The sequence below is a fragment of the Veillonella sp. T11011-6 genome, from assembly GCF_002959755.1.
Taxonomy (GTDB): Bacteria; Bacillota; Negativicutes; order Veillonellales; family Veillonellaceae; genus Veillonella.
Genome location: NZ_PPCW01000004.1, coordinates 114475 through 172145, shown reverse-complemented (window position 1 = coordinate 172145; position 57671 = coordinate 114475). Strand labels below are relative to the sequence as shown.

Below are 57671 nucleotides of genomic sequence, written 5' to 3'. Positions count from 1 at the left end.
CAAACTAAAGCGATGAAACAAGTAGCAGGCCAATTGCGTTTGGACCTTGCACAATATCGTGAATTGGCAGCCTTCGCACAGTTCGGTTCTGATCTTGATGCGGCTACTAAAGCACAATTAGACCGCGGTGAACGTTTGACTGAAATGTTAAAACAAGGTCAATATGAACCTATGAGCGTAGCAGAAATGGTTATCAATCTTTACGCTGGTACAAAAGGATACTTAGCTAATATTCAAGTAGATGATGTATTATCATTTGAAGCTGAACTTTTACGTTTTATAAAAGCTAACTATCCTGAAATTATCACGAATATTGAAACGTCTAAGAAAATTGATGAAGATACTGAAAATCTATTGAAGCAAGCAATCCCAGAATGTGTAGAAGCATTTGGTTCTACGCATACATTAGTGTCTCATAAGGAGGCGTAATGTATGGCTAGTGCACAAGATTTGCGAAAACGCATAAAAAGTGTTACCAATACGCAACAAATTACAAAAGCGATGAAGATGGTTGCTTCAGCTCGTCTTCGTAGGGCACAAACAAAAGCGGAATCTACACGTCCTTACGCAGAAAAAATTGGGCAAATCTTGCGTCATATGTCTAATAGTGATTTAGAAGGCTTTAGCAGTCCTTTACTAGAGGTACGTCCTATAAAGCGTACGTGCTATATAGTAATAGGTGCTGATAAGGGCCTTGCAGGGGCATTCTCGTCTAATGTATTGAAATTTGCTATGGAGCAATTGCATGGCAAATCTTCCGATACATATCGTGTTATCACGGCTGGTAAAAAGCCAAGAGACAGCATGAAATCCAGAGGAATTCATATCGATAAGTCCTATGCGGGCTTCTCTGATAAACCTTCCTATGAACATGCGCGTGCCATTATGCATGAAGCACTTTCACTATACGAACGTCATGAAGTTGACGAAGTCATCATGATCTATACACGTTTTGTAAATTCTATGACGCAAATTGCACAGGCTGAGCGCTTGTTGCCAATAGAGCAACCACAAGATGAGGTAAAAGGGGAAGAATATGACTTTATGCCTTCCGCTGTATCTGTCTTGGAGGCGTTGCTACCAAAATATTTAGAAATTACTGTTTATAATGGATTGTTGCAATCTGCAGCAAGTGAACTTGGTGCTCGCATGACAGCCATGACATCTGCTACAGACAATGCAGGGGAACTCATTGATTCCTTGGGGCTTGAATATAACAAGTTACGTCAATCTAGCATTACAAACGAAATTTCTGAAATCGTTGGTGGCGCTAATGCCTTGCAATAAATAAGGAGACATCTGTCGATGAGTAATAATATTGGTAAAGTTGTGCAGGTCATTGGCCCAGTTGTAGACGTGCGCTTCGATGCTGGTCATTTGCCAAGCATCTACAACGCCATCAACATCTACCATGATCATAAGGCACATGATAGACAAAAAATTGTAGTAGAGGTTATGCAACACTTAGGTGATGATACTGTACGTTGCGTTGCGATGAGCTCTACTGACGGTATGACCCGTAATATGGATGCTGAAGATACTGGTGCTGCAATTGCCGTTCCTGTAGGTGAAGGTGTATTGGGTCGTATCTTTAACGTACTGGGTGAAACTGTGGACCATGATCCAGCTCCAGTTGTAGCTGACGAAAAATGGCCTATTCATCGTCCAGCACCTAAATTTGATGACCTTTCTCCAGATACACAAATCTTGGAAACAGGTATTAAGGTTGTTGACCTTATCGCTCCATATGTAAAAGGTGGTAAAATCGGTCTTTTCGGTGGTGCTGGTGTAGGTAAAACCGTATTGATCATGGAATTGATTCACAATGTTGCTACAGAGCACGGTGGTTACTCCGTATTCTCCGGCGTAGGCGAACGTACTCGTGAAGGTAACGACTTGTGGAATGAAATGAAAGAATCCGGCGTTATCAATAAAACGGCCCTCGTATATGGCCAAATGAATGAGCCACCTGGGGCTCGTATGCGCGTAGGTCTTACAGGCCTTACAATGGCTGAATACTTCCGTGACGTGAAGAAACAAGACGTGCTCTTGTTTATCGATAACATCTTCCGCTTTATCCAAGCGGGTTCTGAAGTATCTGCCCTCTTAGGTCGTATGCCATCTGCCGTAGGTTACCAACCTACATTGGCTAATGACGTAGGTGCTTTACAAGAACGTATTACATCTACAAAAGAAGGTTCCATTACTTCCGTACAAGCTGTATATGTACCAGCCGATGACTTGACTGACCCTGCTCCAGCAGCGACATTCGCTCACTTGGATGCAACAACAGTATTGTCTCGTTCCATTGCGGAACTTGGTATTTATCCAGCGGTGGATCCACTCGATTCTACAAGCCGTATTTTGGACCCACATGTACTTGGCGAAGAACACTATGCAGTAGCTCGTGGCGTACAAGAAGTATTGCAAAAATATCGCGATCTTCAAGATATTATCGCAATCCTTGGTATGGAAGAATTGTCTGACGAAGATAAATTGACTGTATCTCGCGCTCGTAAGATTCAACGTTTCTTGAGTCAACCATTCTTCGTAGCCGAAGTATTTACAGGTTCTCCTGGTAAATACGTACCATTGTCCGAAACATTGAGAGGCTTTAGAGAAATCCTTGATGGTAAACATGACGATTTACCGGAAGGTGCATTCTACATGGTTGGTACCATTGATGAAGCCGTTCAAAAAGCAAAGGAAATGCAAGAGAAGGGGGAATAATCCATGGCGGAACCTATGTCCCTACAGATCATCACACCTGATGCGATTGTCTTTGAAGGCAAGTCTACATTCTTTGTAGGCAAAGCCATCGATGGTCAATTTGGTGTTTTGCCAAATCATGCACCTATGATTATCGCATTAGATTTAGCGCCATTACGCATAGATCAACCAGATGGAACATCTCGTGAACTTGCCGTATTTGGTGGCTTCTGTGAAATTGAACATAATAAGGTGAGTATTGTAACTCCAGATTGCCAAGATCCATCATCTATTGATGTGGAACGTGCTCGTCGAGCTAAAGAACGTGCAGAAGGCCGGTTATCTAATCCTACACCAGATATCGATGTAGAACGCGCAGAAGCAGCATTGCAACGTGCATTATTGCGCTTGCATGTAACTAAACAACTATAAAGTAAAAGGCTAGCCATAGGGCTAGCCTTTTTCTATAGAATTTCATTTTGTTTATAGGAAACACTCATCTAACATTAAGGTCATCTGCTTATACTAAAATTTGTCATTTAAATTTAATGACTTATTGTGTTAATTTGGAGGTTTTCTAATGAACGTATCAAAAAAATCTTTCATTGCTTTTGCTGTATTAGCATGCTGTTTTGGTGCATCTACACTAGGAACACATGTAGACGCATCTTATGGTTATAAATATACTGACTCGGTTCGTCCACCAGTAGAAACTCCTACAAATGATGCTTTTAGAGCTAACATGGTTAAACAAAATGAAGCTGATAATGCTAAATATGCTGTGACTACTAATACAAGTACAGCAAGTGCAAAAGATGATGATTCAATTTATTACGTAAGCGATTTATCTGATTCCTTCCGTAGTTCATTTACTGCACTTTTAAGAAATGCTGGTTTTACAGAGCATCAACTTAGATTAATCGGCTTGATTCACTAAGTTATGTATCGTTAATAGGTGAATACAAAAAGACCGTTAAGCAATTGCTTAACGGTCTTTTTTATTGTCTCTTATAATACACTAACACCTTTTAAGGAGTAAGCAGTATTTCTAGGTTGTTCTACTTGGAAGTCAAGTACAACTGGAGATTCAGAGTTGATGCCAGGTGCTTGATAGCGGTCACGGTCTGTTGGAATACGTTTATACGGTAATTTATCAAGTAATACAGTCATAACTTTATTCCATACAGCCTTATGTGTTGGCATTGTCAAGGAATCATCTGTTTGATTGAATCCACTGCGTACAGTGTGAATAACTTGGTCATTCACATCGTAGTAATATAACAATGCATTTACCTTTGCTGCAATGTACATTTCACGATCATCATTATTATATGCGTATGGGCTATTTACACCATTGATTTGTACGTATACGTCTTGCAATGGTACAGGCATGATAACAATTTCAGAGTTTTGTGCAGATGCAATTTGTGCAAGGTCAACAGCTCTAATTTCTGCTGTTGGCGTATTAGTACTTACGATTGCTGTGTCGTAGTACGGATATTTAAGTGTGTTAGATAGGCGATCAGTCATATAACGACCCAATTGTGCTGTGTTTTCATTGCGCAACTTGGCAGGTACTACGATTGTTACCTTGCGACTAGGGAAGTTTTCTAAGTGACCATCATAATTAGAATTAGATGTATTGATCGTCGCTTTTTCAGGGGTTCCTACAACTGGAGTAGAAACAGGTGTGTTGGCAACCTTTAAAATAGGTTGACCATTATTATCGGATTGTAATGTAGGTGTAGTTGTATCTACATTAGATTGCACAGAGTTAATAACAACCGGTTGAGCCCTATTGGATGTTAATTGACTCATATTAATTGTGGCCGCACTTGCTGTAGCAAGTGTAGATGCCAATAGTACACCTAGTACTGTAAGTAGCGAACGTTTATAGCGTCCGAATTTACGAAACATAGTTCCTCCTCTTAATAAAACTCTTTAAAATTTACAAACAAAACAACTGGTACTATTATATCACATATACAAAAAAAAGAAGCAAGCTTTATGCTTGCTTCTTGGTCTGGTGGACGATGACAGGATCGAACTGCCGACATCCTGCTTGTAAGGCAGGCGCTCTCCCAGCTGAGCTAATCGTCCATGTGGTGACCCGTCCGGGAATCGAACCCGGGATACCGCCGTGAAAGGGCGGTGTCTTAACCGCTTGACCAACGGGCCAGAATGGCTCCTCGAGTAGGACTCGAACCTACGACCGATCGGTTAACAGCCGATTGCTCTACCAACTGAGCTATCGAGGAATGGTACGATTGTTATTATATGTTAGATTAATTATAAAAGCAAGCGTTTTTTTTAAAATTACTATAAATCAAAAGGCGTTAATTATGACTAAAACACATAACTTTATACAAAAAATAGCTTATCAAAAATAGTGATAAGTAAGTCATTAAAATTAATATAATCTATAGAGATGAATAAACATAGATAATTCCTATATTTATAGGGGATTCATAATGTATATTTTCTTAAGAGTTAGCAATATAAGTATATTGAATATAATCGGTATACATATGCATTGTAAAAAAGTTTAAACCTTTTATTTGAAAAGTAATATCAAGTAGCTTAAAAGTGTATTCATCATCTTAGATATACTCTGCATTTATAAGGTACTTTTAACCTAATTCTTACCTCTAAAAGTCGATTGTGATATAGAGTATAAAAATACTTTTAACCTATGATTAACTATGACTTTTATCACATCGCTGAAGCGATTTTTGGGATGCGGGAAACGGTAAAAAAGTGATGGTGACATGCCGAAATATATACAACAATATTCATGAAAATTATTCTCAAAATATGAAAAAGCATTGAGAAAACTGTATAGTTGAGCCGTTGAAAGCCTGTATATTGTGTGTTACGATTGATGCATAGAGTTAATCTCGATGTATATGAGATACATATATCTCATTGTACTTGAGAGAAAAAAGTTATCTCACGGTAATTAGAATTAATATTCAACTATGTTCCTGAGGAGGGATTATCTTGCGCGAGATTCAAGTATCTGAAATCACAAAAACAGTCCGTCAAATGTGTATGGACGCAGCTTACCACTTGCCAAAAGACATCTATGAAGGCTTGAAAAAAGGCCGTGAAACAGAAGAGTCTCCAGTTGGTTGCATCGTTCTCGATCAAATCATCAAAAATGCAGAAATTGCTGATGCTGAAGATCGTCCATACTGCCAAGATACTGGTATGACATTGGTATTCTTAGAAGTAGGTCAAGACGTACATTTTGTTGGTGGCGATCTTAAAGAAGCTATCAATGAAGGTGTTGCTCAAGGCTATGTAGAAGGTTACCTTCGTAAATCCGTTGTAGCAGAACCATTGTTCAACCGTAAAAACACTCAAAACAATACACCTGCAATCATTTACATCGATATCGTTCCTGGCGATAAAGTAGAAATCAACGTAGAACTTAAAGGTTTCGGTTCCGAAAACAAATCTGACGTAGCTATGTTGGTACCTGCAGATGGCGTTGAAGGCGTTAAAAATGCAGTTCTTGAAATCGTAAAACATGCTGGCCCTAACCCATGCCCTCCAATCGTACTTGGCGTAGGTATTGGTGGTACTATGGACCAAGCAGCTGTTATGTCCAAAAAAGCTTTGCTTCGCGATATTAGCACTCCTCACAAAGATCCTGAGTATGCAAAATTGGAAGAAGAAATTTTGGAAATGGTTAACAAAACTGGTATCGGTCCACAATTGGGCGGCACAACAACTTGTATCGGTGTAAACATCGAATGGGGTGCAACTCATATCGCCGGCCTTCCTGTTGCTGTTACTATTATGTGTCATGCTGCTCGTCATAAACACGTAGTACTTTAATCGGTAGGAGGTAATTACAATGGCTGAAACAATTCGCATTAATACTGAAGAATATAATGAAGAGTTTTCCCGTAAATTAAAAGTTGGTGATAGCGTACTTATCACTGGCAAAATTTACTCCGCTCGTGACGCTGCTCATAAAGTTATGACTGAAGCTTTAGCACGCGGTGAAAAATTACCAATCGATTGGACTAACAAATTCGTTTACTACCTTGGCCCAACACCTGCAAAACCTGGTGACCCAATTGGTTCCGCTGGTCCTACAACTTCTGGTCGTATGGACGCTTACACACCAACAATGCTTGATCAAGGTATCAAAGGCATGATCGGTAAAGGTTCCCGTAAACCAGCAGTAGTTGAATCCATGAAGAAAAATGGTTGCACATACTTCGCAGCAGTTGGTGGCGCTGCAGCATTGATTGCAAAATCCATCAAAAAATACGAAGTACTTGCTTATGGTGAACTTGGTCCAGAAGCTTTGGCTGAATTGACAGTTGAAGATTTCCCTTGCATCGTAGTTGGCGATACTGAAGGTAACAACTTCTACGAACAAGGTCAAAAACCTTACAGAAAAATCTAATATCACCGTTGAGTGATTAAAAGAGGCTTGCATTTGCAAGCCTCTTTTTATTTGTAGAAAATCTATATGTATCACTGTAAATGTATATATTTAATGATTATTACATTGTTTATTAGTATGATAGTAATAAATAAAACTACTTTTATAATTACTATAGTCTTATGTAATGTTCACTTGTATTGCGTAGAGTAAAGTCTACCGATTCTGTCCATTTTGTGATAATATACATATAGATTTATACATTCAAAGTGAGTGAGGCGATATCATGACTTCTGTAGAAACTATTCGTCAGTCAGTGCGCACAGCGATGGCTGAATTACTCGATTTGGCAAAGGTTCGAGAAGGTCAATTATTCGTTGTGGGCTGTTCCACTAGCGAAGTTATGGGTAAGAAAATAGGTACTGATTCCCACATTGATGTGGCTCAGGTCTTATTTGATGAGATATATAAAGCAGTTAAAGCTAAAGGCCTTAATTTAGCTGTTCAATGCTGCGAACATATTAACCGTGCGCTTGTTATGGAACGTAGCGCGGTAACATGGGAGGAAGAGGTTAATGTAGTGCCTCAACGTCATGCAGGTGGAGCTATGGCTGTTACTGCTTATGAACGTTTTGAAGATCCAGTGATGGTTGAATTTATTCAAGCTGATGCTGGTATCGATATTGGGGATACTTTTATAGGCATGCATATGAAACATGTTACCGTACCAGTGCGCCTCAGCATTAAAGAAATTGGTGGGGCCCATGTAACAGCTTGTCGTGTTCGACCTAAGAGCATTGGTGGTGAACGTGCTGCATATAATGAAGCGTTGATGTAGGGGGTTAGTATGTCAAACGTAATACCGTATTTTGTATTAGCCGTTGTGGCGCTCGGATTTTTTGCTATTTGTTACGCCGTTTTTAATCGTAATGATGGTGAAAGCCAAGCGAATCATGAGCATCGTGATAGATCTGTTACTAAGACTAATGATGAACATCATAAAGAAAAATCGGTTAATGAATCCAAGGTTGGGGATGTAACGGTTACACATGAAGGTGGAACCAATGTATATACAGCCTCCATTATGGATGACAATAAGGATTCCGAAGCTTCTGAATCTATGGTGGATCATGAAGATACATCCTATAATCGACGAGATGGGAATCAATTACATGTTGAAAATTCCTCTACAGGATATTCATTAGCCTTAGGTCATCAAGCAGAGTCAACTCAGACAGAGTCTGTTAAACCAATCTTGGAAGAACAGGAACCTGTTCAAGATTCAACTGTTTCTGGTGAATCTATCCAACAAGAATCTGCTTCCCAAGAGGTGCCAGTATCTAGTCCAATAACACCTAGTATGGATGAAACTATTGTAATGCCGGCAGTTTTAGATAATAGACTTCAAAATGTTGAACATAATGCTACTCCATTGATGGATAAGACCATTGTTCTCGATGCCGTAACAGATGAACTTCGTAATCGTGCTAATTCCGTAGAGGATACGATTGCTATGGGCGAATCTGTAGAAGCATTAGAAGCTGATGAAGCTGAGAATTTAGATGTTACGCAAATGATTGGTGGTGCTGATGAGGTACAAACAGCAGAAGGTCCATCTGTATTGGATGAAACACGCTTGTTTGACGCTTCTGAAATAGAGGCGCAATTGGCGGCAGCTAGTATGGTTGAAGAAGAGGTACCTACAGGGCAATGGGCTAAAGCAGCACATGAAGATAAATGTGTTGAGTTGGCGATTGCACCATTTGTTCATGCTTTTGGTGTATTACATGGCGATACACAACATTATGTGGAATCTATTACAAGAGATGCGTTAGCAGCTCTTAATATTACCAAGTTAGCTGAAGTTAATGCGCTTCTAGACAATATTGTTATTCAAGAAGCATTAATGAGTATGCAAAAGGCGTATGCCGCTACGAATACAGAGTGGATGAAATCCGCTGCGTTAGGTGCATTCCTGGATGTAGTACAATCACCTAAGTCTAGTACTCCGTACCTTGTAGCCTTTGATGCATTACGCGTATTGCCACATTTAACGCTAGGTCATTTCCAAGTCATGGCATTGACCCTATTATTACAATACTCTAGAAACTCTAATAACTATGGATTGATTCACTTCCAACATTATGTAGAAAAATATATTGAGCCATTCATTTCTGATTTGCCTCAAAACAATTCTTTCTATCGTCAGCTAGATTACTTACGCTGTACGCAAGAGGAACGTGAACCAATTACATTAGCTCAAGTGTTATCCAATTCCTATCCATTTGTGTTTAACTATCGTGGCTTCTCCAAGGAGGAACTCTTCCGTGCTACTGATGGTCATGGCGTCGATCCACGCTATGTGGTGCGTAGCTTGAACTCTAATCTTTATAAATTGGCATTGGTTGACGAGTCTTTAGCACCTCGTTTCTTTAGACAAACTCGCATTTCTGATTCTATGGTTCAACGTGATCTCATTGCGCTTATGAAGAGTAAACCGACTGCTTTCAGAGGTCAAGAAGCACGTGATATTATGGATGATATTTCTCCAGTTCTATTAGATTTGGCGGATGTATTTGATCATACGCCGATGTCTAAAATCAGCTTAACCTTACTAGGTCTTTACTTAGGCCGAGCTCATGTGAAAGCAACTATTGGTGAAGAATTCGATTTATCTCATTGGTTCTAATAACCAAAGAAAATAATTAAACTATAAAAGGTCTCCCTAGATGATCTAGGGAGACCTTTTTCGTTTGATTATATGTTAGAACGAATAATTGTATTATTTATTAGAAATGACGATTTGGTTACATGTTAGAAACTATTAAAACCAAATTCTTCAATTCCTTCAATATCTTTTAACGTTACAGTACGACCTGTAATATCGATAATACCTTCATCGCGAAGTCGACCGAGCTCACGACTAAGTGCTGTGCGTGATACGTTTAGCACCTCTGCCATTTGCTCGCGGTTATGCGGTAGATGAATTGTTGTAGATTGTTGGCGTTTATAAATATCTGTTAAGTATGCAAAAATCTTTTCGCGCATCCCTTTAAGTGTTAGGTAATGAACCTTTCTTGTTAAAAGGATGGCCTTTTCAGATAAATCCTCTAATAGGTTAGATAAGATTTTAGTTTGGCATTGTTGGCAATCTGGCAATGTATCGATAAATGTTTCGAGAGGGATGAACATAATCTTGGTTACCTTTGTAGCCTTAATAGTAGCAGGCCATAGTGGTTGTTTACTAAATAGCAATGCTTCACCAAAAATATCGGATTGTTCAAGGTTTGCCATGATGACCCGTTGGCCCATTACATTTTCACGTGTGAGCAAGGCACTGCCTTCAAGAATAACACCGATACCTTCCATAGGATCCCCAGAGAGGGCAATGAAATCGTTTTTCTTATAGCTATGTACAATAACCTTTGCATTATGTAAATAGCCTCTTAATTCAGGCTCACCTAATTTCTTGAATAGAGGACAGTGTATAAGAGTAGGTAGATATTGGTTGATAATATCGTTTGAAAGTATTTGCTTCATGAGCACCTCCGGTGTGACGAAGTCTATAGTAAATTAAAATGATTATTGTATAATAATAGTAGAAGGTCAAATGACCTACCTGTTCCACAAGGGGAGTCAGGTAAAATTTTTTGAAAAGTTTTTTTATTTGTTGCCCAAGCTACAGAAATTGTATCACCTTTACGTTATACTTTCAAATGTAATCAATCAGACACCTGATAATTCATCAGTGTAATGTATAGGTTTTATATTATCTAGCTTGAATGCGAGAAAGTCTCGCAAAGGAGGATTTTTAAATGAGCATGTTCTGTTATCAATGCGAACAATCTGCAGCACCAGGCGGCTGTACTGTACAAGGTGTATGTGGTAAAACTGCACCAGTTGCTAATTTACAAGACGAATTAACTGCTGCTTTAGTTGGTTTAGCACGCGCTTTAGACGTAAAAGGCCAAACTAAAGAAGGCGTTGACTATTTAATGCGTGGTTTGTTCATGTGTGTAACAAACGTAAACTTCTCTGAAGAACGCGTTCAAGAATTCATCGATGAAGTAAACGCTTATCATGCAAAAATCGATAGCGCAGCTCAAAACTTCGATTGGGAACAATTGTGGAAAGGTGAAGAAGATATCGTATCCCTTCGTTCCACATTATTGTTAGGTATGCGTGGTATGGCTGCTTATGCATGGCATGCTGCACGCCTTGGTTTCCATGATCCAGAAGTTGATGCTTGGTTCATCAAAGGCATGGTAGAATTCGCTAAAGACCATAGCGCTGAAGAATGGTTGAACTTGTTGATGGAATTTGGCCAAATCAACTTGAAATGCATGGCTATTCTTGATAAAGCTAACACTGAAACATATGGTACTCCAGTACCAACTACAGTACCTTTGACTGTAGAACCAGGTCCTTTCATCGTTGTAACTGGTCATGACCTTCACGACTTGAACCAATTGTTGGAACAAACTGATGGTAAAGGCGTAAACATCTATACTCATGGTGAAATGTTACCTTGCCACGCTTACCCTGAATTGAAAAAACATCCTCAATTGAAAGGTAACTTCGGTACTGCATGGCAAAACCAACAAAAAGAATTCGTTGACGTTCCTGGCGCGTTCTTGTTCACTACAAACTGCATTATGCCACCAAAAGAAAACTATAAAGCTAATATCTTCACTACAGATATGGTAGGTTTCGATGGCTGTGCACACGTAGAAGAAAAAGAAGATGGTACAAAAGACTTCTCCGCTGTTATTAACCGTGCAATCGAATTGGGCGGCTACAAAGAAGCTCAAGAATTCACTGGTATCAACGGTGGTCACGAAGTAACTACTGGTTTCGGTCATGGCACAGTATTGGGCATTGCTGATAAAGTAATCGACGCTGTAAAAGCTGGCGCAATTAAACACTTCTTCTTAGTTGGTGGTTGCGACGGTGCTAAAGTAGGCCGTAACTACTACACAGAATTCGTAAAACAAACTCCAGATGATACTGTAGTATTAACATTGGCTTGTGGTAAATTCCGCTTCAACGACCTTAACATCGGTGAAATCGGTGGTATCCCTCGTATCCTTGATATGGGTCAATGTAACGATGCTTACTCCGCTATTCAAGTAGCAGTAGCTTTGGCTGGTGCATTTGAATGTGACGTAAACGACTTGCCATTAACATTGGTATTGTCCTGGTACGAACAAAAAGCGGTATGTATCTTGTTAACATTGTTGGCATTGGGTATCCGCAACATCTACATCGGACCTTCCTTGCCTAAATTCTTCTCCAGCAATGTATTGAACATTTTGGTAGAAAAATTCCAATTACATCCAATTACAACTCCAGAAGCTGACATGAAAGCTATCTTGGGCTAATAGGATCCATTAACTTATTAACTACAGTCCTACTTCCCCTCTCTTTTATGATTTAGGACTGTTGTTATAAATAACGCACCTTAGGTTTGCCTAAGGTGCGTTTTTTACTATTTTGTGAAAGCTATCTGTTAGTGGCTGTATATTGATGGGGCCCTGTTTTGTATCTACAACTTAGTCCTCCGTATGTGTACAAAAATACTGCTAATGTGCATATAGACATTGATCAATATCGATTGTTATACTATAGGTAAAGTAAGAATTTTCTCACATTATTTATGTGTATATAGAGGCGTGTATGAATAGTATTTTTGATATTATAGGGCCTGTTATGATTGGCCCGTCTAGTTCGCATACAGCGGGTGCTGCGCGGCTAGGTAAGATGGCGCGGTGCATTTTCCGTTCCACACCTAAAAAGGTAGATTTAACCTTATATGGCTCTTTTGCTAAGACCTATAAAGGCCATGGTACAGACCGTGCCTTGATTGGGGGCTTATTAGGTTTTAAAGAGGATGATACGAATATTCGTGTTGCTCATAAATTAGCTGAAAAAGAGGGCATGGAGTATAACTTTATCGAGTCTCCTCTTGATGTAGGTCATCCTAATGTAGTTCGTTTTGATATGTACGATGAACATAATCGTCATATGACTGTGATTGGTCGATCTCTTGGTGGCGGTCAAATTATGATTACCGAAGTAGATGGCAATGATATGTCTATTACTGGCGATGAGTTTACTCTTGTTGTATTCCATGAAGATAGACCTGGCGCCATCTCTTTGGTGAGCCAAGCATTGAGTGAGTCTGATATTAATATTGCAACGATGCGTGTATTCCGTAAGGGTAAGCACAAGGATGCAGTGATGGTCATTACTACCGATACAGTAGTAAATCCAATTACCGTTCAGTTTATGCGCGAGTGTCCAGGCATTCAAGATGTGATGACCTTTGAAGCGTTATAGGAGGGCGAATGATGAGTTATGCATACGATACAATTGCAGATATTATTCGCTTAGCTGAGGAAAATAACATTTCCTTTGGCGAAGTAGTGCTGCGTTATGAATTAGAAAATTATGACCGCAGTGAAGAAGCGGTTATTCGTGAAATAGAGCATCGTTTAGATATCTTTGAAGGTTCTATTCAAGATGGTATAGATTATGCGGAGAAAACGGCCTCTGGTATGTCCGGTGGTCAGGCGGCACAGCTTAACGGTCAAACTCCAAGATTTATGAGTGATATTGCGTATAAGGCAATGACCTATGCTATTGCTGTAAACGAAGCGAATGCTAAAATGTTCCGCATTGTTGCTTGTCCTACTGCAGGATCTTGTGGTGTTATGCCTGGTGCTGTGAAAGCCGTAGCTGATCATTACAAGTTAGATAGAGCCACTGTAGTAAAAGGTTTCTTGGCTGCCTCTGGCATTGGCAATGTCGTAGCGAATCGCGCTTGTGTGGCCGGTGCCGTTGGTGGATGCCAAGCAGAAATTGGTACGGCCGCTTGTATGGCTGCCGGTGCCATTGTAGAAATGATGGGTGGTACACCACGTCAAGTAGGACATGCTATCGCATTGTGTATGAAAAACTTATTAGGCCTCGCTTGTGATCCAGTAGCAGGGCTTGTAGAGGTGCCGTGCGTTAAACGTAATGGTTTCTATGCAGTTCATGCTATTACGGCATCTGAATTGGCGTTGATGAATATTGAAAGTCAAATTCCACCAGATGAAGTTATTGAAGCAATGAATAATATCGGTCGCGCTATGCCAGCAGCATTGCGTGAAACAAGTGATGGCGGCCTTGCGGTAACACCGACGGGTACAGCTATTGCAGAACGAGTGCAATCCTTATAGGATTGCACTTTTTTCATGCTTTCATTTGTAGTAAAATAAAGGTTAGACTAGTTCAGAAAGGAGTGTGCATGATGGAACAAGCCAATCGAATATTGACTGTATTAGAAGAAGCAGGTTATGAAGCCTATATCATTGGCGGAGCAGTGCGTGATATTTTGATGCATCAAAAGCCTCATGACTTTGATATTGTGACGTCTGCACGCCCTGATACGGTAATTGAAGTCCTACGCGGTCAAGATATTCAAACGACAGACTTAGTAGGAAAATCTTTTGGTGTAGTAGTAGCTACACTAGAAGGAAAGCAATATGAAATTGCAACGTATCGCACTGAACGATATGGAGCGGATAGCCATCGACCAGAAGAAATCGCTTATGCCGATACCTTGGAGGAAGACGTGTTGCGTCGCGACTTTACGGTCAATGGCATGGCGATGAATCGTTTTGGTGAGGTCATAGATCTAGTAGGGGGACGTCGAGATATCAAGCATAAGACATTGCGAACCATTGGGAATGCACAGCAACGCTTTGAAGAAGACGCATTGCGATTATTTAGAGCATGCCGCTTTGTGGCAAAGCTAGATTTCTTACCTACCGAAGACTTATTAGAAGCTATGCCAAAGGCATTTTATCGTGTGCCTGGGTTATCTCTTGAGAGAGTCCGTAGTGAACTGGACCGACTCATGTTAGAGCCCGCTGTGGCTAAGGGCCTTGATGTATTAGTACAATCTCGCTTGGCCGAGTGCTCTTGTCGCGTTGTAGAAAATGGCGTGACTCGTGAAGTGCCTATTTTACCAGAGCTATACCATCTTGTGAATTTACCACAAGAAAAAGACTTTCACGAATTTGATGGTTGGTATCATACATTAGCCGTTGTATCTCATACAGAACCAGATTTAATATTGCGTTGGGGTGCACTGTTACACGATGTAGCAAAGGGGATGCCGGCGGTACGAGCTGTTATTAACGGACGTTTGACGGATCGTGGCCATGATACATTAGGTGCTGAAATGACAGAAACCTTGCTTACTCGTTTAGGTTACCCTAAGGCTTTTGTGCGCCGTGTAGCTTGGATTGTAAAAAATCATATGCGCTTTCACTATTTTGTACAAAATGGGGAAGCTAATGAGAAGAAGTGGATCCGTAAAGAGGCTCGCAGCGGTGAGTTTCGAGATAGTCAAATTATGCGAATTGCATGGGAACAATTATCTAAGGTTTGTGCTGCCGATGTGTTAGGCTGTGGGAAGCCTTATGCATCGACTGATGGTACCTTAGCCTTTGGTGAATGTATGGCAGATCTTAGCCTAGAGATGCCTATCCATACAAAGGATTTAAATTATGACGAACGAGTTATTAAGCTTGCAGGGAAAAAAGTGGGGGAAGGATTGCAGTATTTATTAGGTCAGGTACAAAATGGGGTGATTCCCAATGAACCAGATGCATTATATGATGCATTAGACCATAAGTTACGCCGTCCAGTGGAGAAATGATGAAGTTATTAAATAAAGCGTTATTACGCATGAGTGATTGGAGTCGCACTACGTGGTGCCTTGCCATACTCATGACCGTTGCCTTCGTCCTTATCGGACGTTTAGCACAGTTACAGGTCTTTGATACCTTTGACCTAGAGAAGAAAAACTTATTACAAGTTCAAGTAGATAGAAAATTACAATCGCCGCGCGGTACAATCTATGACCGTAATGGCAAGCCTTTGGCGATGAGTGTAGTTACAAAATCTTTATATGCGGATCCGAAGATGATTAAACAGTCTCCTCAAGAGATTGCGGATCTCATCTCACCGTATGTAACGATGTCAAAAGAGAATATTGTGAAAGCTTTGCAAGAGGATACCGCCTTTGTCTGGTTGAATCGTATGATGGATGCAGACAAATCAAAAGCGGTACAACAAGTTATTAAGGATAATAATATTGCAGGCCTCAATTTCGTTGAAGAATCTAAGCGCTATTATCCAAATGGTGTCTTAGCGGCACAAGTATTAGGCTTTGTCGGCACTGATGATAAAGGTCTTGATGGTCTAGAAATGGTTCTTGATGACGAATTAAAGGGGGGCGTACAACAAGAAATTGTAGCTACTGATAATAAAGGGAATGCCATCTTTGGTTCCGTATTATCTAAATTTTTACCAGATAAGGGTAAAAGCGTAACCTTAACCATCGATGCAACAATTCAATTTATTGCAGAACGCGCTCTTGATAAGGCGATGGTTGATACAGGAGCTAAGCATGCCAGCGTTATCGTTATGGATCCAAAGAACGGTGAAATATTAGCGATGGCCAATCGTCCAAGTTATGATCCTAATAACTACAACCAAAGTGGTGAAGAGGCTTTCAAAAATATTGCGGTTACCAATTTATATGAACCAGGCTCTACATTCAAACCTATCATTGCATCTGCAGCTCTTGCAGCAGGCAAATGGAAGTTAGACACTGTGTATAACGATAAAGGGGCCTTCGCTGCCAATGGACATATCATTAGAAACTGGAATGGTGAGGGATATGGTCCTGTTCGTTTGCTAGATATTTTGAAGTACTCTATTAATACTGGTATGGCTGAAATTGGTACATTAACAGGTGCAGATATTCTCTCGAAATATATACGTGATTATGGCTTTGGCTCTGAAACAGGTATTGAGTTACCTGGCGAAGGGGCTGGTATCTTGTATAATCCAGATGATATGAGTAAGCTAGATGTGGCGACTATGTCCATCGGTCAAGGTATTGCGGTTACACCATTACAAATGGTTCGTGCTTTTGGTGCCCTTGCTAATGGCGGTGCCATGATGAAACCACATATTATCAAGTCCTATAGTAATTCCCAAGGTGATGTGACCAGTACGACAGAAACATCTGTTGTGGGACAACCGGTTCCAGCGGAAACGGCCAAAACCATTGTAGATATTCTAGAAAAAGAAGTATCTGAAGGTGGCGGTACAAAAGCGATGGTAGAAGGTTATCACTTCGGCGGTAAAACTGGTACGGCGCAAAAACTAGATACCAAACATGGCGGTTATCTCGACGGACAATACATTGCGTCCTTTATTGGCTTTGGCCCTGTAGAGGATCCAAAATTTGTAGTTCTTGTCGTTATTGATGACCCACAAAAGGGTTCTTATTATGGTAGTCAAATTGTAGCCCCTGTATTTAAGGACATCGTATCTCAACTTGTACGGTATTACCAAATGAGTCCGTATGTTAAAGAAAGTACACCAGTAGCTGTTAAAGCTGCTAATACATTACCTGAACCAAAACCGGGAAGTGATGGTTCTGTTACATTGCCTAACTTTACTGGTTTTACCTATGGTGAAGTGCGTGATTGGTTACATAAGGCGGGACTTGCCTTTAAACCGGATGGAACTGGTACGGCTACATCTCAAGATGAAAGTAGCGGTACAACTGTTCAGGCTGGTACAGCAATTACTGTTCATTTCCGTAGATAAAACGAATTCGGTCATAATTAGAAATTATAGACAGTTCGTTATATAATAGAATAAGAGACTTAGGTGCCTCTCCGGAGGCACCTTATTTTATAGATAGTTTGAATGAATGGAGATACTTATGATCGAATTACGCGGTAAAGCAGTAGCAGACGCTCACAAGGCGATTTTACAAGAAAAAGTTGCAGCAGTTGGCGACTCTGTAATTACTATGGCAGTATTACTCGTTGGTGAAGACCACGGTGCTCATATGTACGCTACATTTATGGAAAAGACAGCCAAGAACTTTGGCTATGGCTTTGTGTTAAAACAATTACCTGAAACGGCTACACAGGATGAAGTAGTTACAGCATTGCAAGAATTAAATAATGATGCGGCTGTTCATGGGATTTTACCGTTAATGCCGATGCCTAAACACATTGATACAGAGGCTCTTATCGATATGCTAGATCCTAAAAAAGATATCGATGGTCTAACTACGTATAATATTGGTCTTGTAACTGCCGGTAAAGGTGGCTTTGCCCCTTGTACTGCCAAGGCGTGCATGGCGATTTTAAACCACTATGATATTCCTGTAGAGGGTAAACATGTGGTAGTAATCGGTCGTAGCCAAGTGATTGGTAAGCCGGTAGCTCTTATGACACTTGGTGCACATGGTACGGTTACAATGTGCCATTCCAGAACCCCTGATTTGGCAGAACAAGTAAAACGTGGCGATATCGTTATTGCTGCAGCGGGTCGTGCTCATATGATTACAGCAGATATGATTAAGCCAGGTGCTGTTGTTATCGATGTAGGCATTAATGAACTAGAAGGTAAGACGGTAGGCGATGTTGATTATGAAGCGGTAAAAGATATTGCGTCTGCAATTACTCCAGTGCCTGGTGGTGTAGGCTCTGTAACGACTACTATGATGCTTGAAGCTGTATATGAGGCATACCATGCATGAGATGTCTATAGCAGAAGGTATACTTGATGTAGCCCTCGATACATTGCGCCAACACGATGCATCTGTGATTCATTCCGTTCAACTCGATTTGGGCCTTATGAGTGGAGTAGAGCCAGATTCTCTCCTATTTTGCTGGGAAGCCGTTACAAAGGGGACTGCAGCAGAAGGTTCGCGTATAGAAATTAATACGATTCCTATTGAAGGAAAGTGCTTGGATTGTGATAAAACATTTCCTGTAGAAAATTATAAGTTTATCTGTCCCTATTGTGACAGTCATTTCGTACAAACCATTGGTGGCCGCGAACTACAAGTGACCTCCATGGATATCGATTGATAGAAAGGTTAGGCATGCAAGTTCAAGTTAAAACTAATGTATTGGCAAAAAATGATGCCATTGCAGAGTCCTTACAACAGTTGTTTAAGGAAAAAAATATTTTTGTATTTAATCTATTAGGTTCTCCAGGGGCTGGTAAAACATCTCTATTGGAGGCAACTTTACATGATTTGAAAAAAGATTACCGCCTTGCTGTTATTGAAGGTGATTTATTTACTGCTAAGGATGCGGAACGGATTCATGAATTAGGCGTTCCTGTTATTCAAATCAATACAGTGGGAGGTTGCCATCTTGATGCACAAATGATTCAAGATGCACTAGGTGATTTAAATCTTGATGAACTCGATATGATCATTATCGAGAATGTAGGTAACCTTGTATGCCCTGCAGAATTTGAGATTGGTGAAAGCATGAAGGTAACTGTATTATCTGTTACTGAAGGTGAAGATAAGCCTCTTAAATACCCATTAATCTTTAAAGAGTCAAAGGCTATTCTCATTAATAAGATAGATTTATTGCCTTATGTACCATTTAAAAAAGACAAGGCAATACAAGATATACGTAATTTGAATCCAACAGGAGAGATTTTTGAAGTAAGTTGCACGGCCCATAATGGGTTAGAGCCATGGTTGACATGGTTGCGTGCGCAATTGGAGAGTAATCGATGAATCATTCTATTAAGAGCCGTATCGTAGCGGCACTTTTAGTTGGCCTATCTGCTACAACGGTAGGGTATGCGGCAGAACCGGCTATTTCGACTGTGAAACAAACTGCGGTGGAATCTACAGAGAATGCAAATGATGTTGCACATACGGATGATAAGACAACTGTAGAAGCAGCGGGAACTGATGCGGCTGAGTCTGTTGCGTATATAGATAATGCACCGATTAAAGCTGTTAAAATCGATACAAAGACAAAAAAGGAAAGCACTAAAACAGGATGGCTAGCTGAACAAATGGCAGTTACCGAGTTTGGTGATTCCATACAGTTTTGGCAAGCAGCTAGCGAAAATGAAGGTCCATTGCCTAGCGTAACGCAAAATAACTTGGCTGATATTGGTAAGTCTTATACGGCTAATAATTTGCCAGCTTTAGGGTCTGAAGATGATTATGCTATTGATGGGTATCGCTTAGGAGATCAGTTTGTAGCGCCTAAAGATGTAGAAAAAACAGTGGTTCGTGATAACTTTACGACGTACTATATGAAAGACTTGGAGGTGACCGTTTATACGGGACCTGCTCAAGAGCGTTTAGTAAATAATCAATTGCGCGGTCAAGGTGCTACTTATTTCTTTGAACCGAATACTATTACTAATATTCATAGTACGAAAAAAGGCGTCCACACTGTACGCGATATTGGTGTTGGTAGCACGCGCATGGAATTGGTATTTGCCTATGGTAGCCCTATTGCGATGTGGCGTGATTTGAAAAATGAAAGTTATATCTTCCTATATGAAGGTCATTCCGAAAATTCATGGTCTCGAAAAAAGGAATTTAATAGCTCGATAGAGAATACAAATAATAATAGCCAACAACAATCTATGCTAGGACAACAGAAAGAATATATTGCTTTCACCATCAAACAAAGCAATGTAGAGGCTGTTGATATGATTAGTGGTCAAGTATGGCCAAGATTTGGATTGCCTAAAGCTCCAGTATATGATTTTCAAGCAGGTAAATTGACTGCTGATGATTTTGTGTTGCGTGGCTATAAATTAAATGATTATTTTGTTAATGATCCCAATAATGATTGGAAACATCAAGGTATGTTGTTTGGGTCCACATTTATTGGATATAACGAATATGGCGTGAGTGTTGATAAAAAAAATCTCATCAATCGTGTTCTATTAAATATTTACACGCCTACTCGTCGCGGTATTGCGATGGGGGATACTAAATACTTATTGCTCTTTGTATATGGTATGCCTACTCGTATTGTTGAATCTACAACAAATGCGGGCACATCTACTGTATATGAATATAAAAATCCAGCGGCAAGCGACTCATATTTACAGTTTGCCCTAGATGATAAAAACCAATATATCAAATCCGTTATGTTATCTGACCGTCCAGTTAAGTAGGAACGGTTACAGCGAGGAGGCAAGGGATATGGTTACAGTTCAAGATGTAAGAGAACGTTGGGAACAAATTCAAGGTGATGATGAACGTATATTGTTTATCGTTGGTGGTCCTGGTTCTGGTAAAAGTTTGTTGATTCGTGAATTATCTGAACAAAAAGGTTGGAAGTACTTAGAGGCAAAACAACTTATTGAAGAAGAGTTTTTATTAGTACCTCGTGATGAAAGACCACAACTTGCAGAAGAAGTAATTCGTCGTGCATTAAGTCGCAGTGATACAGAAGTTGTTCTTATCGATGGTATTAATGTATTGTTTGCACCGATATTAAATTTAAATCCTCTTGAACTATTAAAGACTATTAGTAAAACATATCCGATTGTTGTAGGTTGGCGTGGTCATCTCGAAGGTGATCAATTATACTTAGAACACAATAATGATCCAAAACATGCGGTAGTGACAATCACTAAACCTGATCGTGTTATGGTTATTGATTAATAGAGTTATATTGATTGCTGAGGGCATTATATATTGCCATGAGTTATGACCGCATATAAAAGGCAGGTGATATCATGGACCAATATGTAATTGCCCTCATTTTAGGTGTTATAGAAGGTATAACAGAATGTATTCCTGTATCTAGTACAGGGCATATGATTATTATTGGGCCGATTCCTGTGATAATAGGTCTTTTGGTAGGCGCCCTTTTTATGATTTATGCAGAAAAAAGACGAGTGACTACAAGACTGGTAGATTCTGTAAATAATTTATCTATATACCAATGCTTCCAGATTGGGCTCTATCAAATGCTCTGTTTGTGGCCTGGATTTTCGCGGTCTGGTGCTACCATTGCAGGGGGCATGTTAATCGGTTGTACTCGAAGCGCTGCTGCTGATTTTTCGTTTATCATGGCTGTACCAGTTATGATTATTGTTTGTATATATGATTTGTTACGGGTAATACATTTATTAGACTTAAATGATATTATTATGTTTGCCATTGGCACACTCGTGTCATATATAGTGGGTTATATTACGGTAAAAGTATTTTTGTGGTACTTGAATCGATCCTCTTTATCCTCCTTTGGGTATTATCGGATAATAGTGGCTATATTAGCAATTATCTATCTTTATCTATGATTGCCAATGAGGAAAAAATGAAGTTTAAAAAGTTTAGAAAAAATACTTGCATAGGGTATCGTTTCATGTTATTATGATTAAGCACTAAGGGATACCGCAGTGAACGAAAAAAACTTCAAAAAAGTTTTTAAAAAGTTCTTGACACTTAGTGGGACGGATGATAAAATACATCTTGTCGTAATGATGCTGGCGTAGCTCAATTGGTAGAGCAGCTGACTTGTAATCAGCAGGTTGTGGGTTCAATTCCTATCGCCAGCTCCATTTTATTTTGGAGGGATTCCCGAGCGGCCAAAGGGAGCAGACTGTAAATCTGCCGTCTTCGACTTCGAAGGTTCGAATCCTTCTCCCTCCACCATTTATAGCGGGGTGGAGCAGTTGGTAGCTCGTCGGGCTCATAACCCGAAGGTCGCAGGTTCAAGTCCTGTCCCCGCAACCACAAAAATTCACAGTGAAATGATCGTTCATTGTGCTGGTGTAGCTCAGTCGGCAGAGCGTATCCTTGGTAAGGATAAGGTCACCGGTTCAATCCCGGTCACTAGCTCCATACATGGCGGCATAGCTCAGTTGGCTAGAGCAATCGGTTCATACCCGGTGTGTCCGCGGTTCAAATCCGTGTGCCGCCACCATTAAACCTCACATTGGTGAGGATTTTTTATTTCTCCATAAAATATAAATTGAAGCTGATGAGTGTAAGGATTACATTTGTCAGTTTTTTTATTTTAGAAGAATATTTGTATTTTTAGGCTTATAGGACAAAAAGTGTGTGTAAAAACCCTTATAACACTAGATATTTACTAGTGTTATAAGGGTTTAATCTTTTTTTGGAGAAGTTTGAGGGTGGACAAAAAGTGTGGGTGAAAACATCAATTAACCCTTGTAATTACTGACTAAAATGAGGTTATATCTTCCTATATATAAACAAATATGGAGGAAGAGTTTATGCGACAAATAAAATGTCCTGATTGTAATGAAACATGCATTAAACACGGTGTTTTAAAATCTGGTTCTCAGCGTTGGTTTTGCAAACATTGTAAGGTGGCATTTACCGTTAAAATTAATAATTTAAGTAAAGAGTTAAGCCTATTCTTGAATTGGTTATTCAGCACCAATATTCAAGCTGATATGCCTGGTAAAGGTCGTACATTCAGGCGTAAAACCGCTAAATTTTGGTCCATATGGCCATTGCCACCAAAAGTGGAAGAAGTACATGATGTGGTATATCTTGATGGAATTTACTTAGCTAGGAATTTATGTGTTTTGATTTGTTGCAATGATACTCATGTTCTAGGATGGTATGTCTGTCGTTATGAGCATGCTAGAGCTTGGCAGTGTTTAATGGAACGGATTGCCGAACCTAAAGTTGTTGTGTCTGATGGTGCTAATGGTTTGCCTAAAGCATTACGTAAAGTTTGGCCTCATAGCAGTCACCAAAGATGCTTGTTTCACATTTTTTGTCAGGTTAGACGATATACGACAAGTAGACCTAAAACGTTAGCAGGAAAGGATCTTTATACTCTGGCTAAAGATTTATTTAATGTGAAAACAATGGATCAAGCTCTTGTATGGATTAATGAACTTTCAGCGTGGCGAATGACATATTCTGATTTTTTACGAGAAATGACGATTGATGAATTCGGAAACAAACGCTCTACACATGAGCGTTTGCTTAAAGCCGAATCATCATTATGGCGTCTGATTAGGCAACAAACTTTATTTACATTTTTGGAATGTATTGATATTACAGTACCTACAACAAATAATCGTATTGAAGGTGGAGTAAATGCTCAACTAAGAAGTATGTTACGATCTCATAGGGGCCTTTCACTTGAAAGAAGACTAAAAGCGGTCTATTGGTGGTGCTATATGCACTCACCAAGACCGCTTTCTATTTCAGATATATTAAATTGTATGCCTACAGATGAATCGATTGCTGCTATCTACAAACGGTTATCTGATTATTGCCAAATAGATCGCTCAATACCTCAATGGGGTGATGCTCCTGTTTGGAATGAGCTACATATGTCTACAGATTTTCCAACTTATTGGGATTAGTCACACACACTTTTTGTCCTATAACCCTATTTTTAGAAGTTTTTCTATATATGGTATAATAATGTATAAGGGAATCTTATATTCCATTGATAAATTAGGGTTAATATATTATATTAATACTAGAATGTAATTTGTTTTTGTGAAGGAGGATACAATCCTAATGGCAAAAGAAAAATTTGAACGTACGAAACCGCATGTTAACATTGGTACAATCGGTCACGTTGACCATGGTAAAACTACTTTGACTGCTGCAATCACTAAAGTATTGGCTGAAAAAGGTCAAGCTGATTTCCAAGATTACAGCATGATCGATAAAGCTCCAGAAGAACGTGAACGCGGTATCACAATCAACACTGCACACGTTGAATACGAAACTGAAAACCGTCACTATGCACACGTTGACTGCCCAGGCCATGCTGACTATGTTAAAAACATGATCACTGGTGCGGCTCAAATGGACGGCGCTATCTTGGTATGTTCCGCAGCTGACGGCCCTATGCCTCAAACTCGCGAACACATCTTGTTGGCTCGCCAAGTTGGTGTTCCTGCAATCGTAGTATTCTTGAACAAAGCTGACATGGTTGACGATGAAGAATTGATCGAATTAGTAGAAATGGAAGTTCGTGAACTTCTTTCTTCCTACGAATTCCCTGGCGACGAAGTACCTATCGTTGTAGGTTCCGCTTTGAAAGCTTTGGAAGGCGACGCTCAATATGTAGCTAAAATCGACGAATTGATGGCAGCTGTAGACTCCTACATCCCAACTCCAGTTCGTGATACTGACAAACCTTTCTTGATGCCTGTGGAAGACGTATTCACAATCACTGGTCGTGGTACAGTAGCAACTGGCCGTGTTGAACGTGGTCAAGTAAACGTAGGCGACACAGTAGAAGTTGTAGGCTTGAAAGAAAAAGCTGAACAATACGTAGTAACTGGTCTTGAAATGTTCCGTAAAACTTTGGATTCTGCAGTAGCAGGTGATAACGTTGGTGCATTGCTTCGTGGTGTAGACCGCAAAGACATCGAACGTGGTCAAGTATTGGCTAAACCAGGTTCCATCAAACCACACACAAAATTCAAAGCAGAAGTATACGTATTGACTAAAGAAGAAGGTGGCCGTCATACTCCATTCTTCTCCAACTACCGTCCACAATTCTACTTCCGTACAACAGACGTAACAGGTGTTGTAAACCTTCCTGAAGGTGTAGAAATGTGTATGCCTGGCGATAACGTAACAATGGATATCGAATTGATCACTCCAATCGCTATCGAAGAAGGTCTTCGTTTCGCGATCCGCGAAGGTGGCCATACAGTAGGCGCTGGCGTTGTAACTGAAATCGAAGGTTAATTCATAATCTTTGTAGTAAATAGGACCCCAATTGGGGTCCTATTTTTGTATTAATTTATATATTGTTTATTGTATTTGTAACCAAAGATACAGAATTATTCTACTAATAGTGCTATTATTACCTCAAGGAGAGCAAAGGCTCTCCTTTTGTGTTTTTATAGAAAAGGAGGTAATGTGATGGGTGAATACAAAAAGTATTGGATAGCCGTAGTAGCCGTTCTTATTATTGGTTTTTCTATTCTTGGTTATCTAGGTACTGATGTGTATCATCAAGCACCGCCAGTGCCGACTGCGTATGTATCTCAAGATGGACAGGTCTTGTTCACTAAGGAAGATATTTTACATGGTCAATCGGCATGGCAATCTACAGGTGGTCAATCGGTAGGGACCGTTTTAGGTCATGGCGCATATCAAGCGCCTGACTGGACAGCAGATTGGTTACATAAAGAAGTATCCGTGATGTTGGATATTAAATCTCAAGAGGCCTTTGGAGCTCTTTATGACCAATTGGGACCTGTACAACAAGCAGCTGTTAAAGAAGTTGTGAAAAAAGAGTATTTAGGTAGTGCAGTCCGTGAAGATGGAACTGTTGTTTTATCTCCAGAACGAATTACGGCAATGAATTTAACTGGTCGTTATTTTGTTGAGTTGTACGGTGATAATCCTGATTTAACATTGACTCGTGATCATTTTGCGATGAAGGATAACACGTTACCTGAGTTACAAGATCGCATTGATATGGCACGCTTCTTCTTCTGGACTACTTGGATGGCATCTACACAACGTCCTGGTACAGATGCAACGTATACAAACAACTGGCCACATGAACCTTTGTTGGATCATAATCCTACACCTGAAAGTATCGCATGGTCTGTTGTGAGTGTTATTATCTTATTATGTGGCATTGGTGTAGTTGTATGGTTATGGGCCTTTGGTAAAAAGGATGATGACCATGCATTGGTTCCACCAACAGAAGATCCAATTAGCAAGATCACGTTAACGCCATCTCAACGTGCATTAGGTAAATATTTGTTTACAATCCTAGCATTGTTCTTATTCCAATTGGGGATGGGTGGGATTATTGCCCACTATACTGTAGAAGGTCAAGCGTTCTATGGTATTCCATTAGCGCAATATTTCCCTTATTCTATTGCGCGTACATGGCATATTCAGGCATCTTTGTTCTGGATTGCGATGGCATTCTTGAGTGCTGGTCTATTCTTGGCACCAATCATTAATGGTGGTAAAGATCCTAAATATCAAAAGCTTGGGGTGGACATCTTATTCTGGGCTCTTGTAGTTCTTGTAGTAGGTTCCTTCGCTGGTACATATTTAGGCGTAGCACATCAAATTCCAGCAGCCTGGAATTTCCTTCTCGGACACCAAGGTTACGAATATATCGAGTTAGGTCGTATTTGGCAGTGGATTGAATACATTGGTATTTTATTCTGGCTTGTACTCATGATACGTAGCATTATTGGTGCCTTCAAGCAAAAAGGGGATAAAAACCTCATTGCAGCCTTCATATTCTCCGTTATCATGGTAGGTATCTTCTATGGTCCAGGGTTATTCTATGGTGAACATAGCCATTTGGCGATTATGGAGTATTGGCGTTGGTGGGTAATCCATCTTTGGGTTGAAGGCTTCTTTGAAGTATTCTCCACTACATTGATGGCATTTATCTTTGTTACATTAGGGCTTGTATCGTACCGTGCTGGTACAGTTGCGGCCATCTCTTCTGGGGCTATTTATCTCATCGGTGGTATCCCTGGTACATTCCATCATTTATACTTCACAGGTGTTACATCCACTATCGTGGCAACAGGCGCATCCTTCTCTGCGTTAGAAGTAGTACCACTTGTACTCTTAGGTTATGAAGCTTTTGAAAACTATACACGTCTTCATAGTGCTCCTTGGATGCATCGTCTAAAATGGCCTGTGTATTGTTTCATTGCCGTGTCCTTCTGGAATCTAGTGGGGGCAGGGGTATTCGGGTTCTTGATCAACATGCCTGTATCCTTGTTCTACATCCAAGGTCTTAATACAACTGCAGTACATGCCCACACAGCATTGTTTGGTGTGTATGGTTTCTTAAGTCTAGGATTTGTATTCCTTATTGCCCGTTATATTCGACCTGAAGTAGAATTCAACGATAAATTGATGAAATTCGGGTTCTGGGCTCTCAATATAGGCCTTGCCTTAATGGTGCTCATTAGCTTATTGCCGATTGGTCTTATCCAAGCGTGGGCAAGCATTACACATGGCTTATGGTTTGCGCGCAGTGAAGAATTTATGCAACAACCATTGTTACAAAACTTGCGGTGGGCTCGTCTCATCGGCGATACGATACTAATTGTTGGTGCTGTAGCATTCTTCTGGCAAATTGTAAAAGTTCTATTTACGAAGAAATCTTAATTTAGTACCATATTAATGGCGTTCCTTTATAGACAAGGAACGCCATTTTTTGTTATACTATCCATGTCAGGTACATGTGCCTGGCTTTTTTGAGTTGCTCAAAATTCTTGACATCACTTGCTACGTATGATATATTTCTTTAGTATGTAGTCGAGGGTTTTCGAGTACAAGAGACAGATTAGTAAATAAAAAGCGAGGTGTATCCGGATGCGTAATGCCATTACTTTAGCTTGCACAGATTGCAAACAACGTAACTATCAAACGAACAAGAATAAAAAGAACAATCCTGATCGTATTGAAATGATGAAATATTGCAAATTCTGCGGTAAACATACATTACACCGTGAAACAAAATAATTCTTATCATTCATTACCTGTTGATTTGAGGATGTGAAACAATGGCAAAGTCTAACTCAGCAGTGCAGCAGCGTGGTGGATTTGGAAAATTCTTCCGCGGTGTGAAAGCTGAACTAAAAAAAGTAGTCTGGCCAACAAAAAAAGAACTCATCAATTACACAATAGTAGTATTTTTAGTGACGATTTTTATCGCCTTTATTATTTATGTACTTGATGCAGTCTTTGCCCAACTTTTTAATACGTTGTTGCACTTTGTTGGATAAGGGGGCCATTTCATGGAAGCAGATAAGAAGTGGTATGTAATTCATACCTATTCAGGCTACGAAAATAAAGTTAAAACCACTCTTGAACTTAAAGTTCAGTCTATGGGTCTACAAGATGTGATTAGCCGAATTTTGGTACCTCTTGAAGACGAAATTGACGAAAAAGATGGGGTTAAAAAAGTAGTAAAACGTAAGATATTTCCTGGGTACGTATTGGTTGAAATGGAAGTTAACGACCGTTCTTGGTATGTTGTGCGCAACACACCAGGTGTAACAGGCTTCGTTGGCTCTGCAACAAAACCAGTTCCACTTTCTGATTCCGAAGTAGAACATATACTTAAGTCTCAGGGCTTGGATAAGAAACCAAGCATCAACATCGATGTAGAAGTTGGTGAAACGGTACGCATTACGTCCGGGGCCTTTGAAGATAAACTAGGTGTTATTACCGAACTTAACCCTGAAAAAGGAACATTGAAACTTAATGTGGAAATGTTCAACCGAGATACCGAGGTAGAGGTAGAGTTCTCTCAAATTGAGAAAGCTCTTTAATATATATATTATAACTCTAAAAAAGAGCAATCGATTTTGGTTGCCAGTGGGAGGATGTATATCCGTTACCACCACAGTATAAGCATAGGAGGTTTAATTACCCATGGCTAAGAAATTAGTTAAACAAGTAAAACTACAAATTGAAGCCGCTAAAGCTACTCCAGCACCACCAGTTGGTCCTGCATTAGGTCAAGCAGGTGTTAACATCGTTGCTTTCACAAAAGAATTCAACGAACGTACTGCTAAACAAGCTGGCTTAATTATCCCAGTAGTTATTAACGTATATGAAGATCGTAGCTTCGACTTCATCACTAAGACTCCACCAGCTGCAGTATTATTGAAAAAAGCTGCAGGTATCCCAAAAGGTTCTGGTGTACCTAACCGTGATAAAGTAGCAAAAGTAGGTCGCGATAAAGTTCGTGAAATTGCTGAATTGAAAATGCCTGACTTGAATGCTAATACCGTAGAACAAGGTATGCGCATGGTAGAAGGTACTGCTCGCAGCATGGGCATTGAAATCGTTGACTAATAAGCGTACGACTTGCGCATAAGCGCAAATCGGTGGGAGGGAATTCCCGTTTGACCACATAAGGAGGATATTATAATGGCAAAAGTAGGTAAGAAATACGCTGAGGCAGTAAAACTTATTGAAGCTGGTAAGTTCTACGAACCAGTAGAAGCAATCGAGTTGGTTAAGAAAACTGCAACTGCAAATTTCGATGAAACAGTTGAAATCGCTTTCAACTTGAATGTCGACCCTAAATACGCTGATCAACAAGTTCGTGGTGCAGTAGTATTGCCTCATGGTACTGGCAAAACTAAACGCGTTCTTGTATTCGCAAAAGGCGACAATATTAAAGCAGCTGAAGAAGCTGGTGCAGATTTCGTAGGTTCTGAAGAGTTAGTAGCTAAAATCCAAGGTGGTTGGAGCGACTTCGACGTAGTAGTTGCTACACCAGACATGATGGGTCAAGTTGGCCGTCTTGGTAAAATCTTGGGTCCTAAAGGCTTGATGCCAAACCCTAAAGTTGGTACAGTAACTCCAGACGTTGCTCGTGCAGTAAACGAAATCAAAGCTGGTAAAATCGAATACCGTACTGATAAAGCAGGTATTATTTCTTGCTCCATCGGTAAAGCGTCCTTCGATGAAGAAAAATTACTTGACAACTACCGTACAATCGTTGATACTATTATCAAGGCTAAACCTGTAGCAGCTAAAGGTCAATACATTAAATCTGTAACCTTGTCCGCTACAATGGGCCCTGGTGTGCCTTTGAACGTGTTCAAATTGAGCAACGTTACAAAAGAGCAATAATCACATATGTCTCTTAGCTGTAGACGGCTGGTATGTATAATGGATGAAAATCCGCCCGCTGAGGCTGACACTAGATAATCTAGGACTAGTTCGACCTCATCGCGTGCGATGGGGTCGTTTTTACGCTAAGATAGTACATAGAGCACCAAAAAATCTACAAGGAGGTAATCTAATGGCTGTCACTGAACAAAAGAAAGCAATTGTTGCTCAAATGAAAGAAACTCTTTCTGAAGCAAAAGGCGCTGTATTGATTGGTTACACTGGTTTGACTGTTGCGCAAGCAACTGATCTTCGCCGCAAAATGTTGGCTGAAGGCGTTGAATACAAAGTAATCAAAAATACTTTGACTCGCATTGCTGCAAATGAATTGAATCTTGAAGGTTTCGCTGAGCATTTAGAAGGTCCAACTGCATTGGCTACTTCTAAAGAAGATGCTGTTGCACCTGCTCGTGTAATCGAACAATTCATCAAAACTACTGAGAAAGAAGTTGTAACAGTTAAAGCTGGTATCGTTGAAGGCGAAGTTATGGATGCTGCTGGTGTTAAAGCAATTGCAAGTCTTCCAAACCGCGAAGGCATGCTTTCCATGTTGCTTTCCGTATTGCAAGCTCCTGTTCGCAACGTTGCATACGCTGTCAAAGCTGTTGCAGAAGCTCAACCAGCAGAAGCTGCAGAATAATAATTTCTGCGAAGTATTCATTGGTCGCTTAAGACTGATACAATAAACTATTTTATGGAGGAAAACTAAAATGGCATTGAACATTGAAAACATCGTTGCTGAATTGAAAGAAGCAACTATTCTTGAACTTAATGATCTTGTAAAAGCAATTGAAGAAGAATTTGGCGTAACTGCAGCAGCTCCTGTAGCTGTAGCAGCTGCTGGTGGTGCTGAAGGCGGCGCTGCTAAAGATTCCTTCGACGTAATCTTGAAAGATGCTGGCGCATCCAAAATCAACGTAATCAAAGTTGTTCGTGAAGCAACTGGTCTTGGCTTGAAAGAAGCTAAAGCTATCGTTGACGGCGCTCCTGCACCTGTAAAAGAAGGCGTAGCTACTGAAGCAGCTGAAGCTTTGAAAGCTCAATTGGAAGAAGCTGGCGCAACTGTAGAATTGAAATAATTCTAGCCATAATAAAAGGCGTACCCTCGGGTACGCCTTTTTTGTTTTATTGTCTTTAGACTGGTTCGCGACGTAGTCGCGAATCATAAAACCACCCGCTATGCGGGTGCGGCAACGAAAGTTATACAAAAAAATCACCTTGCTTAAGTATAATGTAGGTGTTCAAGCCGCATTATATACAAAAGAAAGGTGATTTTATATGGCAACAAAGACACAGAGCCTTGCGCACACAAAATGGTTATGCAAATACCACATAGTATTTACACCTAAGTATAGACGTAAAGTTATATATAATCAATACAGAAATAGTTTACGTGAAATACTGAGACGTTTATGTGAATATAAGGGCGTCAAGATTATAGAGGGGGAGCTTATGGCAGATCATGTGCATATGCTAGTGTTAATTCCACCTAAAATATCAGTTTCATCTTTTATGGGATATTTAAAGGGTAAAAGTGCGCTAATGATGTTCGATAAACACGCAAACTTAAAGTATAAATTTGGAAATAGACACTTTTGGTCCGAGGGATATTATGTAAGTACGGTAGGATTAAATGAAGCTACCGTAAAAAAATATATACGTGAGCAAGAGTTACATGACCAAATGAAAGATAAACTTAGTGTAAAAGAATATGAGGACCCTTTTAAGGGTAGCAAGTAATACATATCCCCTTTAAGGGGACCGTTACGAGTCAATGGCTATGCGGCTTGAACGTAGTGAAAGCCAGCGCCTTTAGACGCTGGCCTAGTACTACGGGCTTATAGCCCGTGAGCAAACCACCCGTTTTACGGGTGGTTCTGATTATAGAATTAACATTTGAAGTTATCCATTAATAGCAATTAGCTGATTTTCCTACGATTATTGAATTTTATAAATGCTAGCCGATTTAGTTTTTCCAACTTCTGTTGCTATGTTATTGGTTGGTGAATTAGCAAATTCTTTACTATATTTATTTGGTACAATGATGGTAGCACCTTTTTCATTAGATACCCTTGTATCAAACTCATCTACTGTTATTGTGGGCATCAATGTTTTGCCTGCTGTCCATAGAGGATTATCTGTAGTATGTACAAATACTTGAGTTGGGGTATCTTTTGTATAATATACAATCGATGTATAGTAGGTACCATATATATATGTGTGTTGAGCACTTGACTCAATATATGGTTTGAATTGAATCCCGGATTGATTAAATAAAATAGGAGTTACAGTTATAGTGATTGCCGTATATAAAATGGTTAAAGGTATAGTTAAATAAATTGATAGTGGTAACTTATTGTTGTTATACTGTTTTGCTAATAACGCAAATAACACAATTAATATTAATGCAACGATTAATGGTACTGAATTTAATTCAGGTGTTACTATGCTGGCTACTAGGAATAAGAGGACATATATTGCTAATGGAATGGTAACAATATATTTAAAACTAGTACTCTTATTGTAAAAGCTATTTATAATAGCCTCAGCTCCCCAGATAATACAAGGGATTATGGCTGGTAAAGTATAGGTTATATACTTGGTCGCTACTAGAGAATAAAATAATACAATCACTATAAACCAGATAGCCCCAAGAAGATAAAAATTTTCTTTCCATTTAATACTTTTGAGTTGGTAAATAACTGCAGGTGTCCAAGGTAAAAGTGCAATAGGAACAATGATTAAGTAATAATACCAAACATTGAATTTTGGATGCTCTGATACTAGTGCTCGCTCCATATTGTGAAGGCCTAAGAATCCTGATATAAATTCTTGACCATGAATTGAGTACATAGCAATGTACCATGGACTAGCAAGAATTATAAATAGGAAAATTCCAAAAGGATTAAATAGTAATTTAATATCCTTATTTAGAGAGTAGTCATCATTATCTTTTTGGGTAAACCATCGTATAGCAATAAATAGTAGTAGTATTAATCCAGGTAGAACAATACCAACAGGTCCTTTAGTTACCACTGCTAAGGATGCTGCTCCGTAAGCTTTTACCATAGAATATTTGTCGTTCTTGGTAAAGGCTAGATAAGAATAGCCAAAGATAGCTAGTGAAAAGAAGAAGAGAAAGCCGTCTGTTATGACTGCGTGTGAAATGTACCAAAACTGTAAGGCACTAAGTAAAATCAGCGCACTCATAAGAGCTATATGCTTAGATTCTTTAATGTGATATACAAGATGATACATAAGGGCTACACTGCCACCGGCAATAAGCGTATTCGGTATACGTGATGTAAAGTCAGATATGCCAAATAGTTTATAACTGATCATGAGTGCCCAATAGGTGAGGGGCGGTTTATCATACCAAACTTGGTCATATATCATGGGGGATATCCATGAGTTATGTTTTAACATTGTAATAGCAGATAACACATAGTTGGATTCTACCGGATCTGTTATGGGAAGATAGGCGTTATAGAAACCGTAACTCAGTACGGTCAATAAAAAAAGCGCACCTATGCGCAGCATGTGATTGTTAATCATAGTGACTCCTTACTTACATAGTTTATATTATTGTACTATAGGGCGTGTAATAATTAAACCGATGAAAGTTAAAGTTGGATCTTTTACAATACAGAAGTAGTTACAAAAAGAATTATTTATGAAATAGAAATAGCTACAAAAGAATTATTTATGAAATAATATATTGTATAGAATATTGTTTGTACAGAATACATGAAATGACTTTTATGTATACAAAATACATGCTATAATGAGCGCGTAAGATAAAACCGTTTCATTGAAATACTATTTTGTATAAAAATAGTAGAAAGAGGATTTATTATGAGAAAAGAACATGATTTCTTAGGCGAATTAGAAGTAGCTGATGAATTATATTACGGTGTACAAACAATTCGTGCATTAGAAAACTTCCATATTACAGGAAAACACTTGGACCAAGATTTTATCAAAGCATTGGCAATGGTAAAAAAAGCATCTGCCTTAGCGAATATGAAAACTGGTCGCTTAAATGTATCTATTGGTAAAGCTATTGTACAAGCTGCAGACGAAGTAATTGAAGGTCAATTTGCGGACCAATTCCCTGTTGATCCAATTCAAGGTGGTGCAGGTACTTCTGTAAACATGAATATGAACGAAGTGTTGGCTAACCGTGCTTGTGAAATTTTGGGTCATCCCAAAGGAAGCTATGATATTGTAAGCCCTAACAACCATTGTAATATGGCACAATCTACAAATGATGCTTTCCCAACAGCAATCAAGGTATGTGCGATCTTAAAATCTAAACCTTTACTTGAAGCATTACAACGCCTTGTTGACGAGCTTGAGAAAAAGGCTGTTGAATATAGCGAAATTTTGAAGATGGGTCGTACTCACTTACAAGATGCGGTGCCAATTACATTAGGTCAAGAAATGGGTGCCTATGCATCTGGTGTTCGGCGCGGTATTAAACGTATTAAATCTGCCGTTGAAGGTGCACATGTAATTAACATGGGTGCTACTGCAGTTGGTACAGGGCTTAATGCGGAACCTAATTATATTCATGATGTAGCATACGAACTTAGTGAAGTAGTAGGTGAACCATTCTACACAGCAGAAAACTTAATTGATGCTACTAACAATACAGATATCTTTGCAGATATCTCCAGCGGTTTGAAAGTTACGGCTCTTGTATTGATTAAAATGGCTAATGACTTCCGCTTGATGGCCTCCGGTCCTCGTTGTGGTATTGGGGAATTAAAATTGCCTGCTCGCCAACCTGGTTCTTCCATCATGCCAGGCAAGGTTAACCCTGTTATCGCCGAAGTATTGAACCAAGTATGTTACCAAGTTATCGGTAATGACTTAACCATTACATTGGCTGTAGAAAATGGTCAATTCGAATTGAACGTAATGGAACCTGTATTGGCTTACAATTTGTTCAATAATCTTTGCTACCTCAAAAACGGCGTAAATACATTCGTTGATAAATTACTCGTGGATCTTGAAGTGGATCGTGAACAATGCGAATACTGGTTGAATCGTTCCGTTGGTATCGTAACAGCATTGTTGCCACACCTTGGCTATGAAACAGCATCTTCTCTTGCGAAAGAAGCATATACTACTGGTCGTGCTATCCGTGATATCATCTTGGAAAAAGGTTTATTGACTGAAGATGAAATCAATCATATCCTTTCTCCTAAAGAAATGACTCGCCCTGGTATTGCTGGTGCTAATCTTTTAAAACAAAAAGGCAACTAACATAGTCAGTTGTTTTGATACATGAATAAAGCATGAAAATGAAAGACTGTCAACCCTTTTGGTTGACAGTCTTTTTTAATACTGATAGAATTATATATTGCAAAAGTAGCGTTTCCTGCTTTTGGATATAAAAACTATAACTTGAATAGTGATGAGGTTTTCTTCCAAGGTTGTGCTTGGTTAATGGAAAGCAAGGTTATTTTTAAAAATGAAATGGGCCTTGCTTTATTTGACGTTATCCGAGCAGGAAAACTGAGACCTGTAAGATGTCTTTTCCGTGCCGTTATAGAAAATGGTAGACCAGTGTGTTTTGATAGGGGTGAAAGCAAATATGTTCAAACCTGAACAGGTAGGCAAACGAACTCGTTATACGTACGCAAAAATTAACGAAGTTATCAAGATGCCGCATTTATTGGACATTCAGCGTAAATCGTATGAGTGGTTCTTGGAGAGTGGTTTACAAAATATTTTCAACGATATTTCTCCGATTAAAGACAATTCAGGTAATCTAGTACTTTCTTTCGAAGGTTTCAGCTTAGGTGAACCTAAGTATGATATTAATGAATGTAAAAACCGTGATGCTACTTACGCAGCACCACTTCGTGTAAATATTCGCTTAGTAAATAATGATCCAGAAAATATGGACATTAAAGAACAAGAAGTATTCATGGGCGATTTCCCATTGATGACTGACACAGGTACTTTCATCATCAATGGTGCAGAACGTGTAATCGTATCTCAATTGGTACGTTCTCCAGGCGTTTACTACAATAAAGAAATCGATACAATGGGTAACCGTTTGTACGATTCCACAGTTATTCCTAACCGTGGCGCATGGATTGAGCTTGAAACTGACGCAAGCGAAGTTGTTGCTGTTCGTATTGACCGTAACCGTAAATTACCAGCTACTGTATTGGTACGTGCATTAGGTTGGGATACTAATGAAAGCATCCTTGACCTCTTCTGGAATGGTAAAACTGATGAAGATGGTTTGCCAGTATATGATGAACGCATTGTTCGTACATTAGAAAAAGATACAACTCAATCTGCTGATGAAGCATTGGTTGAAATCTATAAAAAATTACGTCCAGGCGAGCCTCCTACTGTAGAGTCTGCTCGTAACTTGTTCGATAATTTGTTCTTCGATGCACGCCGTTATGACTTAGCGCGCGTTGGTCGTTACAAATTGAATAAAAAACTTGGCTGGCGTCAACGTATGTTGGGTCAAACATTGGCTCAACCAATCGTAGATCCAGAAACTGGCGAAATCATTCTTGATGCAGGTGTACAAGTTGGAGAAGAACAACTTGATATCGTTGCTAATAGCCACGTATTCGATGGTGAAGGTTTCGCTGAGTTCTACATCGTAAATAACGATGGTGTAGAATCTAAAGTTATCTGTAATAACTGCAACTTGCCATACGATCATCGTACAGTAACACGTGAAGACATGATCGCTAACATCTCTTACTTGCTCAACCTTATGGATGGTGCAGGTCACACAGATGATATCGACCACTTGGGCAACCGTCGTCTTCGTTGTGTAGGTGAATTGTTGCAAAACCAATTCCGTATTGGTTTAACTCGTATGGAACGTGTTGTTCGTGAACGTATGACAATTCAAGAAATCGAATCTATCACGCCTCAAGCGTTGATTAACATTCGTCCTGTAGTGGCAGCAATCAAAGAATTCTTTGGTTCTTCCCAATTGTCTCAGTTCATGGACCAAACAAACCCATTAGCAGAATTGACTCACAAACGTCGTCTTTCTGCCCTTGGCCCTGGCGGTTTATCTCGTGAGCGTGCAGGCTTCGAAGTTCGTGACGTGCATCACTCTCACTATGGCCGTATGTGTCCAATTGAAACTCCAGAAGGTCCAAACATCGGTTTGATCAACTCCTTGTCTAACTATGCGAAAGTAAATGAATTCGGTTTCATTGAGGCTCCATACCGTAAAGTAGAAAAAATCTATGGTACAGGCGCTGATGCAGACAAAGTTGTAAAAGTTCGTGTCACTGATTCTGTTGTATATATGACCGCTGATGAAGAAGAAGGCATGACAATTGCCCAAGCGAACTCCCCAATCGATGCTGAAGGTTACTTCACTAATGAACACGTTGCTTGTCGTCGTGGTCATGACGTATTGGAAGTTACACCTGATAAGGTAGACTACATGGACGTTAGTCCAAAAGAAGTTGTATCCATCGGTACAGCTATGATTCCATTCCTTGAAAATGACGATGCTAACCGTGCCTTGATGGGTGCGAACATGCAACGTCAAGCGGTACCACTCTTGCGCGCTCAAGCTCCACTTGTTGGTACAGGTATGGAATATACAGCAGCTACTGACTCCGGCGTTTGCGTACTTGCTCGTGAAGCTGGTAAAGTTGTACGTTGCTGGGGTAATGAAATCCACGTTCTTCGCGATAGCGATGGTCGTGTTGATACATATCGTTTGAATAAATTCCTTCGTTCTAACCAATCCACATGCTTCAACCAAAAACCAATCGTTAATCGTGGCGACCATGTTGTAAAAGGCCAAGTATTGGCTGATGGTCCTGCTACTGATGGCGGTGAATTGGCGTTAGGTTATAACGTTCTTGTAGCGTTCATGCCTTGGGAAGGTTATAACTACGAAGATGCGATCTTGCTTAGTGAAGAACTTTGCAAAGAAGATATCTATACATCCATTCATATTGAAGAGTACGAATGCGATGCGCGTGACACTAAATTAGGTGCCGAAGAAATTACTCGTGAATTACCTAATACTGGTGATGACACACTTAAAAACCTTGATGAAGATGGTATCATCTGCATTGGTGCAGAAGTACACCCTGGCGATATTCTCGTAGGTAAAGCTACACCAAAAGGTGAAACTGAATTAACACCTGAAGAACGCTTATTGCGCGCTATCTTCGGTGACAAAGAACGCGAAGTTCGCGATACATCTTTGCGCGTACCTCATGGCGAATCTGGTAAAGTTGTAGACGTTAAAGTCTTCACTCGTGAAAACGGTGACGAATTACAACCAGGTGTAAATAAACTTGTTCGCGTATACATCGCTCAAAAACGTAAGATTCACGAAGGCGATAAAATGGCGGGCCGTCATGGTAACAAAGGTGTCGTTTCTCGCGTTATGAGAAAAGAAGATATGCCATTCCTTCCTGATGGTACTCCAGTACAAATCGTATTGAACCCATTGGGCGTACCTTCTCGTATGAACATCGGTCAGGTTCTTGAAACTCACTTGGGTTGGGCTGTTCAAGGCTTAGGTATGAAAATCAAAGCTACAGACCTTCACATTCAAAACGTGTTGAAAGAAGCTCGTACTGATGCATCTTACTGGGAACAAATTGACGCTATTCGCGGCTTATATGCTGAAATTGAAGAATTAGAAGCAAAAGCTAAAGAAGATGTGACTGTTCCTCATTTCGATATCGATGAAAAAATCATCGACTTGAAATCTCAAATTCTTGGTCATGTAGAATCTGCAGCGCAAAAGAAACTTGAAGCTCTTGGCGGCGAAGCTCGTTATCAAGAACTTAAAGCTATTGAAGCTAAATACAATGCACTTCATGTAGAATTCTTCGATTCTGAAGAAGATGCTCCAGAAATGGATCCAGCTCTTGTAGAAGAATTAGAAGCTATTAATAAAGTTAAAACTACATTGAACCATATTGAATCTGCTCGTGCTAAACGCGTTGAAATTCGTCATGAACTCGAAGGCCTTGGTTACGACTATGAAACATATGGCATGCCAAAACCAGATGTAGCAGGTATTCACATTGCTACACCTGTATTTGATGGCGCTCATGAAAAAGACGTATTTGAAACATTAGGCATTGCTGGTCGTTCCGATGATGGTAAAACAGTATTGTACGATGGTCGTACTGGTGAACCTATGGATAACCGTGTAACTGTTGGTTACGTATACATGCTTAAACTCCATCACTTGGTTGATGATAAAATCCATGCTCGTTCCACAGGTCCGTACTCCCTTGTTACACAACAACCATTGGGTGGTAAAGCTCAATTCGGTGGTCAACGTTTCGGGGAAATGGAAGTTTGGGCTCTCGAAGCATATGGCGCAGCTTATACACTTCAAGAGCTATTAACTGTTAAGTCTGACGACGTTGTTGGTCGTGTGAAAGCATACGAAAAAATCGTTAAAGGCGAAAACATCCCTGAACCAGGTGTACCTGAGTCCTTCAAGGTATTGCTCAAAGAACTTCAAAGTATTGGTCTTGATGTAAAAATCTTGAATGAAGATCAAGAAGAAGTTGTTATGAAAGAACTTGATGACGAAGATGAAGTGGTAGAAACTGGCATTGAAGAAGTTATGGAAGGCAGTGCAGTAGAAACTGATGAAGTAACTGTTGTAGAGCCAGAAGTAGAGGAAGAAGCACCTGCTGATAACGGCGGTGAAGACGATATCCTTAGCCAATTGGCGTTCCCAATGGGCGATTCCTCTAACGATGAAGACTAAAACTATCTATAAGGAAGGGAGCGATAGTAGTGCTAGACGTAAATGAATTCGATTCCATGCGAATCGGTTTAGCCTCTCCAGAGCAGATCTTAGCTTGGTCTCATGGGGAAGTTAAGAAACCTGAAACTATTAACTACCGTACGTTGAAGCCAGAACGAGATGGTCTATTCTGCGAACGCATTTTTGGACCAACAAAGGACTGGGAATGTCACTGCGGCAAATATAAACGCATTCGCCATAAAGGCGTAGTCTGCGATAAATGTGGTGTAGAGGTTACACGTGCAAAAGTACGTCGTGAACGTATGGGCCATATCCAATTGGCTACTCCTGTATCTCACATTTGGTACTTTAAAGGTATCCCATCCCGCATGGGCCTAATCCTTGATGTATCTCCACGTTCCTTGGAACGCGTATTATACTTTGCTTCCTACATCGTAGTAGATCCAGCTGGTACTCCATTGGCAAAACGCCAATTGTTGTCCGAGCAAGAGTACCGCGAATATGAAGCTCAATTTAACGAAGACGGTTATACTATCGGTGGTAAATCTGTCGTAATCGAAACAGTAACTCAACGTAACGAACGTTTGGCTATTGTTCGCGAAGCACAACGCAAAGAGCGCTATAATGCGGCTCTTCGCGATGATGCAACAATCCCAGAAGCAGATAAAGAATACGAAGAATTAACTCGTGAAGAGCGTTATGAATTGGGCGCTGCTGAAGAAGTTCTCTTCGTATGTATCGATATGGGTGCTGAGGCTGTAAAAGCTCTTTTAGCAGAACTTGATCTTGAAGCATTGAATGCTGAATTGCGCGAAGAATTGAACACTGCTAGTGGTCAACGTAAAATCCGTGCCGTTCGTCGTTTAGAAGTAGTAGAAGCATTCCGTCAATCTGGCAACCGCCCAGAATGGATGATCATGGATGTTGTTCCTGTTATCCCACCTGAATTGCGCCCTATGGTTCAATTAGATGGTGGTCGTTTCGCTACATCTGACCTCAATGATTTGTACCGTCGTGTTATCAACCGTAACAACCGTTTGAAACGTTTGTTAGACTTAGGTGCTCCTGATATCATCGTGCGCAACGAAAAACGTATGCTTCAAGAAGCTGTTGACGCATTGATCGATAATGGTCGCCGTGGCCGTCCTGTAACAGGTCCTGGTAACCGTCCATTGAAATCCTTGTCCGATATGCTTAAAGGTAAACAAGGTCGTTTCCGTCAAAACTTGCTTGGTAAACGTGTTGACTATTCCGGTCGTTCCGTTATCGTAGTAGGTCCTGAACTTAAAATGCACCAATGTGGTTTGCCTAAAGAAATGGCATTGGAATTGTTCAAACCTTTCGTTATGAAACGTTTGGTAGAACGCGGTCAAGCATCCAACATCAAGGCTGCTAAACGCCAAGTTGAAAGAATCGGCCCTGGTGTATGGGAATCCTTGGAAGAGGTAATCAAAGAACATCCAGTTCTCTTGAACCGTGCCCCTACATTGCATAGACTTGGTATTCAAGCCTTCGAACCAATCCTTTGGGAAGGTCGTGCTATCAAATTGCATCCATTAGTATGTACAGCCTTCAACGCCGACTTTGACGGTGACCAAATGGCATGTCACTTACCATTGTCCGTAGAAGCACAAGCAGAAGCTCGTACATTGATGCTTTCTAGCCATAACATCTTGTCTACGAAAGACGGTAAACCAGTAGCAGTACCTTCTCAAGATATGATCTTGGGTACATACTACTTAACAGTTGTACGTGAAGATACTCGTGATAAAGCAAAAACATTTGCTACTTATGACGAAGTAATGCTTGCATACGAGTCTCATATCATTGGCTTGCAAGATATTCTTTATATCCGTTTACCTGATCATGGCCGTGTAGAAACTACAGCTGGTCGCTTAATCTTCAACAATGCACTATTCCCAGAATTATGGCAATACGAAAAACGTGAAGATGGCACTTACTCTTTAGGTAAGGTTATGGATAAGAAAACAGTTGGTAAATTGGTTGACCAATGCTTCCAATTGTTTGGCAATGAAAAAACTGCAGAACTCTTAGACCGTATCAAATCCTTGGGTTACTCCTTCGCTCGTCGCGCAGGTATGACTGTAGCTATTGCAGATATTAAAGTACCAGAAGTAAAAACTGGTTTATTAGACACAGCAGAACAAGAAGTAGAAAAAGTATCTCGCTTGTATCGCCGTGGTCTTATTACAGAAGAAGAACGTTACCGTAAAACTATCCAATTGTGGACTCAAGCAACAGAAGATGTTACTGACGCCATGATGGATAATATGGCGCGCGACAAAGATGGCTTCAACCCTGTTTACATGATGGCTATCTCTGGTGCCCGTGGTAATAAACAACAGATCCGTCAGCTTGCTGGTATGCGTGGTTTGATGGCCGATCCATCTGGTCGTATCATCGACTTACCAATCAAAGCAAACTTTAAAGAAGGCTTGACTGTATTGGATTACTTTACATCCTCTCATGGTGCTCGTAAAGGTTTGGCCGATACAGCGCTTCGTACAGCTGACTCCGGTTACTTGACTCGTCGTCTTGTTGACGTATCTCAAGACGTTATCGTTCGTGAGGACGATTGTGACGTTGTAGGTATCGATCTCGTTCGTGAACGCGCTCGTTTGGCTACATCTCCACGTCAAGCATTGGAATTGTTGAAAGACAAGCTTATTGGTCGTGTTTTAGATAAAGATGTAGTGAATGTAGAAACAGGGGAACTTGTTGTACCTGCTGAAACTATCTTGGACGAACAATGCTTAGCTGATATTGCAGAATCCGGTGTTACATCTGTCGCATTGCGCGGTGCACACCTAGGCTCTGATAGCGATATCAACCATACTAATTTGGTTCAAAAAATTATTCTTGGTGAAAGCGACGACAGCATCCGTGCAACATTAAAAGAAACTATGGTTCAAAATATGTTGAACAAGGATACGGTACAAGCAATTGTTGACAGTGAAGGTGTAGAAATCTTCCCTGCTAATACACGCCTCACTGAAGAAGGTATCGAAGCTATTCTTAACTCCGATGTAAAAGAAGTACAAGTACGCAACAACGAAATTCATGGTATTGAAGTGGAAGCAATCGTTGAAGGTACTGGCGTTATTGAACCATTAAAAGATCGTATCGTAGGCCGTATTGCAGCTGAAGAATTAGTTAATAAAGAAACTGGCGAAGTTATCGTTCCTCTTAACGGTGAAATCACAGAACCATTGGCTGATGAAGTTGTAAAACACTACGAAACAGTTAAAATCCGTTCCGTATTGACTTGCCGCAGCCCTTATGGCGTATGTCGCAAGTGTTATGGTCGCGACCTTGGTACAGGTGGTCAAGTTCAAGTTGGTGAAGCTGTAGGTATTATTGCAGCGCAATCCATCGGTGAACCTGGTACTCAGTTGACAATGCGTACATTCCATACAGGTGGTGTCGCAGGTGACGATATTACACAAGGTTTGCCACGTGTCGAAGAATTGTTCGAAGCGCGTAAACCAAAACGTAATGCTATCATCGCAGAAAACGAAGGTACAGTTCGCGTTGTACCTAACGAAGGTAAAAAAGGTACTAATACTATCTTCATCACTGGTGAAGACGGTATTGAACTTGATTACCTCATCCCTTATGGTTCTCGCATTATCGTTAAAGACGGTGATGTTGTATCCTTAGGTGCACGTTTAACAGAAGGTTCTATCAACCCTCATGACATCATGCGCGTAATGGGTACTGAAGCAACTCAACGTTACCTCGTATACGAAGTACAAAAAGTATATAAATCTCAAGGTGTAGAAATTAACGATAAACATATCGAAGTTATCGTTCGTCAAATGCTTCATAAAGTAAAAGTTGAAACAGCTGGCGATGCTGATATGCTCCCAGGGGATATGGTCGACGTTAATACCTTTGACGAAGAAAACCGTCGTCTTACTCTTAATGGCCGTGAAAATGCTACAGGCAAACGTACATTATTGGGTATTACTAAAGCCGCTTTGGCAACGGATTCCTTCTTGTCTGCTGCGTCCTTCCAAGAAACAACACGTGTTCTTACAGATGCTGCTATCAAAGGTAAAATTGATCCATTATTGGGCTTAAAAGAAAACGTAATCATCGGTAAATTGATTCCTGCTGGTACTGGCATGAGCCGTTACCGTAAAATCGAAGTTGTGAAAAACACACCTGAAATTATCGATATTACAGAAGAATCTGCTGTAGAAGAATAATCTATTGCAATAGAAGAGAGCGTGCCTTAGGGCACGCTCTTTTTTATGGATACTGAAGTTCTTTGTTAAGATGTAATTGTCAGATAGGATAAATAAACCTATAAATTTAATAATATAGATATATTGAATATGGTTAATAAAATTAGACTAAAAAATGACTATTTATTTTTCTGTTATATCAATTATGCATACATAAAATGTAATTAATTAAAATAATATGAAAGTAATGTATAAAAATGAGAATAAAACGACCATTCTTGCATAAAAATTACATATATTGTTATATGATTCGCCATTATGAAACGCACGGAAACGTGTACATATAAAATGCAGTTGTATAGCGGTGTAGAGCATCGAAAAACGTTTGACATGTGTTTGTGTAATTGGTATACTTACATAGTGCTCAGGGGCAAGTATGCCTAAGTAGCATAATTTCGTAAGGAGAATTTTACTATGGACATTGCCCATCTGAAGTCGATGAACAAAACAATCGGTGCCAAGCAAACGTTGAAAAACATTGCACGAGGGACTGTGAAGTATGTGTTCGTAGGACATGATAGTGATGAAAGTGTAGTTGGACCTATACGAAATGCTTGTGCTGAACAGGGAATACCTGTGAATGACAAGCACACTATGGATGACCTCGGTCGTGCGTGTCGCATTAAGGTGCGGGCCACAGCGGTAGGTATCCTACGTTAATCTTGGTAATATCCGATGTAACACTTTGTTATGACGGATCAATTATAAATCTCAAATTTGGAAAGGAGGTGCCCAAATGCCAACAATTAATCAGCTAGTACGCAAAGGTCGCATGAGCTTGACTAAAAAATCTACAGCTCCAGCACTTCAAGAATCTCCACAAAAACGTGGTGTATGTACTCGTGTGTACACAGCTACTCCAAAGAAACCAAACTCCGCGCTTCGTAAAGTTGCCCGTGTACGTTTGACAAACGCTATTGAAGTAACTGCTTACATCCCAGGCATTGGTCACAATTTACAAGAACACAGTGTTGTACTTATCAGAGGCGGTCGTGTAAAAGACCTTCCAGGTGTGCGTTATCACATCGTTCGCGGTGCATTGGATACAGCTGGCGTACAAAACCGTATGCAAAGTCGTTCCAAATACGGCGCGAAAAAAGCTAAAAAATAATTTTAGCCATTAAACGAAACTAACACACATCATTATAAAGGAGGAATTGAACATGCCAAGAAAAGGCCCTGTTCCGAAACGTGATGTACTTCCAGATCCGGTGTACAACAGCAAATTAGTAACACGTTTCATTAACAAAGTTATGTACGATGGCAAAAAAGGCATTGCTGAAACTATCGTATATGATGCATTCGAAATTATTCGTTCCAAAATGGGTCAAGACCCAATGGAAGTTTTTGATCAAGCATTGAAAAATGTTATGCCTGTACTTGAAGTACGTGCTCGCCGTATCGGTGGTGCGAACTACCAAGTGCCAGTTGAAGTTCGTGCTGATCGCCGTCAAACACTCGGTATTCGCTGGGTTGTAAACTATGCTCGTCTTCGTGGTGAACGCACTATGAAAGAACGCTTAGCAGGCGAATTGATGGACGCTTTCAACAATGCAGGCGCTGCAATCAAGAAAAAAGAAGATACTCATAAAATGGCAGAAGCTAATAAAGCATTTGCTCATTATCGTTGGTAATAAGAGGTGACAACTGTGGCAAGAGAGTTTTCCCTAGCAAAAACTCGTAATATCGGTATCATGGCTCACATCGATGCTGGTAAAACAACAACTACAGAACGTATCCTCTACTATACAGGTATTGTTCACAAAATCGGCGAAGTACATGAAGGTGCTGCTACGATGGACTGGATGGCGCAAGAACAAGAACGTGGTATCACAATCACTTCTGCGGCGACAACATGTCACTGGAAAGATCATCGTATCAATATCATCGATACTCCTGGTCACGTTGACTTTACTGTAGAAGTAGAACGTTCTCTACGTGTACTTGATGGCTCCGTAGCGGTGTTCAGTGCTAAAGGTGGCGTTGAACCTCAATCCGAAACAGTATGGCGTCAAGCATCTAACTACGGCGTACCTCGTATCGCTTATGTAAATAAGATGGATACAGTAGGTGCTGACTTCTTCAACGTAGTTGATATGATGAAATCCCGTTTGGGTGCAAATTCCGTAGCTATCCAAGTGCCAATCGGCGCTGAAGATACTTTCGAAGGCATCATCGATTTGATGACTATGAAAGCGGAAATTTACAAATCCGATGACGGTAAAGAATATGAAATCACTGATATCCCAGCAGAATATCAAGAAGTAGCTGAAGCTCGTCGCGAAATGATGATTGATGCTATCGCTGAAACTGATGATGATATCATGATGAAATATTTGGAAGGTGAAGAAATCTCCATCGAAGAATTGAAAACAGCATTGCGTAAAGCGGTTATCGCTAACCAATTGTTCCCAGTTCTTTGTGGTTCTTCCTACAAAAACAAAGGTGTACAAATGTTGTTGGATGCTGTTGTAGATTACATGCCAGCTCCTATCGACATTCCAGCTATTAAAGGTGTAGTTCCTGGTACTGAAGAAGAAACAACTCGTCCTTCTTCCGATGAAGAGCCATTCTCCGCATTGGCATTCAAAATCATGGCTGACCCTTATGTTGGTAAATTAGCGTTCTTCCGTGTGTACTCCGGTACATTGGAATCCGGTTCCTACGTTTTCAACTCCACAAAAGGTAAGAAAGAACGTATTGGCCGTATTCTTCAAATGCACGCTAACACTCGTAAAGAAATCGACATGGTTTACGCTGGCGACATCGCTGCAGCTGTAGGCTTGAAAGATACTACTACTGGTGATACTCTTTGTGATGAAAAGAATCCTGTAATTCTTGAATCCATGGAGTTCCCTGAACCAGTTATCTCCGTTGCTGTTGAACCTAAAACAAAAGCTGACCAAGAAAAAATGGGTACAGCTCTTGCTCGTTTGGCAGAAGAAGATCCTACTTTCAAAGTTCGTACTGATGAAGAAACAGGTCAAACTATTATCTCCGGTATGGGCGAACTTCACTTGGATATCATCGTTGACCGTATGAACCGTGAATTCAAAGTAGAATGTAACGTAGGTAAACCTCAAGTAGCTTATCGCGAAACTATCCGTAAAGCTGTTAAAGCTGAAGGTAAATTCGTTCGTCAATCTGGTGGTCGTGGTCAATATGGTCACTGCTGGTTGGAATTAATTCCTCAAGAACCAGGTGCTGGCTTCGAATTTGAAAATAAGGTCGTAGGTGGTGCAATTCCTCGTGAATACATCGGACCTGTTGAAAATGGTGTTAAAGAAGCTATGGAATCCGGTGTTATCGCTGGTTATCCAATGGTTGACATCAAAGTTATCGTATTTGACGGCTCCTACCATGACGTTGACTCCAATGAAATGGCCTTCAAAATCGCTGGTTCCATGGGCTTTAAAGAAGGTGCTCGCAAAGCAGATCCTGCATTGCTTGAACCATATATGTCCGTAGAAGTAGACGTTCCTGAAGAATACATGGGCGACGTTATCGGTGACTTGAACTCCCGTCGTGGTCGCATGGACGGCATGGAAGCTCGTAATGGTAACCAACATATCAAAGCATATGTTCCATTGAGCGAAATGTTCGGTTACGCAACAGACCTTCGTTCCAAAACTCAAGGTCGCGGTAACTACTCCATGACATTCGATCATTACGAAGAAGTTCCTAAGAAAATTGCTGAAGAAATTCAAGCAAAGAAAAACGGTTAATCTTACATTAGATTAATAGAATTACTATTTTCCTCGGAGGATAATTTAAAATGGCAAAAGAAAAATTTGAACGTACGAAACCGCATGTTAACATCGGTACAATCGGTCACGTTGACCATGGTAAAACTACTTTGACTGCTGCAATCACTAAAGTATTGGCAGAAAAAGGCCAAGCTGATTTCCAAGATTACAGCATGATCGATAAAGCTCCAGAAGAACGTGAACGTGGTATCACAATCAACACTGCACACGTTGAGTATGAAACTGCTAACCGTCACTATGCACACGTTGACTGCCCAGGCCATGCTGACTATGTTAAAAACATGATCACTGGTGCAGCTCAAATGGACGGCGCTATCTTGGTATGTTCCGCAGCTGACGGCCCTATGCCTCAAACTCGCGAACACATCTTGTTGGCTCGCCAAGTTGGTGTTCCTGCAATCGTAGTATTCTTGAACAAAGCTGACATGGTTGACGACGAAGAATTGATTGAATTGGTAGAAATGGAAGTTCGTGAACTTCTTTCTTCCTACGAATTTCCTGGCGACGAAGTACCTATCGTTGTAGGTTCTGCGTTGAAAGCTTTGGAAGGCGATGCTCAATATGTAGCTAAAATCGACGAATTGATGGAAGCTGTAGACTCCTACATCCCAACTCCAGTTCGTGATACTGACAAACCTTTCTTGATGCCTGTGGAAGACGTATTCACAATCACTGGTCGTGGTACAGTAGCAACTGGCCGTGTTGAACGTGGTCAAGTAAACGTAGGCGACACAGTAGAAGTTGTAGGCTTGAAAGAAAAAGCTGAACAATACGTAGTAACTGGTCTTGAAATGTTCCGCAAAACTTTGGACTCTGCAGTAGCAGGTGACAACGTAGGTGCGTTGCTTCGTGGTGTTGACCGTAAAGACATCGAACGTGGTCAAGTATTGGCTAAACCAGGTTCCATCAAACCACACACAAAATTCAAAGCAGAAGTTTACGTATTGACTAAAGAAGAAGGTGGCCGTCATACTCCATTCTTCTCCAACTACCGTCCACAATTCTACTTCCGTACAACAGACGTAACAGGTGTTGTAAACCTTCCAGACGGTGTAGAAATGTGTATGCCTGGCGATAACGTAACAATGAACATCGAATTGATCACTCCAATCGCTATCGAAGAAGGTCTTCGCTTCGCGATCCGCGAAGGTGGCCATACAGTAGGCGCTGGCGTTGTAACTGAAATCGAAGGTTAATTTAACCTTTTATGCTCATCGTAGTGATGCGTTGAGCACAATACATGCAGCATTCAGAGCGGCAGTAATGCCGCTCTAGTGTTGTGTTTTTAAACTATGAAGTAGAAGGTTGCCTCTGCGGAGGAGAATTTCTATGGAGCAGCCCATTCACGAAATGGACGACAGGAGGAATTATTAATAATGGCTAAACAGCAAAAAATCCGTATTCGCCTTAAGGCATACGACCACAAAGCTCTCGATCAAAGCGCTGCTAAGATCGTAGACACTGCAAAAAGAAATGGCGCTATGGTATCTGGTCCGATTCCATTGCCAACAGAAAAGAATATCTTCACAATTCTTCGTTCTGTACACGTAAATAAAGATTCTCGTGAACAATTCGAAATGCGTACACATAAACGCTTAATCGATATTCTTGAACCAAATTCGAAAACAGTAGATGCTATCACTCGTTTAGATTTACCAGCTGGTGTATCTATTGAAATAAAACTATAAGGAGGTGCGATAATGTCTAAAGCTATTTTGGGTAAAAAATTAGGAATGACTCAAGTCTTCACAGCAGAAGGCCAATTAGTTCCTGTAACAGTAGTGGAAACTACCCCAAGCGTTGTAGTGCGCGTTAAGACTGTTGAAACAGACGGCTACGAAGCAGTACAAATTGGTTACGGTTCCATTAAAGAAAAACATTTAACAAAACCTGTAAAAGGTCAGTTCGACAAAGCTGGCGTAGCTCCAGTTAAATATCTTCGCGAAGTTCGCGTAGCTAATGCAGCTGACTACACAGTAGGCCAAACTCTGGCAGCTGATATCTTCGCAGAAGGTGAATTGGTGGACGTAGTGGGTACAGGTAAAGGTAAGGGTTTTGCTGGCACAATTAAACGCCATAACTTCTCCCGTGGTCCTGAAACTCATGGTTCCAAATCTCACCGTGAACCTGGTTCCATCGGTCCTATGATCTCCGGTGGCGGCGGTAAGGTATACAAAGGTAAAAAACTCCCTGGACAAATGGGTGGTTACAGAGTTACCGTACAACGCTTATCCGTTGTGAAAGTTGATGCTGAACGTAACCTTTTATTGGTTAAAGGTGGTATCCCAGGCGCTAAAGGTAGCTTGGTTATGGTTCGCAACACGGTTAAACCTGTTAAATAATCATTTGTCGAAAGGAGGATTATGTAATGCCTACAGTAGCAACATATAATCAATCCGGCGTTAAAGTCGGTGAAATACAGTTAAACGATGCAGTATTCGGCGTTGAAGTTAACGAAGCCGTAATGCATCAAGCCGTAGTTCGTCAATTATCTAACGAACGTCTCGGCACACATGCAACAAAAACTAGAGGTATGGTTCGTGGCGGTGGCCGCAAACCTTGGAAACAAAAAGGTACTGGTCGTGCACGTTCCGGTTCCAGCCGTTCCCCAATCTGGATTGGTGGCGGTACTACATTTGGTCCACAACCTCGCAGCTATTACAAAGCTATGCCTCGTAAGGCTAGACGTTTAGCAGTTAAATCTGCTCTTAGCGATAAAGTGAATAATAGCGAATTATACGTTTTGGAAGAAATCACATTAGCAGCTCCTAAAACTAAAGAAGTGTTGAACATTATCAATAGCTTCAACGTTGGTGATGCAAAAGTATTGTTCATCACTGAAGGTGATGTAAATGTTGAACGTTCCGCTCGCAACATCCAAGGTGTTAAAGCATTGGCTTGCGAAGGTATGAACATTTTCGATCTTCTTCATTACGATAAGCTCTTAATTACTAAAGGTGCTGTCGCAAAAATCGAGGAGGTACTTGGATAATGCAATTACATGATGTACTAATCCGCCCGGTTATTACCGAAAAATCCACTATGCTTATGGAAGAAGGCAAATACACTTTCCGTGTGCCTTTGACTGCAAATAAAGTGCAAATCCGTCAAGCAGTTGAAAAAATCTTCAATGTAAAAGTAGAAAAAGTAGCTACTATTCGCGTTTTAGGTAAAACTAAACGCATGGGTCGTACACAAGGTAAACGTAGCGATTACAAAAAAGCTATCGTTACTTTAAAAGCTGGCGAGTCCATTGAATTCTTTGAAGGTGTCTAAGAGTCTAGTTGTAAGGAGGCCCACTAATGGCAATTAAATCATTTAAACCGTACTCCGCTGGTCGCCGGTTTATGACAGTATCCGCCTTCGACGAAATCACAGCAAGCAAACCAGAAAAATCTTTGCTAGCTAAGATTTCTCAAAAAGGTGGTCGTAACAATACTGGTAAAATGACAGTTCGTCACCAAGGTGGCGGTCATAAACGTCAATATCGTATTATTGACTTCAAACGTACTAAAGATAATATTCCAGCTAAAGTAGCAACAATCGAGTATGATCCTAACCGTTCTTCTCGTATCGCTTTGCTTAACTACGCTGATGGTGAAAAACGCTACATTTTAGCTCCTAACGGTCTAAAAGTTGGTGACGTTGTATTCTCCGGTCCTGAGTCCGATATTAAACCTGGTAACTGCTTACCATTGGCTAATATTCCAGACGGTACACAAATCCATAATATCGAATTGAAAATCGGTAAAGGTGGCCAAATCGTTCGTTCCGCTGGTACATCTGCTCAATTGATGGGTAAAGATAATGGCTATGCTATTCTTCGTTTACCATCTGGTGAAATGCGTCGTGTTCGTCAAGAGTGCCGTGCAACAGTAGGTGTTGTTGGTAACGCTGACCACAGCAACCTTGTAATTGGTAAAGCTGGTCGTCATCGTTGGATGGGCGTTCGCCCTGGCAACCGTGGTGTTGTAATGAACCCTTGTGACCATCCACATGGTGGTGGTGAAGGTAAATCTCCTGTTGGTCGTAAACATCCTGTTACACCTTGGGGCAAACCAGCACATGGTGTTAAAACTCGCGACAAGAAAAAAGCTTCTAACAGCTTAATCATTAAACGTCGTACAAAATAGGATAAAGGAAAGGAGATAAAATAGTGTCCAGATCTATTAAAAAAGGCCCTTTCGTAGCAGATCATTTGCTTAAGAAAGTTGAAGCTTTAAACGAAACTAACGAAAAGAAAGTTGTAAAAACCTGGTCCCGTGCCTCTACTATTATCCCAAGTTTTGTAGGCCACACAATTGCTGTGCATGATGGTCGCAAACATGTACCTGTATTCATTACAGAAGATATGGTAGGTCATAAATTAGGTGAGTTCGCTCCTACACGTACTTTTAAAGGTCATGGTAAGGACGAAAAATCTACAGGCAAAAAATAGGAGGAAATAATACATGGAAGCAAAAGCAATCGCTAGACATATCCGAATCGCGCCTCGTAAAATCCGTATCGTTGCAGATTTAGTGCGCGGTAAAAACATCGGCGAAGCATTTGCCATCTTGAAGTTCACTCCGAAAGTTGGCGCTGATGTAGTAGAAAAAGTTATGCGTTCTGCAATCGCAAACGCTGAACATAATTTCGATATGAATGTTGACAATCTTTACGTATCCGAGATCTTCGTTGATCAAGGCCCTACATTAAAACGCATTCATCCTCGTTCCCGTGGTCAAGCTTTCAAAATTTTGAAACGCACTAGCCATGTAACAGTAGTAGTTAAAGAAAGAGCTTAAGAAGGAGGGAAACAGAGTGGGTCAAAAAGTTAATCCACACGGTTTGCGTGTCGGTATCGTAAAAGATTGGGACGCAAAATGGTATGCAGATAAAGATTTCGCTGCTAATCTTCATGAAGACGTAAAAATTCGTAACTTCTTGAAAGAAACCCTTTTCATTGCTGGTATTTCCCGCATTGAAATCGAGCGTACAAATAAACGTATTAAATTGACTATCCACACTGCAAAACCAGGTATGGTTATCGGTCGTGGTGGTGCTGGTATCGAAGATATCAAAAAAGCAATGACTCGTTTCACTGACAAACAAGTGGACGTTAACATCGCAGAAATTAAACAAGCAGACATGGATGCAATCTTGGTTGCAGAAAACATTGCTAGCCAATTGGAACGCCGTATTGGTTTCCGTCGTGCAATGAAACAAGCTGTAGGTCGTACAATGCGCTTAGGTGCAAAAGGTATTAAAATCATGGTAAGCGGTCGTCTTGGCGGCGCTGAAATCGCTCGTAGCGAATCCTACCGTGAAGGTTCTATTCCTTTGCATACACTTCGTGCAGACATCGACTACGGTACTGCTGAAGCTCATACAACATATGGTTGTATCGGCATTAAAGTATGGATTTACAAAGGTGAAGTTTTGCCAGAAGCAAAACAACCTGCTAAGAAGGAAGAAGGTGGCAAGTAATGCTTATTCCAAAGCGCGTAAAACATCGTAAGCAATTCCGCGGCCGTATGAAAGGTCGTGCTATGCGCGGTAATACAGTGTCTCATGGTGAGTTCGGCTTGGTAGCATGCGAACCATCTTGGATCACTAACCGTCAAATCGAAGCTGCCCGTATTGCTATGACTCGTTATATCAAACGTGGTGGTAAAGTATGGATTAAAATTTTCCCTGACAAACCAATCACAGCTAAACCAGCTGGTACTCGTATGGGTTCCGGTAAAGGTTCTCCTGAATACTGGGTAGCAGTAGTTAAACCAGGTCGTGTAATGTTTGAAATGGACGGTGTGCCAGAAGCTACAGCTCGTGAAGCTATGCGTCTTGCAAGCCATAAACTTCCAATCAAATGCAAATTTGTTGTTAAGGGTAAAGAATTGGGTGGTGACGTAAATGAAGGTTAATGACATTCGCAATATGAGCGCTGCCGAAATGGAACAAAAAGTTTCCGGTCTTAAGGAAGAGTTATTTAACCTCCGTTTTCAGCTTGCAACAGGTCAATTAGAAAATCCTATGCGCATTCGTGAAGTTAAGAAGACAATCGCTCGTATTAAAACTGTACAACGTGAAGTTGAACTTAAATCTGAAAACGCATAATAACAGATTTGTTAAAGGTTGAAAAGGAGGCTTAAAATCGTGGCAGAAGAAAGAAACGTACGTAAAGTCCGCGTAGGTAAAGTTGTTAGCGACAAAATGAATAAAACTGTTGTTGTTGCTGTAGAACGTAAAGTACCTCACGCATTATATAACAAGCCAATGGTTAGCACTAAACGCTTCAAAGCTCATGATGAAAACAATGAGTGCCAAATTGGCGATACAGTTAAAATTGTAGAAACTCGTCCACTTTCTAAAGATAAATGTTGGAGAGTTGTTGAAATTCTTGAAAGACAAAAATAAGAGTGATGTAAGGAGGAATAGACGATGATCCAGCAACAAACAATTTTGAATGTTGCCGACAACACTGGTGCAAAACGTATTATGTGTATCCAAGTCATGGGCGGTTCTTATCGCAAATTCGGCAATATCGGTGACGTAATCGTTGCTTCTGTAAAAGATGCATCACCCGGTGGCGTTGTCAAGAAAGGCGACGTAGTCAAAGCTGTTATTGTTCGTTCTAAAAAAGGTATCCGCCGTCAAGACGGTTCCTATATCCGTTTCGATGAAAACGCAGCAGTAGTAATTAAAGACGATAAAACCCCTCGTGGTACTCGTATTTTCGGACCTGTAGCAAGAGAACTTCGTGAAAAAGACTTCATGAAAATTGTTTCCTTGGCTCCAGAAGTATTATAAGAAGGAGGAACGCAGCATATGGCTAAACTACAAATCAAAAAAGGCGATACAGTTGTTGTTATCTCCGGTAAAGATAAAGGTAAGCAAGGTACAGTAATTGCTACTGAACCTAAAAAAGAACGCGTATTTGTTGAAGGCGTTAACACTGTAAAACGTCACACAAAACCTTCTCAAGCTAACCCACAAGGCGGCATCGTTACTAAAGAAGCTGGTATCCATGTTTCTAACGTAATGGTTGTTGACCCAGAAACTAAAACAGCTACTCGTATCAAAAAAGTTGAAGGCAAAGACGGTAAATTCGTTCGCGCTACAGTTAAATCTGGTACAGTACTTAAATAATCAGGAAAGGAGGAGCTAAATAAATGTCTCGTTTATTTGAACAATACAACTCTGAAATTAAAAAGAGTTTGCAAGAAAAATTCCAATACGGCAACGTTATGGAAATCCCTAAATTGGAAAAAATCGTTATCAACATCGGCGTTGGTGATGCAGTAGGCAATGCAAAAGCATTGGAAGCAGCAGTTAATGATTTGACTATCATCGCTGGTCAAAAACCTGTAATCACAAAAGCAAAAAAATCCATTGCGAACTTTAAAGTTCGTGAAGGTATGGCGTTGGGTACAAAAGTTACTCTTCGTGGCGAACGCATGTATGAATTCCTCGACAAATTGATCAATGCGGCATTACCTCGTGTACGTGACTTCCGCGGTATCAGCGCAACAGCATTTGATGGCCGTGGTAACTACGCTTTGGGTCTTAAAGAACAGCTCATCTTCCCTGAGATCGAATATGATCAAGTAGAACGTGTTACTGGTATGGATATCATCGTAGTAACAACTGCTAAAACAGATGAAGAAGCTCGTGAATTGTTGACTCAATTCGGTATGCCTTTTGAAAAATAATAGGAGGAACATATAGATGGCTAAAAAATCTATGATTGAACGCGAAAAGAAACGCGCTAAAATCGTTGAAAAATATGCAGCTAAACGTGCAGCGTTAAAAGCAGCAGGTGATTATGAAGGCTTGTCCAAATTACCAGCAAACGCATCCCCAACACGCTTACACAACCGTTGCAACTTAACTGGTCGTCCTCACGGCTATATGCGCAAATTCGGTATCAGCCGTATTGCGTTCCGTGAATTGGCGTACAAAGGACAAATTCCTGGTGTTAAAAAAGCCAGCTGGTAATATTAGACGAGAGGAGGTTTTTAGATTATGGTAATGACCGATCCTATCGCGGATATGCTTACGCGCATCCGTAATGCAAATGCTGCACTTCATGAAACGGTAAACATTCCTGCATCTAGAATGAAAGCAGCTGTTCTTGACATCCTTTTACAAGAAGGTTTCGTAAAGAACGTAGAAAAAGAAGAAAACACTTTAAAAGTAACTTTGAAATATGGTTCCAATAACGAAAAAGTTATTACAGGAATTAAACGTATTTCCAAACCTGGTTTACGTGTTTACGCGAAAAAGGAAGAACTTCCTCGTGTACTTGGTGGTTTGGGTATCGCAGTTATTTCTACATCCAAAGGCGTTATGAGCGACAAACAAGCTCGTAAAGAAGGTCTTGGTGGCGAAGTAATCGCATACGTTTGGTAATAGTAGCAATAGGAGGTAGAAATAATGTCACGTATCGGTAGAATGCCTATCGAGATCCCTGCAGGCGTTACTGTTACATATGATAACCATCATATGAACGTAAAAGGTCCTAAAGGTGAATTATCTCGCGATTTGCATCCAGATATGAATATCACTGTTGAAGGTAACACAATTACAGTAGCTCGTCCTTCCGACAATAAAGCTCATCGTTCCCTTCACGGTTTGACTCGCGCTCTTGTTGCTAATATGGTAACAGGCGTATCTGAAGGATTCACAAAAACTCTTGAAATCAACGGTGTTGGTTACAGAGCGGCTAAACAAGGCAATAAATTAGCTCTTACACTTGGCTTCTCTCATCCAGTAGAAATGGAAGCTCCAGCTGGTATTACAATTGAAGTTCCAGCTCCTAACAAAATCGTTGTTTCTGGTGCAGACAAAGAAGTTGTAGGCGCAGTAGCAGCTGATATCCGTAAATGGAGAAAACCAGAACCTTACAAAGGTAAAGGTATCCGCTATGAAGGCGAAGTTGTTCGTCGTAAAGCTGGTAAAGCTGGTGCAAAAGGTAAATAGTAATATCATCTATATGAATGAAAGGAGTGAATATCTTGCCTCGTAAATCTAGTAGAAACATCGCTCGAGCAAAACGTCATCTTCGTATTCGCCGTCACATCTCTGGTACGGCAACTTGCCCACGTTTGAACGTATACCGTTCTTTAGGCAACATCTATGCTCAAGTTATCGATGACGTAGCAGGTACAACTTTGGTAGCTGCTAGCTCTTTAGATAAAGATTTGAACTTATCCTATGGTGGTAACGTAGCTGCTGCTAAAGCTGTTGGTGAAGCAGTTGCTAAAAAAGCTAT

60 protein-coding genes and 8 tRNA genes (2 of these 68 only partly in view) are annotated in these 57671 nt (G+C 40.4%); 62 read left to right on the top strand and 6 right to left on the bottom strand.

Features of this window, described 5'->3' with window-relative positions:
* The 5 genes from atpA to VRHSUH10_RS05465 all read left to right on the top strand — a co-directional run.
* A protein-coding gene (atpA, locus tag VRHSUH10_RS05485; RefSeq protein WP_105089724.1) for a F0F1 ATP synthase subunit alpha crosses the window boundary here: on the top strand, nt 1–429 show its 3' end. It extends 1110 nt beyond the left edge of the window; the window shows 429 of its 1539 coding nt (coding positions 1111–1539); the start codon falls outside the window, past its left edge; its stop codon occupies nt 427–429.
* Nucleotides 430–432: 3 nt separating this feature from the next.
* Nucleotides 433–1287, top strand: a complete 855-nt coding sequence (atpG, locus tag VRHSUH10_RS05480; protein ID WP_060924366.1) for an ATP synthase F1 subunit gamma — start codon at nt 433–435, stop codon at nt 1285–1287.
* An 18-nt stretch (nt 1288–1305) separates the two neighbouring features.
* Entirely contained in the window at nt 1306–2730 is a 1425-nt protein-coding gene (gene atpD, locus VRHSUH10_RS05475) for a F0F1 ATP synthase subunit beta (protein ID WP_060924365.1), read from the top strand.
* Nucleotides 2731–2733: 3 nt separating this feature from the next.
* On the top strand, nt 2734–3141 hold the full coding sequence (atpC, locus tag VRHSUH10_RS05470; protein ID WP_105089723.1) for an ATP synthase F1 subunit epsilon: 408 nt from the start codon (nt 2734–2736) through the stop codon (nt 3139–3141).
* A gap of 148 nt (nt 3142–3289) precedes the next feature.
* Complete coding sequence (locus VRHSUH10_RS05465) at nt 3290–3646, top strand: hypothetical protein (RefSeq protein ID WP_105089722.1); 357 nt, start codon at nt 3290–3292, stop codon at nt 3644–3646.
* A 71-nt stretch (nt 3647–3717) separates the two neighbouring features.
* Here VRHSUH10_RS05465 and VRHSUH10_RS05460 read toward each other — a convergent pair whose 3' ends face one another.
* The 4 genes from VRHSUH10_RS05460 to VRHSUH10_RS05445 all read right to left on the bottom strand — a co-directional run bounded on the left by VRHSUH10_RS05460 (nt 3718) and on the right by VRHSUH10_RS05445 (nt 4967).
* Nucleotides 3718–4626: a hypothetical protein gene (locus VRHSUH10_RS05460; RefSeq protein WP_105089721.1), complete on the bottom strand. Its 909-nt coding sequence runs from the start codon at nt 4624–4626 to the stop codon at nt 3718–3720.
* Between the two features lie 107 nt (nt 4627–4733).
* A tRNA-Val gene (locus VRHSUH10_RS05455) sits at nt 4734–4809 on the bottom strand.
* 3 nt (nt 4810–4812) lie between these two features.
* Nucleotides 4813–4887, bottom strand: a tRNA-Glu gene (locus VRHSUH10_RS05450).
* Nucleotides 4888–4891: 4 nt separating this feature from the next.
* Nucleotides 4892–4967 (bottom strand) — tRNA-Asn (locus VRHSUH10_RS05445).
* Nucleotides 4968–5709: 742 nt separating this feature from the next.
* Between VRHSUH10_RS05445 and VRHSUH10_RS05440 the strand changes: the two genes are divergently transcribed.
* From VRHSUH10_RS05440 to VRHSUH10_RS05425, 4 genes are all read left to right on the top strand, one after another.
* Nucleotides 5710–6552, top strand: a complete 843-nt coding sequence (locus VRHSUH10_RS05440; protein ID WP_039968967.1) for a fumarate hydratase — start codon at nt 5710–5712, stop codon at nt 6550–6552.
* 19 nt (nt 6553–6571) lie between these two features.
* The gene (locus VRHSUH10_RS05435; protein WP_005385442.1) at nt 6572–7132 is read left to right on the top strand and encodes a Fe-S-containing hydro-lyase; all 561 of its coding nucleotides are present in this window, start codon (nt 6572–6574) and stop codon (nt 7130–7132) included.
* A 265-nt stretch (nt 7133–7397) separates the two neighbouring features.
* Nucleotides 7398–7949 carry a TIGR01440 family protein gene (locus tag VRHSUH10_RS05430; protein ID WP_105089720.1) on the top strand — a complete coding sequence of 184 codons (552 nt, stop codon included), beginning with the start codon at nt 7398–7400 and terminating at the stop codon, nt 7947–7949.
* A gap of 9 nt (nt 7950–7958) precedes the next feature.
* Entirely contained in the window at nt 7959–9800 is a 1842-nt protein-coding gene (locus VRHSUH10_RS05425) for an LPO_1073/Vpar_1526 family protein (RefSeq protein ID WP_105089719.1), read from the top strand.
* 125 nt (nt 9801–9925) lie between these two features.
* Here VRHSUH10_RS05425 and VRHSUH10_RS05420 read toward each other — a convergent pair whose 3' ends face one another.
* Nucleotides 9926–10651, bottom strand: a complete 726-nt coding sequence (locus VRHSUH10_RS05420; RefSeq protein ID WP_105089718.1) for a Crp/Fnr family transcriptional regulator — start codon at nt 10649–10651, stop codon at nt 9926–9928.
* 275 nt (nt 10652–10926) lie between these two features.
* Between VRHSUH10_RS05420 and hcp the strand changes: the two genes are divergently transcribed.
* The 27 genes from hcp to tnpA all read left to right on the top strand — a co-directional run bounded on the left by hcp (nt 10927) and on the right by tnpA (nt 32360).
* Complete coding sequence (hcp, locus tag VRHSUH10_RS05415; RefSeq protein ID WP_105089717.1) at nt 10927–12492, top strand: hydroxylamine reductase; 1566 nt, start codon at nt 10927–10929, stop codon at nt 12490–12492.
* A 295-nt stretch (nt 12493–12787) separates the two neighbouring features.
* The gene (sdaAB, locus tag VRHSUH10_RS05410; protein ID WP_005385446.1) at nt 12788–13450 is read left to right on the top strand and encodes an L-serine ammonia-lyase, iron-sulfur-dependent subunit beta; all 663 of its coding nucleotides are present in this window, start codon (nt 12788–12790) and stop codon (nt 13448–13450) included.
* Nucleotides 13451–13461: 11 nt separating this feature from the next.
* A complete protein-coding gene (gene sdaAA / locus VRHSUH10_RS05405) occupies nt 13462–14334 on the top strand; it encodes an L-serine ammonia-lyase, iron-sulfur-dependent, subunit alpha (RefSeq protein ID WP_105090033.1) in 873 nt (290 codons plus the stop codon).
* Nucleotides 14335–14402: 68 nt separating this feature from the next.
* A complete protein-coding gene (locus VRHSUH10_RS05400) occupies nt 14403–15821 on the top strand; it encodes a CCA tRNA nucleotidyltransferase (protein WP_105089716.1) in 1419 nt (472 codons plus the stop codon).
* Entirely contained in the window at nt 15821–17788 is a 1968-nt protein-coding gene (locus tag VRHSUH10_RS05395) for a penicillin-binding transpeptidase domain-containing protein (RefSeq protein WP_199176267.1), read from the top strand. Before VRHSUH10_RS05400 ends, VRHSUH10_RS05395 begins: the two co-directional genes overlap by 1 nt.
* A 118-nt stretch (nt 17789–17906) precedes the next feature.
* Nucleotides 17907–18734, top strand: a complete 828-nt coding sequence (locus tag VRHSUH10_RS05390; protein ID WP_060924355.1) for a bifunctional 5,10-methylenetetrahydrofolate dehydrogenase/5,10-methenyltetrahydrofolate cyclohydrolase — start codon at nt 17907–17909, stop codon at nt 18732–18734.
* Nucleotides 18727–19068 carry a hydrogenase maturation nickel metallochaperone HypA gene (gene hypA, locus VRHSUH10_RS05385; RefSeq protein WP_005385455.1) on the top strand — a complete coding sequence of 114 codons (342 nt, stop codon included), beginning with the start codon at nt 18727–18729 and terminating at the stop codon, nt 19066–19068. Before VRHSUH10_RS05390 ends, hypA begins: the two co-directional genes overlap by 8 nt.
* A 14-nt stretch (nt 19069–19082) precedes the next feature.
* Nucleotides 19083–19736: a hydrogenase nickel incorporation protein HypB gene (gene hypB / locus VRHSUH10_RS05380; protein ID WP_005385456.1), complete on the top strand. Its 654-nt coding sequence runs from the start codon at nt 19083–19085 to the stop codon at nt 19734–19736.
* Nucleotides 19733–21148 (top strand): hypothetical protein, encoded by a 1416-nt coding sequence (locus tag VRHSUH10_RS05375; protein ID WP_105084933.1) that lies wholly within the window; start codon nt 19733–19735, stop codon nt 21146–21148. The genes hypB and VRHSUH10_RS05375 overlap by 4 nt, the downstream gene beginning before the upstream one ends.
* A gap of 28 nt (nt 21149–21176) precedes the next feature.
* Nucleotides 21177–21641, top strand: coding sequence for a BREX-3 system P-loop-containing protein BrxF (brxF, locus tag VRHSUH10_RS05370; RefSeq protein WP_005379848.1), 465 nt, complete (start codon nt 21177–21179; stop codon nt 21639–21641).
* Nucleotides 21642–21715: 74 nt separating this feature from the next.
* Nucleotides 21716–22282 (top strand): undecaprenyl-diphosphate phosphatase, encoded by a 567-nt coding sequence (locus VRHSUH10_RS05365; RefSeq protein ID WP_105089714.1) that lies wholly within the window; start codon nt 21716–21718, stop codon nt 22280–22282.
* A gap of 185 nt (nt 22283–22467) precedes the next feature.
* A tRNA-Thr gene (locus VRHSUH10_RS05360) sits at nt 22468–22543 on the top strand.
* Between the two features lie 9 nt (nt 22544–22552).
* Nucleotides 22553–22637, top strand: a tRNA-Tyr gene (locus VRHSUH10_RS05355).
* Between the two features lie 5 nt (nt 22638–22642).
* Nucleotides 22643–22718: transfer RNA gene (locus tag VRHSUH10_RS05350), tRNA-Met, on the top strand.
* 32 nt (nt 22719–22750) lie between these two features.
* Nucleotides 22751–22826 (top strand) — tRNA-Thr (locus tag VRHSUH10_RS05345).
* A gap of 5 nt (nt 22827–22831) precedes the next feature.
* Nucleotides 22832–22908 (top strand) — tRNA-Met (locus VRHSUH10_RS05340).
* Nucleotides 22909–23221: 313 nt separating this feature from the next.
* Complete coding sequence (locus VRHSUH10_RS05335) at nt 23222–24334, top strand: IS1249 family transposase (RefSeq protein ID WP_105085552.1); 1113 nt, start codon at nt 23222–23224, stop codon at nt 24332–24334.
* Nucleotides 24335–24494: 160 nt separating this feature from the next.
* Nucleotides 24495–25682 (top strand): elongation factor Tu, encoded by a 1188-nt coding sequence (gene tuf / locus VRHSUH10_RS05330; RefSeq protein WP_105084932.1) that lies wholly within the window; start codon nt 24495–24497, stop codon nt 25680–25682.
* A gap of 177 nt (nt 25683–25859) precedes the next feature.
* Nucleotides 25860–28097, top strand: a complete 2238-nt coding sequence (locus tag VRHSUH10_RS05325) for a nitric-oxide reductase large subunit (protein ID WP_105089713.1) — start codon at nt 25860–25862, stop codon at nt 28095–28097.
* A gap of 207 nt (nt 28098–28304) precedes the next feature.
* Nucleotides 28305–28454 carry a 50S ribosomal protein L33 gene (gene rpmG / locus VRHSUH10_RS05320; protein WP_004693530.1) on the top strand — a complete coding sequence of 50 codons (150 nt, stop codon included), beginning with the start codon at nt 28305–28307 and terminating at the stop codon, nt 28452–28454.
* 41 nt (nt 28455–28495) lie between these two features.
* The gene (gene secE / locus VRHSUH10_RS05315; protein ID WP_005385468.1) at nt 28496–28717 is read left to right on the top strand and encodes a preprotein translocase subunit SecE; all 222 of its coding nucleotides are present in this window, start codon (nt 28496–28498) and stop codon (nt 28715–28717) included.
* A gap of 12 nt (nt 28718–28729) precedes the next feature.
* Entirely contained in the window at nt 28730–29266 is a 537-nt protein-coding gene (nusG, locus tag VRHSUH10_RS05310) for a transcription termination/antitermination protein NusG (protein WP_005385471.1), read from the top strand.
* A 103-nt stretch (nt 29267–29369) separates the two neighbouring features.
* Nucleotides 29370–29795 (top strand): 50S ribosomal protein L11, encoded by a 426-nt coding sequence (rplK, locus tag VRHSUH10_RS05305; RefSeq protein WP_004693535.1) that lies wholly within the window; start codon nt 29370–29372, stop codon nt 29793–29795.
* A gap of 75 nt (nt 29796–29870) precedes the next feature.
* Complete coding sequence (gene rplA, locus VRHSUH10_RS05300; protein ID WP_005385473.1) at nt 29871–30581, top strand: 50S ribosomal protein L1; 711 nt, start codon at nt 29871–29873, stop codon at nt 30579–30581.
* A 172-nt stretch (nt 30582–30753) separates the two neighbouring features.
* The gene (gene rplJ, locus VRHSUH10_RS05295) at nt 30754–31260 is read left to right on the top strand and encodes a 50S ribosomal protein L10 (protein WP_105089712.1); all 507 of its coding nucleotides are present in this window, start codon (nt 30754–30756) and stop codon (nt 31258–31260) included.
* Between the two features lie 70 nt (nt 31261–31330).
* A complete protein-coding gene (gene rplL, locus VRHSUH10_RS05290; RefSeq protein WP_005385476.1) occupies nt 31331–31699 on the top strand; it encodes a 50S ribosomal protein L7/L12 in 369 nt (122 codons plus the stop codon).
* Between the two features lie 199 nt (nt 31700–31898).
* Entirely contained in the window at nt 31899–32360 is a 462-nt protein-coding gene (tnpA, locus tag VRHSUH10_RS05285) for an IS200/IS605 family transposase (protein WP_005380067.1), read from the top strand.
* Nucleotides 32361–32558: 198 nt separating this feature from the next.
* Here the strand turns inward: tnpA and VRHSUH10_RS05280 are convergent, their stop codons facing one another.
* Nucleotides 32559–34175 carry a glycosyltransferase family 39 protein gene (locus VRHSUH10_RS05280; protein ID WP_105089711.1) on the bottom strand — a complete coding sequence of 539 codons (1617 nt, stop codon included), beginning with the start codon at nt 34173–34175 and terminating at the stop codon, nt 32559–32561.
* A 300-nt stretch (nt 34176–34475) separates the two neighbouring features.
* On the opposite strand from VRHSUH10_RS05280, the gene VRHSUH10_RS05275 reads away from it, so the two are divergent.
* The 26 genes from VRHSUH10_RS05275 to rplR all read left to right on the top strand — a co-directional run.
* The gene (locus VRHSUH10_RS05275; RefSeq protein ID WP_105089710.1) at nt 34476–35891 is read left to right on the top strand and encodes an aspartate ammonia-lyase; all 1416 of its coding nucleotides are present in this window, start codon (nt 34476–34478) and stop codon (nt 35889–35891) included.
* A gap of 331 nt (nt 35892–36222) precedes the next feature.
* Nucleotides 36223–40377, top strand: coding sequence for a DNA-directed RNA polymerase subunit beta (gene rpoB / locus VRHSUH10_RS05270; protein WP_105089709.1), 4155 nt, complete (start codon nt 36223–36225; stop codon nt 40375–40377).
* A 29-nt stretch (nt 40378–40406) separates the two neighbouring features.
* The gene (rpoC, locus tag VRHSUH10_RS05265; protein ID WP_105089708.1) at nt 40407–44609 is read left to right on the top strand and encodes a DNA-directed RNA polymerase subunit beta'; all 4203 of its coding nucleotides are present in this window, start codon (nt 40407–40409) and stop codon (nt 44607–44609) included.
* A gap of 453 nt (nt 44610–45062) precedes the next feature.
* On the top strand, nt 45063–45308 hold the full coding sequence (locus tag VRHSUH10_RS05260; RefSeq protein WP_005385487.1) for a ribosomal L7Ae/L30e/S12e/Gadd45 family protein: 246 nt from the start codon (nt 45063–45065) through the stop codon (nt 45306–45308).
* Nucleotides 45309–45384: 76 nt separating this feature from the next.
* Entirely contained in the window at nt 45385–45759 is a 375-nt protein-coding gene (rpsL, locus tag VRHSUH10_RS05255) for a 30S ribosomal protein S12 (RefSeq protein WP_004693554.1), read from the top strand.
* A 52-nt stretch (nt 45760–45811) separates the two neighbouring features.
* Complete coding sequence (rpsG, locus tag VRHSUH10_RS05250; protein WP_004693556.1) at nt 45812–46282, top strand: 30S ribosomal protein S7; 471 nt, start codon at nt 45812–45814, stop codon at nt 46280–46282.
* A 15-nt stretch (nt 46283–46297) separates the two neighbouring features.
* Complete coding sequence (fusA, locus tag VRHSUH10_RS05245; protein ID WP_105083569.1) at nt 46298–48373, top strand: elongation factor G; 2076 nt, start codon at nt 46298–46300, stop codon at nt 48371–48373.
* A 50-nt stretch (nt 48374–48423) separates the two neighbouring features.
* Nucleotides 48424–49611, top strand: coding sequence for an elongation factor Tu (gene tuf / locus VRHSUH10_RS05240; protein WP_105089707.1), 1188 nt, complete (start codon nt 48424–48426; stop codon nt 49609–49611).
* Between the two features lie 180 nt (nt 49612–49791).
* Nucleotides 49792–50103, top strand: coding sequence for a 30S ribosomal protein S10 (gene rpsJ, locus VRHSUH10_RS05235; RefSeq protein ID WP_004695100.1), 312 nt, complete (start codon nt 49792–49794; stop codon nt 50101–50103).
* Between the two features lie 12 nt (nt 50104–50115).
* A complete protein-coding gene (rplC, locus tag VRHSUH10_RS05230; RefSeq protein ID WP_004695102.1) occupies nt 50116–50757 on the top strand; it encodes a 50S ribosomal protein L3 in 642 nt (213 codons plus the stop codon).
* 26 nt (nt 50758–50783) lie between these two features.
* Nucleotides 50784–51407: a 50S ribosomal protein L4 gene (gene rplD, locus VRHSUH10_RS05225; protein WP_105089706.1), complete on the top strand. Its 624-nt coding sequence runs from the start codon at nt 50784–50786 to the stop codon at nt 51405–51407.
* Nucleotides 51407–51691, top strand: a complete 285-nt coding sequence (gene rplW / locus VRHSUH10_RS05220; RefSeq protein WP_004695108.1) for a 50S ribosomal protein L23 — start codon at nt 51407–51409, stop codon at nt 51689–51691. Before rplD ends, rplW begins: the two co-directional genes overlap by 1 nt.
* Before the next feature lie 26 nt (nt 51692–51717).
* Nucleotides 51718–52548 (top strand): 50S ribosomal protein L2, encoded by an 831-nt coding sequence (gene rplB / locus VRHSUH10_RS05215; RefSeq protein ID WP_005385496.1) that lies wholly within the window; start codon nt 51718–51720, stop codon nt 52546–52548.
* Nucleotides 52549–52571: 23 nt separating this feature from the next.
* Complete coding sequence (rpsS, locus tag VRHSUH10_RS05210; RefSeq protein ID WP_060923779.1) at nt 52572–52853, top strand: 30S ribosomal protein S19; 282 nt, start codon at nt 52572–52574, stop codon at nt 52851–52853.
* Nucleotides 52854–52866: 13 nt separating this feature from the next.
* Nucleotides 52867–53202 (top strand): 50S ribosomal protein L22, encoded by a 336-nt coding sequence (gene rplV / locus VRHSUH10_RS05205; protein WP_004695112.1) that lies wholly within the window; start codon nt 52867–52869, stop codon nt 53200–53202.
* 16 nt (nt 53203–53218) lie between these two features.
* Nucleotides 53219–53884: a 30S ribosomal protein S3 gene (gene rpsC / locus VRHSUH10_RS05200; protein WP_105084923.1), complete on the top strand. Its 666-nt coding sequence runs from the start codon at nt 53219–53221 to the stop codon at nt 53882–53884.
* Complete coding sequence (gene rplP, locus VRHSUH10_RS05195) at nt 53884–54321, top strand: 50S ribosomal protein L16 (protein ID WP_004695114.1); 438 nt, start codon at nt 53884–53886, stop codon at nt 54319–54321. Before rpsC ends, rplP begins: the two co-directional genes overlap by 1 nt.
* Entirely contained in the window at nt 54311–54514 is a 204-nt protein-coding gene (gene rpmC / locus VRHSUH10_RS05190) for a 50S ribosomal protein L29 (RefSeq protein WP_004695115.1), read from the top strand. The genes rplP and rpmC overlap by 11 nt, the downstream gene beginning before the upstream one ends.
* 39 nt (nt 54515–54553) lie before the next feature.
* Nucleotides 54554–54814, top strand: a complete 261-nt coding sequence (gene rpsQ / locus VRHSUH10_RS05185; protein WP_005385504.1) for a 30S ribosomal protein S17 — start codon at nt 54554–54556, stop codon at nt 54812–54814.
* Nucleotides 54815–54838: 24 nt separating this feature from the next.
* Nucleotides 54839–55207, top strand: coding sequence for a 50S ribosomal protein L14 (rplN, locus tag VRHSUH10_RS05180; protein ID WP_004695117.1), 369 nt, complete (start codon nt 54839–54841; stop codon nt 55205–55207).
* Between the two features lie 18 nt (nt 55208–55225).
* Nucleotides 55226–55546 (top strand): 50S ribosomal protein L24, encoded by a 321-nt coding sequence (gene rplX, locus VRHSUH10_RS05175; RefSeq protein WP_004695118.1) that lies wholly within the window; start codon nt 55226–55228, stop codon nt 55544–55546.
* 23 nt (nt 55547–55569) lie between these two features.
* The gene (rplE, locus tag VRHSUH10_RS05170) at nt 55570–56109 is read left to right on the top strand and encodes a 50S ribosomal protein L5 (RefSeq protein WP_024065152.1); all 540 of its coding nucleotides are present in this window, start codon (nt 55570–55572) and stop codon (nt 56107–56109) included.
* A gap of 16 nt (nt 56110–56125) precedes the next feature.
* Entirely contained in the window at nt 56126–56395 is a 270-nt protein-coding gene (rpsN, locus tag VRHSUH10_RS05165; protein ID WP_005377140.1) for a 30S ribosomal protein S14, read from the top strand.
* A 27-nt stretch (nt 56396–56422) separates the two neighbouring features.
* The gene (gene rpsH / locus VRHSUH10_RS05160) at nt 56423–56809 is read left to right on the top strand and encodes a 30S ribosomal protein S8 (RefSeq protein ID WP_004695128.1); all 387 of its coding nucleotides are present in this window, start codon (nt 56423–56425) and stop codon (nt 56807–56809) included.
* Between the two features lie 24 nt (nt 56810–56833).
* Nucleotides 56834–57379 (top strand): 50S ribosomal protein L6, encoded by a 546-nt coding sequence (gene rplF, locus VRHSUH10_RS05155; protein ID WP_039968986.1) that lies wholly within the window; start codon nt 56834–56836, stop codon nt 57377–57379.
* 17 nt (nt 57380–57396) lie between these two features.
* A protein-coding gene (gene rplR, locus VRHSUH10_RS05150) for a 50S ribosomal protein L18 (protein ID WP_105089705.1) crosses the window boundary here: on the top strand, nt 57397–57671 show its 5' portion. 106 nt of this gene lie beyond the right edge of the window; the window shows 275 of its 381 coding nt (coding positions 1–275); its start codon is at nt 57397–57399; the stop codon falls past the right edge of the window.

Excerpts from the sequence above, each read along its gene's own strand:
- atpG (WP_060924366.1), top strand. The coding sequence starts at position 433 with ATGGCTAGTGCACAAGATTTGCGAAAACGCATAAAAAGTGTTACCAAT.
- atpD (WP_060924365.1), top strand. The coding sequence starts at position 1,306 with ATGAGTAATAATATTGGTAAAGTTGTGCAGGTCATTGGCCCAGTTGTA.
- atpC (WP_105089723.1), top strand. The coding sequence starts at position 2,734 with ATGGCGGAACCTATGTCCCTACAGATCATCACACCTGATGCGATTGTC.
- VRHSUH10_RS05465 (WP_105089722.1), top strand. The coding sequence starts at position 3,290 with ATGAACGTATCAAAAAAATCTTTCATTGCTTTTGCTGTATTAGCATGC.
- VRHSUH10_RS05460 (WP_105089721.1), bottom strand. The coding sequence starts at position 4,626 with ATGTTTCGTAAATTCGGACGCTATAAACGTTCGCTACTTACAGTACTA.
- VRHSUH10_RS05435 (WP_005385442.1), top strand. The coding sequence starts at position 6,572 with ATGGCTGAAACAATTCGCATTAATACTGAAGAATATAATGAAGAGTTT.
- VRHSUH10_RS05430 (WP_105089720.1), top strand. The coding sequence starts at position 7,398 with ATGACTTCTGTAGAAACTATTCGTCAGTCAGTGCGCACAGCGATGGCT.
- VRHSUH10_RS05425 (WP_105089719.1), top strand. The coding sequence starts at position 7,959 with ATGTCAAACGTAATACCGTATTTTGTATTAGCCGTTGTGGCGCTCGGA.
- VRHSUH10_RS05420 (WP_105089718.1), bottom strand. The coding sequence starts at position 10,651 with ATGAAGCAAATACTTTCAAACGATATTATCAACCAATATCTACCTACT.
- hcp (WP_105089717.1), top strand. The coding sequence starts at position 10,927 with ATGAGCATGTTCTGTTATCAATGCGAACAATCTGCAGCACCAGGCGGC.
- sdaAB (WP_005385446.1), top strand. The coding sequence starts at position 12,788 with ATGAATAGTATTTTTGATATTATAGGGCCTGTTATGATTGGCCCGTCT.
- sdaAA (WP_105090033.1), top strand. The coding sequence starts at position 13,462 with ATGAGTTATGCATACGATACAATTGCAGATATTATTCGCTTAGCTGAG.
- VRHSUH10_RS05400 (WP_105089716.1), top strand. The coding sequence starts at position 14,403 with ATGATGGAACAAGCCAATCGAATATTGACTGTATTAGAAGAAGCAGGT.
- VRHSUH10_RS05395 (WP_199176267.1), top strand. The coding sequence starts at position 15,821 with ATGAAGTTATTAAATAAAGCGTTATTACGCATGAGTGATTGGAGTCGC.
- VRHSUH10_RS05390 (WP_060924355.1), top strand. The coding sequence starts at position 17,907 with ATGATCGAATTACGCGGTAAAGCAGTAGCAGACGCTCACAAGGCGATT.
- hypA (WP_005385455.1), top strand. The coding sequence starts at position 18,727 with ATGCATGAGATGTCTATAGCAGAAGGTATACTTGATGTAGCCCTCGAT.
- hypB (WP_005385456.1), top strand. The coding sequence starts at position 19,083 with ATGCAAGTTCAAGTTAAAACTAATGTATTGGCAAAAAATGATGCCATT.
- VRHSUH10_RS05375 (WP_105084933.1), top strand. The coding sequence starts at position 19,733 with ATGAATCATTCTATTAAGAGCCGTATCGTAGCGGCACTTTTAGTTGGC.
- brxF (WP_005379848.1), top strand. The coding sequence starts at position 21,177 with ATGGTTACAGTTCAAGATGTAAGAGAACGTTGGGAACAAATTCAAGGT.
- VRHSUH10_RS05365 (WP_105089714.1), top strand. The coding sequence starts at position 21,716 with ATGGACCAATATGTAATTGCCCTCATTTTAGGTGTTATAGAAGGTATA.
- VRHSUH10_RS05335 (WP_105085552.1), top strand. The coding sequence starts at position 23,222 with ATGCGACAAATAAAATGTCCTGATTGTAATGAAACATGCATTAAACAC.
- tuf (WP_105084932.1), top strand. The coding sequence starts at position 24,495 with ATGGCAAAAGAAAAATTTGAACGTACGAAACCGCATGTTAACATTGGT.
- VRHSUH10_RS05325 (WP_105089713.1), top strand. The coding sequence starts at position 25,860 with ATGGGTGAATACAAAAAGTATTGGATAGCCGTAGTAGCCGTTCTTATT.
- rpmG (WP_004693530.1), top strand. The coding sequence starts at position 28,305 with ATGCGTAATGCCATTACTTTAGCTTGCACAGATTGCAAACAACGTAAC.
- secE (WP_005385468.1), top strand. The coding sequence starts at position 28,496 with ATGGCAAAGTCTAACTCAGCAGTGCAGCAGCGTGGTGGATTTGGAAAA.
- nusG (WP_005385471.1), top strand. The coding sequence starts at position 28,730 with ATGGAAGCAGATAAGAAGTGGTATGTAATTCATACCTATTCAGGCTAC.
- rplK (WP_004693535.1), top strand. The coding sequence starts at position 29,370 with ATGGCTAAGAAATTAGTTAAACAAGTAAAACTACAAATTGAAGCCGCT.
- rplA (WP_005385473.1), top strand. The coding sequence starts at position 29,871 with ATGGCAAAAGTAGGTAAGAAATACGCTGAGGCAGTAAAACTTATTGAA.
- rplJ (WP_105089712.1), top strand. The coding sequence starts at position 30,754 with ATGGCTGTCACTGAACAAAAGAAAGCAATTGTTGCTCAAATGAAAGAA.
- rplL (WP_005385476.1), top strand. The coding sequence starts at position 31,331 with ATGGCATTGAACATTGAAAACATCGTTGCTGAATTGAAAGAAGCAACT.
- tnpA (WP_005380067.1), top strand. The coding sequence starts at position 31,899 with ATGGCAACAAAGACACAGAGCCTTGCGCACACAAAATGGTTATGCAAA.
- VRHSUH10_RS05280 (WP_105089711.1), bottom strand. The coding sequence starts at position 34,175 with ATGATTAACAATCACATGCTGCGCATAGGTGCGCTTTTTTTATTGACC.
- VRHSUH10_RS05275 (WP_105089710.1), top strand. The coding sequence starts at position 34,476 with ATGAGAAAAGAACATGATTTCTTAGGCGAATTAGAAGTAGCTGATGAA.
- rpoB (WP_105089709.1), top strand. The coding sequence starts at position 36,223 with ATGTTCAAACCTGAACAGGTAGGCAAACGAACTCGTTATACGTACGCA.
- VRHSUH10_RS05260 (WP_005385487.1), top strand. The coding sequence starts at position 45,063 with ATGGACATTGCCCATCTGAAGTCGATGAACAAAACAATCGGTGCCAAG.
- rpsL (WP_004693554.1), top strand. The coding sequence starts at position 45,385 with ATGCCAACAATTAATCAGCTAGTACGCAAAGGTCGCATGAGCTTGACT.
- rpsG (WP_004693556.1), top strand. The coding sequence starts at position 45,812 with ATGCCAAGAAAAGGCCCTGTTCCGAAACGTGATGTACTTCCAGATCCG.
- tuf (WP_105089707.1), top strand. The coding sequence starts at position 48,424 with ATGGCAAAAGAAAAATTTGAACGTACGAAACCGCATGTTAACATCGGT.
- rpsJ (WP_004695100.1), top strand. The coding sequence starts at position 49,792 with ATGGCTAAACAGCAAAAAATCCGTATTCGCCTTAAGGCATACGACCAC.
- rplC (WP_004695102.1), top strand. The coding sequence starts at position 50,116 with ATGTCTAAAGCTATTTTGGGTAAAAAATTAGGAATGACTCAAGTCTTC.
- rplD (WP_105089706.1), top strand. The coding sequence starts at position 50,784 with ATGCCTACAGTAGCAACATATAATCAATCCGGCGTTAAAGTCGGTGAA.
- rplW (WP_004695108.1), top strand. The coding sequence starts at position 51,407 with ATGCAATTACATGATGTACTAATCCGCCCGGTTATTACCGAAAAATCC.
- rplB (WP_005385496.1), top strand. The coding sequence starts at position 51,718 with ATGGCAATTAAATCATTTAAACCGTACTCCGCTGGTCGCCGGTTTATG.
- rplV (WP_004695112.1), top strand. The coding sequence starts at position 52,867 with ATGGAAGCAAAAGCAATCGCTAGACATATCCGAATCGCGCCTCGTAAA.
- rplP (WP_004695114.1), top strand. The coding sequence starts at position 53,884 with ATGCTTATTCCAAAGCGCGTAAAACATCGTAAGCAATTCCGCGGCCGT.
- rpmC (WP_004695115.1), top strand. The coding sequence starts at position 54,311 with ATGAAGGTTAATGACATTCGCAATATGAGCGCTGCCGAAATGGAACAA.
- rplN (WP_004695117.1), top strand. The coding sequence starts at position 54,839 with ATGATCCAGCAACAAACAATTTTGAATGTTGCCGACAACACTGGTGCA.
- rplX (WP_004695118.1), top strand. The coding sequence starts at position 55,226 with ATGGCTAAACTACAAATCAAAAAAGGCGATACAGTTGTTGTTATCTCC.
- rplE (WP_024065152.1), top strand. The coding sequence starts at position 55,570 with ATGTCTCGTTTATTTGAACAATACAACTCTGAAATTAAAAAGAGTTTG.
- rpsN (WP_005377140.1), top strand. The coding sequence starts at position 56,126 with ATGGCTAAAAAATCTATGATTGAACGCGAAAAGAAACGCGCTAAAATC.
- rpsH (WP_004695128.1), top strand. The coding sequence starts at position 56,423 with ATGGTAATGACCGATCCTATCGCGGATATGCTTACGCGCATCCGTAAT.
- rplF (WP_039968986.1), top strand. The coding sequence starts at position 56,834 with ATGTCACGTATCGGTAGAATGCCTATCGAGATCCCTGCAGGCGTTACT.